Genomic DNA, 56571 nt, shown 5'->3' on the forward strand with positions numbered 1-56571 from the left:
GCGAGCAACGCACCGGTGAACCGGACGGTCTGGCTCACCGGGACCGAACGATCGGCTGTGCCGTGCACGAGCAGCACCGGCACCCGGTTGCCGACGTGGGTGCCGACGGTGGCGTCGACGGTGGCCGGGTCGCCGGTGGCGGGCTGGTGGCCGAGCAGGTCGACCCACGGATCGTTGCCGGCGCGCAGCCGTATCCATTCGGGGTCGAGCGGGTCCACGGCCGGCCAGTACGCCAGCACCCCGGCCACGTCGTCCGGACGGTCGATGCCGCGCAGACCCGCCTGAAGGGCGAGCGTGGCCCCGGCCGAGTCGCCTCCCACCAGCAGCGGCCGGCCGTCGTCGCGGGCGCGACGGGCCTCCTCGCGTACGTCGGCCAACTGGGCCGGCCAGTGCGCCTCGTGCACCAGCCGGTAGCTGGCCTGCACCACCCGCAGCCCGTGCACGGCCAGAGCCGCGCCGTCCTCGCTCGCCCGCCCGCGCCAGCCACCGCCATGGATCCAGAGCAGCACCGCTCGTTCCGTCATCCCGCCATCCTGCGACCAGGTCCGACGCGCGGCCAAGGGGATCCGCCGAGGGCAGAACGAACACCACCGTCCCGGCCGGTCGCCACCCAGGCGCCCCTCAGTGGGGCAGGGTAGATTCTGCCAATGCCGGAGCTCGTGTACCCGCCCGTTATCGCCGCCGCCAAGACGATGTTCCGGGTCCTCGACCTGAGGATCACGATTGAGGGCGCCCACCACGTACCCCGCACCGGCGGGGCGGTGGTGGCCAGCAACCACGTCAGCTACCTCGACTTCATCTTCGCCGGGCTGGGTGCGAACGCGTCGGGTCGCCTCGTCCGGTTCATGGCCAAGGAGTCGGTCTTCGCACACAAGATCTCCGGCCCGCTGATGCGCGGGATGCGGCACATCCCGGTGGACCGGCAGGCCGGTGCCGCCTCGTTCCGCGCCGCCGTGGCCGCGCTCAAGCGCGGCGAGGTCGTCGGCGTCTTCCCGGAGGCGACGATCAGCCAGTCGTTCACGGTCAAGGAGCTCAAGAGCGGCACCGTCCGGATGGCCCGGTCGGCGAAGGTGCCGGTGCTGCCGGTCGCGCTGTGGGGCACCCAGCGCCTCTGGACGAAGGGACGCCCGCGCACCCTCACCCGCCGGCACACGCCGATCAGCATCCTGATCGGCGAGCCGATCGACCCGGTGGATTTCCCGGACCCGAACGTGCTCGCCGCCGAGTTGACGACCCGCCTCAGCGCGCTCGTCGACCGGGCGCAGCGGGAGTACCCGGACGCGCCGGCCGGCCCGGACGACACCTGGTGGCTGCCGGCGCACCTGGGCGGCAGCGCGCCGACCCCGGAGGAGGCCGCCGCCCTGGACGCCGCCGCCGAGCACCGCACCCCCAGCGCCTGACGACTTCGGGCGTGGCCGGATCGTTCCGCATCCGGGCATGATGGTGTCTGCCGTCGGGGCGGTCCTGCGGTCAGGATCGGAGCCATGAGCAGAGCAGCACTCGTCGTGATCGACGCCCAGGAGTCCTTCCGTCAGCGCCCCATCTGGGCGTACGGCTCCAACCCCGACCTGGTCCGGCAGGTCGACCGGCTGGTCGCCGCCGCCCGCGAGCGCGGCGATCTGGTGGTCTGGGTCCTGCACTCGGAGCCCGGCACGGGCGGGGTCTTCGACCCGGCCCTCGGGCACGTGCGGCTGATCGACGGGCTGGTCCCGGTCGAGGGTGAGCCGACGTTGGTCAAGACCGCGCACAACGCGTTCACCACCACCAACCTCCAGCAACTGCTCACCGTGGCAGGCGTGCACGACCTCACCGTCTGCGGCATCCGCACCGAGCAGTGCGTCGAGACCACCACCCGGGTCGGCGCCGACCTCGGCTACCGGATGACCTTCGTCACCGACGCCACGCTGACCTTCCCCATTCCGCACCGGGACCTGCCGGAGACCGCCACGGTCGAGGAGATCCTCGCCGACCCGCGCACCCTGAGCAACGAGGAGATCGTCACCCGCACCGAGTACGCGCTGGCCGGCCGCTTCGCCACCATCCGGACGGTGGACGAGCTGATCGGCGCGACCTACGCCGGCGCCCGGGGCTGACTCAGTGACCCGGGTCGTCTTCCTGCTGGTCCCGCAGTTGCACCTGCTGGACCTCGCCGGGCCGGCTCAGGTCTTCTCCAGCGCCGCCGACCTCGGCTACGACTATCGGCTGCACTACGTCGCCGAGCGGGAGCAGGTGCCCACCGTGCAGGGCGTACCGCTGGTCGCCGACACCCGGTGGCCCGAGCTGACCCCGGAGGACCTGGTGCTGGTGCCGGGCTGGCGGCCCGCGGCGCACGGGCCGCAGGGGCCGGTCTCGCCCGTCGACCTGCGCCGGTTGGCCGATCACCACGCCGCCGGCGGCACCGTGGCGAGCGTCTGCGCCGGCGCGTACGCCCTCGGCCGGGCCGGGCTGCTCGACGGCCGGCGCTGCACCACCCACCACGAGGTGCAGGACGACCTCGCCCGTCGGCATCCGGCGGCGCGGGTGGCCCGCGACGTGCTGTACGTGGTCGACGACCGGGTGGTCACCTCGGCGGGCATCGCCAGCGGCATCGACGTGGCGTTGCACCTGGTGGCCACCCGGCACGGCCCGGCGGTCGCCGCCCGGATCGCCCGCACGCTGGTCGTCTACGCGCGGCGCAACGGGCACGAGCAGCAGGCCAGCGCGATGATGCGACACCGCTCGCACCTCTCCGACGCGGTGCACCAGGTGCAGGACATGATCGACAGCCGGTACGCAGAGACGCTGCCGCTGGCCGAGCTGGCCGCCTCCGGAGGCGTGGCCGAGCGGACGCTGACCCGGCTGTTCCGCGCGACCACCGGGCTCACTCCGCTCGGCTACCAGCAGCTGCTGCGGGTGGAACGCGCCGAGCACCTGATCGGGCACGGCGCGACGGTGGAGGCCGCGGCGCGGACCGTCGGTTTCACTGACGCCCGGATGCTGCGCCGCCTGCGAGCCCGCTCCACCGGGTCGGCTCCGGCCCTGAGCGGTAGTAGTCGTCCCGGGATCGGAACTCCACCGGCAGCGAGCCGGGCAGGGTGACCCGGGAGTCCCCGGCGAGCAGCGCGGGGCCGGCCCGCAGCAGCAGCACGTCGCGCTCCTGCGTGGAGAGGTCGACCAGCTGCGGGCGGGTGAGCCGGAACATCGCCACCGCCCGGCGGACCTGCCGGGCCAGCGCGGCGACCTCCCCGGCGGCTCCGCCGAGGGCCAGCGCCGGCTGTTGGATGGTGCGCAGCGCGTCGCAGACGATCAGCAGCTGCTCGGGCCCGTCCGGGCCGGCCGGCGGCAGCTCCAACCGGGTCGGCCACTGCCAGCGGATCTGCCCGCTCATCAGGCCGGCCGGTCGACCCGCCGCTCGGCGCGGGGGCGTCTCGTCGGCGACCAGGGACAGTTGCGCCCCGGTGCCCACCCAGCAGATCCGTTGGTCGGTGACGGTCACCGACACCGGCCCCGGGAGCCGCCAGCCGCGCCGCGCCTCGGTCGGCCCGAGCAGGTAACCCGCGATCAGCAACCGGTACCGGCCGAGCACCTTCTCACCGGGCACCGGTCGCAGGGCGTAGCGGCGGTCGAGGATCGGCCCCGCATCATCATCCGGCGCGTCGAACCGGTGGGGACCGATGAAGAAGGGGGACGCGTCGGCGTGCATCGTCACGACCTCCCGGGTCAGCTTGGTGTGCGTTGAGCCTCGCGGATCCGGGGGGGCCGTGTCATGACGCCCGTTAGGGGGTCGGCCGGTCGTGCGTCGCCTGTGACCGGTAGATGCCGATCTCCTCCGGGCGGACGAGGCCGTCCTCGATCGCCCGGGCGAGCAGCGCCGCCTTTGTGGCGGCCGGCCGCCCGCTCGGGTGTACTTGATCCGCGCACGGTCGACGTACTGCTTCACCGTGTGTTCGCTGATCCGCATCCGACGGGCCACCGACGCCTTGGACATCGACTGGAACCAGAGCAGCAGCGCCTCGCGCTCCTTGTCGGACAGCATCGGCCGGTCCGGCCGCGGGTCGCCGACCATCGCGCCGGCCAGCGCGGGCGGCACGTACGGGCGGTCGCTCGCCGCGGCCAACACGGTCGCCACGCAGTGCTCGCGGCCCTCGTGCTTGGCCAGGAACGCCACCGCTCCGGCGTCCAACGCGGCCAGCATCGTCTCCGGGTCGGTGTGCTCGGAGTAGACCACCACCCGCCGCCCGGTGGCGCTCAGCTCGGCCAGCTTGTCCAGCGCCATCCGGCCGTGCAGTCGCAGGTCGAGCAGGACCACGTCGGCGTCCGGCGCCGCCCGCAACACCTCGTCCGGGTCGTCCCCGGTGGACAGCACGGTCAGCCTGGGCTCGCTGGCGAGCCAAACGCGGACGCCCTCGACAACCACCGGGTGGTCGTCGACGATCGCCACCCCGACCGTCCGGTCGCCGGTCATCTCCGCCACCGGGTCTGCGCCCATCTGATGTCCCCGTCCCGTTCGTAGAGGTGCTGCACCGGCCCGTCGTCGTGCTCCCCGGGCGGCGGGCCGGTCGCGTCCGGCCCCTCCCGGTCGGGTGTGACCAGGCTGACCACGACATCGTCCGGGCCGGAGACGACGGTCAGTCGGGCCCAGCCCCGGGCGTCGGCGAGGATGCCGGTGAGCGGGTCGGCGAGCCGGCGGCGGATCTCCACCGGCAGCGGTGGCGGGTTGCCGATGGTGACCAGGTCGATCGGCAGCCCGTTGCGTTCGGCCAGGTCGGCGGCGGCGCGCAGCTCGTGCAGCAGCGGGTCGGGCACGTCGTCGGATTCGGCGATCAGGCGGCGCAGCCGGGCCGCGGCCAGCACGCACCGGCGCTGCACCTCCGGGTCGTCCGGATCGGCCTGCCCGTCGGCCAGTTCCCCGAGCACCCGCCCGGCCGCCACGCCGACCAGGGCGAGCCGGTCCCGACGTTCCCGCAGGCCCTGTTCGGCGGCGTCCCGTTCCGCGGCCATCGCGTGCATGGCGGCCGCCGAGGCGGCCCGTTCGCGGGCCAGGCCGACGATCGTCGCGCCTCCCACGAAGACCGCCACCGGCAGCGAGAAGGTGCCGTAGACGTACATCATGTAGCGGGCCAGGTCGGCCGGATCGTGGCCGTGCCCGAGCACGGCGACCAGGGCGATCACCGCGTGCGTGGTCAGCAGCGCGACGAGCCCGGTGACCCGCCGGCCCCACATCGCCAGCAGGAAGAACCAGCCGAGGGTGCTCCACACCCAGTTGGCGGCGGCGAACAGGTGTTGTTCACCAACCGCCGCGAAGACCGCCGCGTCGACGGCGAGCAGCAGCGCGGCGAAAGGCCACGGCGGCAGCGGCGCCCCGCGCAGCAGCCGTACCCCGGCCACCACCCCGGCCCCGGCGACCAGCAGCCAGCCGCCGAGCACCACCGCCGGCGCGGCGAAGTCCGCGCGGGCGCCCAGCACCGCGGGCAGACCGATCGCGATGTGCCAGGCCAGCGCTATCGCGACGGAGACGATCCGGGCACCCCGGTCGGAGGCGTGCGCCACGGCCGCCGGCGCGGCGAGCACCGCCTTGGGTGCCGGGCCCCGGGGCGCTGGCACGCTGGCCCGACCCGGCTGCGGATCCGTGGCCCCGGGCGCCGCGGTGCGGTCCGTCGAGGCGCCGAGGGTCAGCCGACACCGGGCCACTCCAGCCGGATCGTGGTGCCCGCGCCGGGGGCGGAGCGGACCTCGGCCCGCCCGCCGACCGCCGCCATCCGGCCGCGGATCGACTCTCGCAGCCCGTACCGGTGTGGGGGGACACCGGCCGGGTCGAAGCCGGGGCCGTCGTCGGTCACCTCGACCACGACGGCGATCGCGTCCCGGGTCATCCGCAGCGTGACGTGTGCGCCCGGCGCGTGCCGGACCACGTTGGACAGCGCCGCGTAGGCGCTCTCGGTGATCGCGTCGGCCACACCGGCGGGCACCGCGCACGACGCCAGCTCCAGGCCCACCCGCAGCTCGGGCAGTCGGTCGGGCACCGTCCGCAGCCGCCCGTCCAGGGGCACCGGGCCGTCACCGGGCACCGGGCCGGCGTCGGTCAGCGCGACGAGGGTACGCAGGTCGGCCGCGCACCGCTCGCGCAACGCGGCGGATGGCCCGGGCACCGCGCCGAGCCCCACCATGGTCAACGTGCCGAGGACCGTGTCGTGCAGGTCGCGGTTCTGCCGCCGCTCGGCCTCCCGGGCGGCCCGGGCGATCAACGCGTCCCGGGTCAGCCGCTGGTGCTCGGCGAACGCCCGGTCCGCCCGCCCGATCCGGTGGCGCATCACCGACGTCATCATCGCCGTGCAGGCGGTCTGCACCAGCAGGGTGGCCGCGTGCGCCCGGGCCTCGGCGGGATTGCCGGCCCCGTGCGCCCCCATCGCGTACGCGGCGGTGACCAGCAGCCCGGCCGGGACCGACCAGCGTGCCGGAGCGGTGGCCTGCGCGTTGATCACCGTGGTGCTGGCCAGCACCGCGATCCAGCTGCCCTCGCCGGGCAGCACCCCGGGCGCCACCAGGCGGGGGATGAGCAGGCAGGCCACGGTTGTTACCGCGACGTCACCGGCGACCAGGGTCGGGGTGATGCCGTGGCGCATCGCGCGGCCGGCGTACCAGAGCGACCAGCCGGTCAGCACGGCCACGCCGGGCAGGAGCAGGGCGGGCTCGACCGGCGGGGTACGTACCGACAGCGCCACCACCGCGCCGACCAGCCCGCAGGTGAGCCGCAGCAGCGCCGGCAACGTGGTGAAGATGAGGCTGAACGCGCCGCCGGCCGGATTGTCCAGCGCAGGTGGCGACGCGGTCGGGGTGGCAACGGCCGGCATCGGGAAGTGTCCTTCCGACAACGACCCGGTCCGGGTCCGCGCGGCGGAGATCGACATCGGAGAATAGCATGGTCGATGGCAAGCAATCACCCATTGTGCCCGGTGTGTCGCCGATGTGTCACTCCGTGCTGCGCGGCTGGAGCAGGTCCCAGCGGTTGCCGTAGAGGTCGGCGAAGACCGCGACCGCGCCGTACGCCTCGTGCCGCGGCTCCTCCAGGAACCGCACCCCGGCCGCGACCATCCGGGCGTGGTCCCGGGCGAAGTCCTCGGTGTACAGGAACAGGCCGACCCGACCGCCGGTCTGGTCGCCGATCCGGGCCCGCTGCTCGGCGCTGCTCGGCCGGGCCAGCAGCAGTGCCGTCTCCCGGGCGCCCGGCGGGCGGACCACCACCCATCGCGAGCCGTCCGGACGTGGGGTGTCCTCCACCAGCTCGAAGCCGAGGCCGCCGACGTAGAAGTCGATCGCCTCGTCGTACTCCCGTACCAGCAACGCGACCAGTCCCAGATGTGCCATCGGGTCATCATGCCGGCGGTCGGACGGCAACCCCGATCGGCGTTCGGCGGATGTGAGCTGCACCCGTCCAGCGCCGGCCTCGGTGCCCGCTGCGGAACCGGGCACGGTTCCCGCCCGTCCCATCACTCGGCGGAGAGGTGGTGAGCCGGATGCGCTCGGGCGGGACGGTACTGGCGGTGGCGCTGCTCGGCGTGGCGCTGGTCGGCGTGGCGGTGGTCGGCTACGCGGTCCGGGACGCCGGGCCGGGTCCGGGGGACGATCCCGGCCCGGCCCGGATCGTCGGGAAGTGGACCTCCTGCGCCGAGGCGGCACCATGGGCCGGCGCCGGTGTCGTGCTTCCGGCGCCGGACGGGGATGAGCCGGTGCCGCCCGGGGACGATCCGGCGATCGGACGGATCGACCCCGCGTTCACACCGGTCGCCGCAGTGCTCTGCGGCCGGGAGATACGGCCGCGCCCCGGCGGCGGTGCGGAGCAGGTGGCCACCGAGCGGCGTGCCGACGACATCGCCGCGCTGGTCGCCGCGCTGCGCCTGCCGGACCGGCGAACGGACGGGAAGATCGTCTGCACAGCCGACATGGTCGTCCCGCCCTGGCTGGCCCTGCTCGACGAGCGAGGTCGCTGGCTGCGCCCGTACCTGCCGAGGGACGTCTGCGGCAAGGCCCGCGTGGAGGTGCGCGCGGCGCTCGACGGGCTGCGGCTGACCACGGTGGACAGCCGTACCGTCGGGCGGGTCGGATCCCCGGCGGCCGAGGCCGCCGGCTGCGCGCGGCGGTGGGCGGACATGGTGTGGGTGGAGACCACGACGGGACGCCCCGGATGGCCCGCGCCGGCGACGGTCCCGGCCGTGGAGCCGCTGCGCCTCTGCGTCTACCAGGTGCCCGCGTCGGAGCGGGGCGGCGGCAAGCCGGCGGGTGAGTTCGCGTACGGCGGGCCGCTGACGCCCGAGCGGCAGGCGGCGGTGCTCCGCGCACTGGCCACCGCCGGACCGGCGACGACGTGCGTCACCCCGGCGTCGCGATTCGCGGTGCTGCGCCCGCTGGACGGCACCGGTGGACCCGACCGGTACGTGGAACTGGACGGCTGCCGACGCATCCTGGTCGTGCCGGCCACCGGCGGGGCACAGCTCGGGCAGGGCGACGTCACGCTGACCGAGCTGCTGGGCTGAGCAGGCCTTTGTTGGCTCTTTCCGTGATCTCGCCCGGAGTGGCGTTGCGGTCTGCTGGACTGGGACGGGGAGCGCGCCGGTGGGGTGAGGAGCAGTCGTGGGTTCGTTGGCCTGGTCAACCTATGTCGCCCCGGCCAAGCCGGTCGTGTCGACGGACCTGCCGCCGGGCGAGGGCCGCGAGATGTGGTCGCCTACCAGCTCCACGCTGATCTACGGAGACCGCGACGCCGTCCTGGTCGACGCGTTGCTCACCCTCGACGAGGGCCGGGCCCTGGCCGACTGGGTCGCGGCGAGCGGCAAAAACCTCACGACGATCTACATCACCCACGCCCACGGCGACCACTTCTTCGGGGCGGCCGCCGTGCTGGAGCGCTTTCCCCGGGCGCGGATGGTGGCACCCGTGAGCGTGGTGGACAAGATGCACGATCAGTTGGGGGAGCGGTGGCTCAACGATGTCTGGCGCAAGGGTTTCCCCGAGCAGATCGCCGAGCGTCCACCGATCGCCGAGCCGCTGGAGGACAACAACATCGACCTTGAGGGGGAGCGGTTGGTGGCGGTCGAGACCGGCCGCACCGACACCAACGGCACGAGCGTGCTGCACGTACCGTCGCGTGGTCTCGTCGTGGCCGGCGACGTGGTCTACAACGACGTCCACCTGTACCTCGGCGAGGCCGGCCACGGCGGGATTGGGGCCTGGCTCGACGCGCTCACCATTGTCAACTCATTGCGGCCGTGCGTGGTGATCGCCGGCCACAAACCCGACGGCGCCGACGACGACCCGCACAACGTCGAGGAGACCGCCAGCTACCTGCGGGAGGTCCAGGCAGCCGCGGAGCGGACGGAGAGCGCCGAGGAGTTGTACGACGCGATCATCGAGCGCTACCCGGACCGGATCAACCGCGCCGTGGCCTGGAAATCCGCCCACGCGCTCAAGAGCGAACCCAGGTGACCGGCACCATCGCGGGGCCGCCAGCGAGACCGCGCGATAGCGCCTCGGGTGGAAGTCAGAGGTGCGACCTACCCTCCCGGCATGGCAGCCAGCATTGATCTGACGCTCGAGTCCACCGACGCCCGGGTGCTCGCCGCGTTCTGGAAGACGGCCGTGGGCTACGTCGACGAGCCGCCACCCGCGCCCTTCACCACCCGTGAGGAGTGGCTCGCGCAGTTCGACCTGCCGGAGGATGACCTGGCGGATGATGGTGCGTGGCTGTGCGATCCGGATGGCGTCGGCCCCCGCCTCTCCATCCTCAACGTTCCCGAGCCCAAGACGGCGAAAAACCGGCTCCACATCGACATCCGGCTGCCCGGCCACGGAAGCCCCGACGAGCGGTGGGCGCGGATCAAGGCGGAGTCGAAACGCCTGGTGAAGGCGGGCGGGAGTGTCCTGGAGGAAGTCGACGGCCACCACGTGGTGATGGCCGACCCGGAAGGCAACGAGTTCTGCGTGGCCGCAGCCGCAGCGTGGAGGGTCGCTCCAGAGCCACGCGCCAGCACCGTCCTGGGTAGCGTTGGCGGCGTGGCTGACGCAGTCGTGATCCCCGGCCGTACGTTCGGACCTGGTGCGCCTCTCCTGATGTATGCCGGCGATGTCGCCGAACAGCGCGGTGCGACGGTGCACCGACACTCGTGGTCCGAGGAGCCAGCACGGCCGGACGCGCCGGAGATAGAAGGCTGGGTGCGCGGTCAAATCACTCCGCTGATCGACAGCGTCAGCGGTCGCCCGCTGCTGATCGCCAAGTCGCTCGGCACCAACGCGGCGGCCATCGCCGCCAAGCGGTCCCTGCCCGCGGTGTGGATCACGCCCGTACTCACCCTGCCATGGGTGGTTGACGCCCTGAGCCGGGCGACCGCACCGTTTCTCCTCGTCGGTGGCACGGCCGACAAGCTGTGGGACGGTGACGCCGCTCGCCGGCTGTCACCCCACGTGCTGGAGGTGCCCGAAGCGGATCACGGGATGTACGTACCGGGTCCGCTGACGGACTCGATCGCGGTGCTCAGCCGGGTCGTGGTCGCCGTGGACGAATTCCTCGACGGAATCGGCTGGCCGGGCGCCCCGACCTAATCAAATCCGCGGCAGTGGGGGTGCCTTGTCGCACCCGCTCGGTAGGGCCAGGCACATGGACGGGCAGGCAGGCAACGCACCTTGGTATCGGGCCGCGCGAAATTTCGTGCGGGAGGTTGAGAGGAAGGCCGGTGTTTAAGCCGGCGCCAGGCGGATTCCTCGGTCGGCAGGCAGTAGACCTTCGAGACGATGGCCCCGGCGTTGAGCGCCGGGGCCATCGAGCGAGCCCATCTAATCGCGATGGGTAGTGGTCATCAGTTCCCGGAATCCGGCGACAGGTACAGGTCGAACCACAGTCCCTGACCGTCAACCTCCAACTGCTGGCTGCTGCCCGAGAGGCTGGGCGGGCCGGCGTAGGTGCCTGTGAGCGTGTAGAGGCCCGGGTCGACGGCGAACTGATAGCCGCCGTCAGGGCCAGTGACAGCCTCGATCCCGACCGGCTCCAGCCGGATCGTCGCCTCCACCACCGGCAGCCAGGTGGTCGTGTCGATCGCCTGGCCCCTGAGGCTCCACATGACGGACACCGTGAAGGATCCCTGCGTCAGGGGACTGAGCCGGCCCCGGCGGTCGACCGCCACCGCGTACACCGGACGCTCACCGCTCACGTTGCCGACGTCGATCGTCACAGTGGCGGCACCATCACGCCCCGACCGGACCACGCTGCCCAGGTTGGTGTCACCGACGCTGTACCTGTAGCTGGTCACCGAGGTGTCACCGTTCGCGTCGAACCTGATGGCGAGCTGGCCGCCTTCGACCACGCTGTCCCCGTTCGGGAAGCTGATCGTCGGCTGGAGGGGAGCCTTCGTCTTGACCGAACCCGTGACGGCCGCGGACGCGGGGGGCGCCAGCAGCATCGAACCGACGGCCAACAGCACCAGCGACGCGGTCATCGCAACGAGCCCACGGCGAGTAGAACGCTTGCGCGTGCCCGAGGTTGATCCAATTAACATTCAAGCCCCCGAATTCTCAAGACGTCATAGCGTGGTCAAGCTAGTCGGCAAAATGATCTCCGTCAACGTCTTTGCAGCCAGGAATGGCCCGCTGTTTCTTCGGGCGTTGCTGGTCGCCGTTGGTCGCTATTGGTCGGCCCTTGACGGCCCGGTGACGGCCCCTCAGCGGTCATCGTCGCCCTGTCGCACGGACAGCTTGGAAATCGGATTGAACTAGACCTTGGGTAACCGCATCATCTGCGGCGGGGTGGGTGCGCCCGGCAGGATTCGAACCTGCGGCCTTGGGATTAGAAGTCCCCTGCTCTATCCGCTGAGCTACGGGCGCGCGGCGTGGGTGTCGCGCCCAGAGGGTACCGCCGACCCGCCGGCCGGCGGGGAAAAGGGTGCCCGCGTCCACGTTGCCGAGCAGGGTCTCACGGAGGCCGGTTGACTGGCATCTGGGTTCCCACGGACCGACCCGCCGCAGGCCCGTACCCTCGGCTGGTGCTGCTGGACCCCGACGCCGAGAACGACGTCGCCTACGAGCTGTGCCAGATCGTGGGCCGTGCCATCCTGCCGTACCGGTCGTCGGACGCCACCGGCCAGCGCTTCGGCACCGCGTTCTTTTTCCAGGGCACCGACGACCCGGTGGGGGAGTCGCTGCTGACGGCGGCCGACCTGACCGGCACGCCGGATGGGGAGTTGGGCCTGCGGGCGAGCGTCACCGAGCCGGCCGGGGTCGCGCCGGACGCCGTCGCGGACGCCGAGATGAGGCTTGGCTGGGCGCGCTTCCCGGGGGACGGCGTCGCGGTGCTGCCCACCGGCGGGCTGCACCGGTACGCCGGTGACGGCGGCTGGCGGTGGCGGGTGCAGCCGGTGCCCGCCGGGATCGCCGCCGGGCCCGAGGTGGTCGCCCGCCTCGGCGCCGACGCCAGTTCCGCTTTCGTGCTGGCCCATGGGGTACGCGAGGACGGGTCGCGGCCACTGGAGGTGGCCATCGAGCGGGTGGTCCGCGACGGGGACGCCGTCGGGATCACCACTGAACTGCCGCCGGGGTACGTCGGGGCGCCGGTCTTCATTGTGCAGGCGGACCCGGTCGGGGAGGTGTCGCTGTACTGCCTGGGCCTGGTGCTGCCCGGCGTCGGCGCTCACCCGGTGGCGACCTTCGACCGGATCCGGGCCGTTCTTCCGGCGACACCCGGCGACTGAGACACGCCACTCGGCGGGTGGCGCGGCGAGCCGTGGCCCGGCCGGGTCAGCCGCCCGCCGTCGCCGCACCTGCCGGATCGGACGCGGGACGCCGGCTTTCCGGCAGCTGGGCAGCGTCGTCGGTCGCCACGTCGTCGGCCGGGGCGGTGGGGCCAGCGGCGAGGAACGTCTCGGCCCACCGGCCGACCTCGTCGAAGACCTTTCGGCGTACGGCGGGGCCGGAGAGCGTGAGGTCGTGCAGCCCGCCGTCGAAGCGGGCCAGGGTGACGTGCCGGCCGAGGCGGGGCGCATACCGCACCATGTGCTCCACGTCCAGCACGGCGTCGGCCAGCGTGGCGCTGTCGTGCCACTTGGTGCCCCGGAACGAGCGGGTCGAGCAGGCCAGCAGCACCGGCACCTGGATGTCCAGCCCGGCGCGCAGCCGGCGTTGGCCGGTGCGGATCGCGTTCAGCCAGCCGGCCCGGACCGGGAACCCGGCCAGCGGCTTCCACGCCAGGTCGTAGGTCCACTCGCCCCGGTGGTCGGTGTGGAGGCTCTCGCCGTACACCGTGCCCAGCCCGAACGGCACGATGCGGTGCGGCGCCCGGCGGCCCAGCCGGGAGACGGCAGCCGCGAGGGGTCTGCGCACCGCCCAGGGGGCGTTCAGGTCGAAGAAGGGGCTGTTGAGCACCAGGCCGTCGACGGTGCCGGCGTCGCGGCGGGCGTCCGCCCAGAGCGAGGTGATCAGGCCGCCGGTGGAGTGGCCCATCGCCAGCAGGGTGTCGTGCTCGTCGTCGGTGCGGATGATCTCGGCGGCGGCGTCCAGCTCAGGGAAGTAGTCGCTGATGTCCTGGCAGAAGTTCGGGGTCTGGTGCGGGAGCAGGCTGCGACCGTACTTGCGCAGGTCGAGGGCGTAGAAGTCCCAGCCCCGCTCGGCGAAGAAGTCGGCCAGGTGGGTCTGGAAGAAGTAGTCGACGAAGCCGTGCACGTAGAGCACGGCCCGCCCGGTGGGGCGCTCGGCCCGCCGCCGGACCAGGGTCGCGACGACCGCGCCCTCGTCGTCGGTGCCCAGGTCGATCGTCTGCCGCTCGTACGGCGGCCCCAACACGTCCGGTTCCACGTTCGCGACGCTACGCCGCCAAGCTACCCGGCGGTAGTCCCCGGGATCCGGCCGCCCCGACCGGCCGTGCCAGCCGGCCGGCCGGGGCATGCGGGAGTACGCGTCAGACGGTTTCCGCGTCGGCGCGGCTCGGGTCGCCGGCGGGCAGCGCCTCGGGCTCCTCGGCCGGGTCGACCTGATCCCGCGGCTGGCTGATGTCGCGCAGGTGCTTGTTGTGCCGAGGCTCCTGGCGGGTCTTGGCGTCGTTGAGCCGCCGGCGCAGGTCGTCGCGGACGTCGTTGAGCGCGGCGTGCAGGTCCTCCTCGCCGGAGGTGGTGACGATCTTCTGCCGGCCGGCGATCCAGCACTCCAGGGTGACCTTCTGCCCCCGCGCCTCGCGGTCCTTCACCGACACCTCCAGCTCGGTGGCGTCGGCGTGGAAGCCGGCCAGCCGGGCGTCGAGGGTGGCGAACTGCTCGGCGATCCAGGCGCGGTCGCCCTGCGAGAACCCGGCGCCCACCCGCAGGCACTCGGCCACGGTGGCCGGGTTCGTCACGGCGCTCATCGCCGCGCCTCGCAAGCGGTTGCGGAGCCGATCGTGGTGATCATCATGGCGCTGACCTCTCGTCGACGTGGAGCTGTCGGTGGTGCTTGATCAAGTCCATACCCAGGTTGGTCGGACCCGGAAACCGCTGACGCCCGTCCGGGTGGGTCGGCCGTACCACATCCGGGCCTGATCAGGGCGTTGTCCACAGGTGGCGTCGTTGTCCACAGGTCGGGGGTGGGGTGCTGGCGAGGACCGTCCGCCGCGTCGAGGCTCGGTGTCGAGTCGACTCGCGCTGGCAGGCCCCCGATCCCCCTGGAGGGACGATGTTCGACACCTACGTGACAATTGTCGGCAATGTGCTGACCACGCCCGAGTGGCGGCGTACCACCCAGAGCAACACCCTGGTGGCCAACTTCAAGGTCGCCTCCACCGCCCGCCGGCTCGACCGGGACAGCGGCCGCTGGGTCGACGGGAACTCGCTCCGGGTCCGCGTCAACTGTTGGCGCAAGCTCGCCGAGGGGGTGGCCGCCTCGGTGATGGTCGGCGACCCGGTGGTGGTCTGCGGCCGGCTCTACACCCGCGACTGGACCGACGACGCCGGCAACCACCGCACCCTTTACGAGCTGGAGGCCGTCGCCGTCGGCCACGACCTGTCCCGGGGTCGGGCGCGGTTCCTGCGCAACCGCCCGAGCATGACCACCAGCACGACGGAGGACGCGGAGGCGGAGAGCCGGGTGCACGGCGAGCCCACCGAGCCGGTCCCGGCCGGGCAGACGCCCGTCCTGCCCGACGACCGCCCGCTCGACGACGACTTCGAGCTGTCCGACTTCGGCGCGCTGCGTCCCGGCCCGTTCAGCGCGGCCGGCCCGGTCGACGACGCTTCCCTCAGCGTCGGCGGCGCGCAGGGCGGCGACACCGACGGCCCGGCTGGGCTCGACGACGACGAGTTGGCGTTCCCTCTCGGGGCTGACGACGACCAGTCGGACGACGACCGGCCGGACGACGACCGGCCGGACGACGAGTTGGGGCCGGTGCCGGACGAGGGCCGGCCGGAGCCCACGCCGTCCGGCCGGGGACGGCGTGGCCGGGGGCGGGTCCCGCAACCGGTCTGACCCCTCGGCTCGGCCATCCCGGCTGTCGTGGACGACGGCCGGGGTGGCGGCCAGGCGGCGGCGCGAGCGGTGTGCGGGCAGCACCGGTGCCGCGACCTCCGCGCCCACCACCCGCTCCCGGCGGGTGCTCCGCGACATGTCACGAACGGGGGCGGGGTGGCGACGCGACCGGCGTCGTCACCCCGCGTGACGCCCCTGGCCCGTCCCTCCACACCCAGCGCCGCCCTGCTTCCGGCCTCTGCCGCACCTGCCACCGCCCCGCTGCCCGGCGCGGCGAGCAGCCTGGACGGGGTGGGCCGGGGCGTGCCGGGCCAGGTTGGTTCACGGGACGCTCGTCTAGGCTGGCCGGCCGGAGGTGGTGCGCGTGCGACGGACAGCGCCGGTGGCGAACGCGGTGGGGCTGCTGGCCGGGTACGCGCTGGACAGGCTGCTCGGCGACCCACGCCGGTGGCACCCGGTGGCCGGCTTCGGGCAGGTCGCCGGCGCGCTGGAGCGGCGGCTCTACCGACCGGACCGGACGGCCGGGGCGGTGTTCACCGCGCTGGCCGTTGGTGGGCCGGTGCTGCTCGGGGCGGCCGCTGCGGCAGCCACCCGGCACCGGCCGGTGACCCGGGCGGTGCTCGTCGCCGCCGGCACCTGGACCGTGCTGGGCGGTCGCACCCTGCGGCACGAGGCCACCACCATGGGTGGGGCGCTGCGCGACGGCGACCTGCCCGCCGCCCGGCGACGCCTCGGTCACCTCTGCGGTCGGGACCCGTCGACTCTGGGCGAGTCGGAACTGGCCCGGGCCACCGTCGAGTCGGTCGCGGAGAACACCTCCGACGCGGTGGTCGCCCCTCTGGTCTGGGGCGCGGTCGCCGGCCTGCCCGGGCTGCTGGGCTACCGCGCGGCCAACACCCTCGACGCGATGGTCGGGCACCGGTCGGCGCGCTACGCGCGGTTCGGCACCCCCGCCGCCCGGCTCGACGACCTGCTCAACCTGGTGCCGTCCCGGCTGACCGGGCTGCTCACCATCGCCGTCGCGCCGGTCGCGAACGGCGACCGGGAACGCGCATGGCGGGTGTGGCGGCGCGACCGCAACGACCACCCGAGCCCCAACGCCGGTCAGTGCGAGGCGGCGATGGCCGGCGCGCTGGGGGTCCGCCTCGGCGGCCGCAACGTCTACTTCGGGCGCTCCGAGGTGCGCCCCTTCCTGGGCGACGGTCCCCGCCCCGAGGCGCGGCACCTCAGGCGGGCTGCCCGGATCTCCGGCGCGGTCGGCCTGGCCGCCCTCGGGCTGGCCGCCGCGTACCCGTTGACCGTCGGGCGTCTGGCCGCCGCCGTCGGGCGACGCGGGTGGAGCGCCGCCGTCGGGCGACGCGGGCTGGCCGGTGCTGGTGCCCGGCGCGGGCCGCGAGCCGTCGTGTCAGGGCGGGGGAGCGGGCGGTGAGCGGCGGGCTGCTGGTCGCCGGCACCACGTCCGACGCCGGCAAGAGTGTGCTGACCGCCGGCATCTGCCGCTGGCTGCACCGGCAAGGCGTGAAGGTGGCGCCGTTCAAGGCGCAGAACATGTCGAACAACTCGGCGGTGGTGGTCGGGCCGGACGGGCGTGGCGGCGAGATCGGCCGGGCCCAGGCCATGCAGGCCGCCGCCTGCGGCATCGCCCCCGACCTGCGCTTCAACCCGGTGCTGCTCAAGCCGGGCAGTGACCTGGCCAGCCAGGTCGTGCTGCTCGGCGAGGCGGTCGACACGATCACCGCCGGCACCTTCCGGCACCTGCGTCCCCGGCTCGCCGAGACCGCGTACGCGGCGCTGGCCGAGCTGCGGGCCGCGTACGACGTGGTGATCTGCGAGGGCGCCGGCAGCCCCGCCGAGATCAACCTGCGGGCCGGGGACTACGTCAACATGGGGTTGGCCCGGCACGCCAACCTGCCCACCATCGTGGTCGGCGACATCGACCGGGGCGGCGTCTTCGCCTCGATGTTCGGCACCGTGGCCCTGCTCGACCCGGCCGACCAGGCGCTGATCGCCGGCTTCGTGATCAACAAGTTCCGGGGCGACCTCGGCCTGCTCCAGCCGGGGCTGGACATGCTGCGCCACGTCACCGGCCGCCCCACGTACGGGGTGCTGCCCTGGGCACTCGACCTCTGGCTCGACGCCGAGGACTCGCTCGCCTACGGTCGGGTGCTCGGCCGCCCGGCCGCCCCGCACGGCACCGAGTGGCTGGACGTGGCCGTCGTCCGGCTGCCCCGGATCAGCAACGCCACCGACGTGGAGGCGCTGGCCACCGAGCCGGGCGTCCGCGTACGCCTCACCGTCGAACCAGCCGAGCTGGCCGCCGCCGACCTGGTCGTCCTGCCCGGGTCCAAGTCGACCGTGGCGGACCTCGCCTGGCTACGCGAGACCGGCCTCGCCGACGCGGTCCTGGCCCACGCGGCGGCCGGCAAGCCACTGCTGGGTCTCTGCGGCGGCTTCCAGATGCTCGGGCGCGCGATCCACGATCCGGTGGAGAGCCGCCAGGGCAGCGTGCCAGGCCTCGGCCTGCTGCCCATCGAGATCACCTTCGATCCGCGCAAGACCGTCCGGCAGTCGGTGGGCACCGCCCACGGCGACCTGCCGGTCCACGGCTACGAGATCCACCACGGGTACGTCTCGCACACCGATCCGACCCTGGCCCCGCTGCTGACCGGGAGCGACGGTGCCGGCGAGGGCGCGGTGCTCGGCGTGGTGCACGGCACGCACTGGCATGGGGCGTTCGAGTCGGACGGCTTCCGCCGCCGCTTCCTCACCGAGGCGGCCCGGATGGCCGGGCGCACCGGGTTCCGGGTCGCACTCGACACCAGCTTCGCGGCCGCCCGGGAACGCTCGCTCGACCTGCTCGGCGACCTGGTGGAGGAACATCTGGACACCGACGCCCTCTGGCGCCTCATCGAGACCGGCCCGCCCGCCGGCCTGCCCTTCATCCCACCCGGTCCGCCACCGGCCTGACCGGCGACGCCGCCGGCTCGGTCACCGCTCCCCGGACCGGCGACGCCGCCCGTTCGGCCACCGCGTCCCCGGACCGGCGACGCCGCCCGTTCGGCCACCGCGTCCCCGGACCGGCGACGCCGCCCGTTCGGCCACCGCGTCCCCGGACCGGCGTCGGCGTCAGTGCCGGACGTCGGCGGGGCGGTCGGTGGTGGGAAGGCCGGCGGTGAGCCACGCGTCGACGCCGCCGATCATGTCGGTGGCCCGGCGCAGCCCGAGCGTCTGCAGGCTGGCGGCGGCCAGGCTGGAGCTGTAGCCCTCCCGGCACACCAGCACGATTTCCCGGTCGTAGCCGGTGGCCTCCGGAATCCGCCATTCGCTGGCCGGATCGAGTCGCCACTCCAGCACCGTCCGGTCGATGACGACCGCCCCGGGCAGGTCGCCCTGGTCGCGGCGCTGCATCTCGGTACGGGTGTCGACCAGCAGCGCGCCGCAGCGGACCGCCTCGACGGTCTGCTGCGGAGTCAGTCGGTGCAGCCCGGCGCGCGCCTGTTCGAGCAGGGCGTCGATGCCGGGGCTCATCACGTCTCGGAGCACCACCCGATCATGCCGATTCGGGTGCGCGTCGGGCGGCGAACGGGCCGCGCATCACCCGTCGTCGCCCCAAATCCCTCGGACGTGACGGTGCCCGGTCGTGGCGGTCAGCCGGACGAGTTGCGGCCACCTCGATCAGGCACGATCGACTCGGCTTCCTTGAAGTCGTGGTGTCCCTGTCGGTGGGATACCCCGGTTTCCGTGATCGCAAGTCGATCGTGTGGACTTGGCGGGGTGACTGGGAGCGGGGTGACGGGGAGCGGCGTGGACGGGGTGCTGCCGGTGGCGGTCGTCGAGGCGTACTCCATGCTGGCGCGCCGGGTTGTCGCGGGCCCGGCGCGGTTGGGGCGGACCCGGCTGGTCGCGGTCGACGGGCCGAGCGGCGCGGGCAAGAGCCGGTTCGCCGTGCACCTCGCGGACGCCCTGGCGGCGCTTCCCGGCGGTGCCCGGCCGCCGGTGGTGCACACCGACGACCTGCTCGACGGCTGGGACGACCAACTCACCTTCTGGCCCCGGCTCGATGAGTGGGTGCTGGATCCGCTGCGTGCGGGGCGGCCCGGCTCCTACCGGCGTTACAGCTGGGTGCGGCGATGCTTCCTGCCCCGCCCGGTCCCGGTGCCGGTCGCGCCGGTGCTGATCCTGGAGGGGGTCAGCGCGGCACGCGCGGTTGTCCGGCCGGAGGTGACCCTGGCCGCCTTCGTCACCGCGCCCGCCTCGTTGCGGCTGGCCCGCGCGGTCGAGCGCGACGGGCCGGAGATCCTGCCCGAGCTGCGTCGCTGGCACGACGGGGAACGTGCGCACTTCGTCGCCGACCACACGGCAACCGGGGTCGACCTGGTGGTCGACGGCGCGCCGAGGTTGCCGCACGACGCGGACCGGTACTACGTGCGCATCCGCTGAGCGGGGCATGGACGTGTGCCACCGGCTGCGGCACGATGCGAGGAGGCTGCCATCGGCCACGGCACGATCCGAGAAGGCTCAGGGCGCGGCGAACGGGGGACTCATCATGTCGGCAGCGGATTCGCCCGCGCGGCGCCGCATCACCCTCACCGGCATCAGCTCGCGGGCCTGGGAGCACCCGGCCGACCGGGGCGCCCTGGTCGCGCTGCGTGAGCTGCGGGGTTTCGACGACGTGGTGCGGGCGTTCTTCGGCATGTGGAACGAGCGCGGCTTCCGGCTCTCCGTGCTGGCCTCGGGCATCCGGGTCGACCACCGGCAGTACCCGGCGGTCTGGCAGCGCTACACCGAGGCCGCCGCGGCGCTCGACGTCGCCGAGCTGCCTGAGCTGTACGTGACGCAGTCGCCCTGGCTGGGCGCCGAGGCGGTCGGCCTGGACCGGCCGTTCATCGTGCTGAACTCCGCCTGCGTGCAGGAGCTCGACGAGGACGAGCTGCGTTGCCTGCTCGGCCACGAGCTGGGGCACGTCGGCAGCGGGCACGCCGTCTACAAGACGATGCTCATGATCCTCACCCGCTGGGCGGCAAACCTGAGCTGGTTGCCGGTCGGCGCGTTCGCGCTGCGCGCGATCATCGCGGCGATGCTGGAGTGGTGGCGCAAGGCGGAGCTCTCCGCCGACCGGGCCGGTCTGCTCGCCGGGCAGGACCCGGCGGCCGCCCTGCGGCTGCTGATGAAGCTCGCCGGTGGCGGCGACCTGTCCCAGATCGACACCACCGCCTTCCTGGAGCAGGCGGCCGAGTACGCCGGTGGCGGCGACCTGCGGGACAGCCTGCACAAGATCCGGATGACCGCGTGGAGCACGCACCCGGTGCCGGTGGCGCGCGCCGCCCAGCTGCGGCAGTGGATCGACTCCGGGGCGTACGGGCGGGTGCTGGCCGGGGACTACCCGCGCCGCGACGACGACGGCTCGACCAGCGTCTCGGAGGAGATCAAGGCGGCGGCCGAGTCGTACCGGGAGGAGTTCAGCCGGTCCACCGACCCGCTGGTCGGGCTGCTGCGTCGGCTCGGCGACGGCGCCAGCGACGTCGGTGAGTGGGTGGGCGGCACCGCGGGCCGGGCCCGTTCCTGGATGGACGCCGCCACCGAGGCCGCCGGCCGCGCGCACCGCGCGGGCCGGACCGCGCCCGGCGCGACGGCGGGTGCCGGCCCGGGAGCCGGTGACAGTACGGGCTCGGCCGGCACGCCCGGGTAAGGCCGGCATACGATGCCGGTCATGACCACACCGATCATGTCCGAGTCCCAGGTGCGGGCCGCCGTCGAGCGGGAGATGCCCGGTGTCCGGGCCGACCTGGAACGACTCGTCCGCATCCCCGGCATCGCCTTCGAGGGCTTCGACCACTCACACGTGGAGCGCTCCGCCGAGGCGGTCGCCGAACTGCTGCGCGGGTGTGGCCTGGACGTCGACATCGTGCGTTCCGGCGGGCAGCCCGCGGTGATCGGCCGCCGTGCCGCCCCGGCCGGTGCGCCCACCGTGCTGCTCTACGCCCACCACGACGTGCAGCCGGTCGGCGACCGGTCGCTGTGGGAGTCCGACCCGTTCGAACCGGTCGAGCGGGACGGCCGGCTCTACGGTCGCGGCGCGGCCGACGACAAGGCCGGTATCATGGCGCACATCGCGGCGCTGCGCGCGTACGGTGACGCGCTGCCGGTCGGCGTGGTCCTCTTCATCGAGGGCGAGGAGGAGTACGGCTCCGACTCGCTGGAGCGGTTGCTGGACGAGCACCGCGACGAGATCGCCTCGGACGTCATCGTGATCGCCGACTCCGGCAACTGGGACATCGGCGTACCGGCGCTGACCACCTCGCTGCGCGGCATCGTCAACTGCTTCGTCGAGGTCCGCACGCTGGACCACGCGGTGCACAGCGGCATGTTCGGCGGTGCCGTCCCGGACGCGCTCACCGCGCTGGTCCGGCTGCTGGCCACCCTGCACGACGACGCCGGTGACGTGGCGGTGGACGGGCTCATCGGCCGCGAGGGCGCCACCGTCGACTACCCGGAGGACCGGATCCGGGGCGAGGCCGGGCTGGCCGAGGGCGTGCAGTTCATCGGCAGCGGCCGGATCACCGACCGGCTCTGGACCAAGCCCGCGCTGGCGGTGCTCGGCATCGACGCGCCGTCCACCGGCGAGGCGCCGAACGCCCTGGTCCCGTCTGCGAAGGCGAAGCTGAGCATCCGCCTCGCCCCGGGCGACGACCCCAAGCGGGCGTACGCGGCGGTGCGCGCGCACCAGGAGAAGCACGCGCCGTGGGGCGCGCAGGTGACGGTCTCCTTCGAGCACGACGGCGACCCCTGCGTGATCGACGCGTCCGGGCCGATGTTCGACGCCGCCCGCTCGGCGTTCCGGGAGGCCTGGGACGGCACCGATCCGGTGGACATCGGCGTCGGCGGGTCGATCCCGTTCATCGCCACCTTCCAGGAGATGTTCCCCAAGGCGGCGATCCTGGTCACCGGTGTGGAGGACCCGCACGCCCGCGCGCACGGCCCGAACGAGAGCCTGCACCTCGGGGAGTTCGCCCGGGTCTGCCTGGCCGAGGCGCTGCTGTTGGGCAAGGTGGCCGCGGCGGGCACGAACGGGAGTTAGGTGTCGGAACCGTAACTTCCGGTCTGATCTGGGAGTTTGCGGTGTGTCGGGCGCGGGGCTGTTATAGCCTTTCGAACATGAGTACGAACGAGGTGATGGCCCGGTTGGGGGCCGCTGTCAGCGCGCTGGGGGACGTCGACGTCTCCGCGTGGTCCGAGGACACGCTCAAAGAACAGCTCGGTGAGCTCTCCACCGCCCTGGTCGCCCTCGACTCGGTGCTCTCCCGGGTCGCCGGCGAGGTCCGCGCCCGGGGGCTGCGCATCGAGGAACCCGTCTCCGCCTGATCCGCCGTCCACGTGGGCGGCGGCACCCTGCCGACACCGCCCGGGCATGGCAATGCCCGGGCGGTGTCGGGGGCGACTGGCAGGATGAGGCTCGTGCGGTTCCTCGACCTGGCAGCCACGTCCGCCGCCGTCGGCGCCACCAGCGGCCGGCGCGCCAAGGTGGAGTTGCTCGCCGACGCGCTGCGCCGTCTCGACCCGGCCGAGGTGGAGCCCGGCGCCGGCTATCTCGCCGGTGAGCTGCGTCAGCGGCAGACCGGCGTGGGTTATGCGAGCCAGCGTGACCTGCCGCCGCCGGCCGCCGAGCCGACGTTGACCGTGGCCGCCGTCGACGCGGCCATCGAGCAGATCGCCGCGGTGCACGGCGCGGGCTCGCAGGCACGACGCCGTGCGCTGCTCGGGGCCCTCTACGCGGCGGCGACGGCCGAGGAGCAGCGGCTGCTCACCAACCTGTTCAGCGGTGAGCTGCGGCAGGGCGCCCAGGCCGGGCTGCTCGCCGACGCGGTGGCCCGGGCGGCCGAGGTGCCGGTGGCGGTGGTCCGTCGAGCCCTGCTGCTCGCCGGTGACCTGCGCGCGGTGGCGGTGGCCGCCATGGCCGGAGGCGCCGCCGAGCTGGCCGGGTTCGGCCTGCGGGTCGGCCGTCCGCTGGCGCCGATGCTCGCCCAGAGCGCCCCCTCGGTCGATGAGGCGCTGGCCGCGACCGGCGCGCCGGCGGTGGTCGACGTGAAGCTCGACGGCATCCGCATCCAGGTGCACCGCTCCGGCGCCGACATCGCCGTCTTCACCCGCAGCCTCGACGAGATCACCACCCGGGTGCCCGAGGTGGTCGCTGCGGTCCGCGCCCTGCCCGGCCGGGAGTTGGTGCTCGACGGCGAGGCGATCGGCCTGGACGAGACCGGCCGCCCCCTGCCGTTCCAGCAGACGTCCAGCCGGGCCGCCCGGCGCACCACACCCAGCACCACGGGGCGCACACCGGTCGCCCCGGCGGTGCTCGCGGCCGCCGCCAGCGCCGGCGAGACCGTGCTGACGCCGTACTTCTTCGACCTGCTGCACCTCGACGGCCAGGATCTGATCGACCTGCCCGGCCGGGAGCGGTGGGCGGCGCTCGCCGGCGCGGTGGACGCGTCGCTGCTGGTCGGGCGGCTGGAGGTTGACAACCCGGAGCAGGCGGGTGCGGCGTTCGCCGCCGCCATCGACGCCGGCCAGGAGGGCGTGGTGGTCAAGGCGCCGGACGCGCCCTACGACGCCGGTCGGCGCGGCGCGGCCTGGGTCAAGGTCAAACCCCGGCACACCCTCGACCTGGTGGTGCTCGCCGTCGAGTGGGGCAGCGGCCGGCGGCAGGGTTGGTTGTCCAACCTGCACCTCGGCGCGCGGGACCCGCGCACCGGCGACTTCGTGATGCTCGGCAAGACGTTCAAGGGGCTCACCGACGAGCTGCTGCGCTGGCAGACCGAGCGCTTCCTCGACCTCGCGGTGGAGCGCGGCGACTGGGTGGTCCGGGTCCGCCCTGAGCAGGTGGTGGAGATCGCCTTCGACGGGGTGCAGACGAGTTCGCGCTATCCGGGCGGGATGGCGCTGCGGTTCGCCCGCGTGGTGCGGTATCGCGACGACAAGTCCGCCGCCGAGGCGGACACCATCGACGCGGTCCGCGCCATCCACGCCGGCCGTCCCACCGGCTGACCGGCCGCACCGGCCGAGGTCAGGCGGTCAGGCGGACGCGCTCGGCGTCGGCTCGGCGGCCCGGTCCAACGGGGCTGACGTGGTGCCGATGCCGGCGGCCCGGCGGGCCTCCCGGCGGGCCACCCAGCCGTAGCCGAACAGGGCCATCACGGCGAAGAGCCACCACTGCACGACGTAGCCGAAGTTCTGCCAGTTGTTGGTGTGCCCGACCGGCACCGCCTTGAACACCGGGTCGGCCGCCGGAGTCTGCTCGTCCAGCAGCAGGTAGGCGCCGTACACCGGGTAGGGCAGTTCGCGGGCCAGCCGGGACACCCCGACCCGTCGGGTCTCCAGCCGTCCGTCGCGGCGGTTCACCGCGCCGGCGCCGCTCTCGGTCTCGTGCACCCGGCCGACCACCTTCACGTCACCGGTCGGCGCGGCGGGCACCGTCGGCTGGGCCATCGCCCCACCCGGCGCCGGCGGGACCCAACCCCGGTCCACCAGCAGCGCCGTGCCGTCGGCGAGCACCAGCGGGGTGAGCACCTCGAAGCCGACCCGGCTGTCCACCGTCCGGCCACGGACCAGGACGGTGTTCGTCGGGTCGTACCGGCCGCTGACGGTGACCCGGGTCCACACCTTGTCCTCGGCGGGGGCCGGGCCGACCGTTCCCGGGCCGCCGGCGGGAGCGCGCAGCGCCTCGGCCAGCGGAGCCGGGGCCATCCGCAGGCCGGCGTCGATCCGCTCGTTGACCTCGGTGCGCCCCCGGTAGCGGTCCAGCTGCCAGTTGCCGAGCAGGACCATGACCGCGGCGGCGACCAGGGTCAGGGCGAGAGCGCCCAGCCAGCGTGGGCTCAGCAGGAACCGGTACACGGCAACGAGGCTACCCGTATGACCGACGCCACTGACCTGGACCGGGCCGCGACGGCCCAACCGGCCCCGATCGGCGGTGCTCGCGTGTCGGGCGGGGCGGGTATCGTCACGCGGACGGATCGGTCCAACCGGTCCGCCGTCGCGTACCCGCCGCCCCCGCGAGGAGTCGATGATGACCGTCGTGCCGCGCCTGGTGCTCAGCGCGCCGTCCTCCGGGCACGGCAAGAACGCGCTGGCTATCGGGCTGCTCGCCGCCCTCGCCGAGCGGGGTGTCGACGTCGCCGGGTTCAAGCTCGGCCCGGATCACGTCGACGCCGCCTACCTCGGTCTCGCCTCCGGTCGGCCGGGCCGGTCGATCGATCCCCGGCTGGTCGGCGTCGACCGGCTCGCTCCGCTGGTCGCGCACGGCGCCGAGGGCGCGGGGCTCGCCGTGGTGCAGGGCAGCATGGGCCTGTACGACTCGGTCGGCGGCCGCCCGGAACAGGAGTCCACCGCCGCCGCGGCCGCCGCGCTGCGCAGCCCCGTGGTGCTCGTGGTCGACGTGGCCGCGATGGGTCAGTCGGTGGCCGCCCTGGTGCACGGTTTCCGCTCGTACGACGAGCAGCTCTGGCTCGGCGGGGTGATCCTCAACCGGGTGGCGTCCTCGCGGCACGAGGGGATGCTGCGCGAGGCGCTGGATGACGTGAACGTGCCGGTCTACGGCGCGTTGCGCCGGCAGGACCTGCCGGCGGTGCTGCCGTCGCGCCGGCACGGCGTGGTTCCGGTGGTCGGCGGGTCCGCCGACGCCGCCCGCGCGGTCCGCCGGCTGGGCGAGGCCGTCGCCGCCACGGTCGACCTGGAACGGCTGCTCGGGCTGGCCCGCTCCGCTCCGCCGCTGCCCGCCTCGGCGTGGTCGCCGGAGGAGGCGCTCGGTCCGGTGACGGTCCCGGCGGACCGCCCGCTGGTGGCGCTCGCCGGCGGGCCGGGCAGCAGCTTCAGCCATCCGGAGACCGCCGAGCTGCTGCGGGCCGCCGGCGCCGAGGTGGTCACGCTCGATCCGCTGCGCGACGAGGCGCTGCCGGCCGGCACCCGTGCGCTGGTCGTCGGCGGCGCGCTGCCCGAGGCGTACGCCGAGCAGCTGTCCGCCAACCGGCGGCTCTGCATCGCCGTGGCCGAGCTGGCGCGCACCGGGCGTCCGGTGGTCGCCGAGGGCACCGGCCTGCTCTGGCTGGCCCGGGAGCTGGACGGCCTGCCGATGTGCGGGGTGTTGGACGCGGTCGGCGTCAGCCGGGACGGCCTGGTGGTGGGCTACCGCGAGGCCACCGCCCAGACCGACAGCGTGGTCGCCGCGAGCGGCACGGTGCTGGTCGGGCACAAGGAGCACCGGGCGGTGCTCACCCCGCGATCCGGTCAACGCCCGGCGTGGAGCTGGGACGGCGGCACGCCGGAGGGCTTCGTCTGGCGCAACGTGCACGCCTCGCAGCTCACCCTGCACTGGGCCGGCCACCCGGCGACCGCCGCCCGGCTGGTCGCGGCGGCGGCAGCCGACCCGGCGGCCGAGGCGGTGCCCGTGGAACCCGGCGGGGTGCCGGCGTGATCGGTCAGGTGGCGGTGCGCCGCTTCCCGGCGCTGACCGTCTCCACCCCGCGCACCGAGGTGCGGCGGCACACCGCGGCCGACGCGGCGGCGGTCGGGGAGATCTTCGCCGACAAGCTGACCCGGCGCTGGCTGCCGCTGGCCGACGACTCCGGCCCGATCGACGGGCACGCATGGTGCACCGACCTGGCACGGCAGCGGCGCGACAGCGGCGACGGGGACCACTGGGCGGTGCTCCGCCGGGAGGACGGCCAGGTGGTGGGCTCGCTGTGGACCCGGCGCACCGACTGGGGCGCCCGGGCCACCGAGATCTCCTACGCGATGGCGCCGCACGCGCGCGGGTTCGGCCTGGCGGCCGAGGCCGTGGACGCGGTGGCCATCGCGCTGATCCTGGAGCACGGCTTCCAGCGGGTCGAGCTGCGCGTGGCCCCCGGCAACCTGGCCTCCCGCCGCGTCGCCGAGAAGGCCGGCTTCAGTTACGAGGGCCTGCTACGCAACGCCGGGTTCGTCCGCGGCGGCCGGGTGGACCTCGAACTCTGGTCGTTCGTCGCCGCCGACCTGCGCTGACCCGTGCCGGTCACCCGACGATGGCGTCCGAGGGCGCGGTGAACTGGCGGGTCGGTTGGCCCTTCAGTCCGTCGCGCAGGGTCTCCGCGACCGCCGCGATCGGGATCTGGGACTGCCCGTCGCCCACCGCGTTGAACGGGTTGTCCGGGTCGGAGATGAAGCTCGCCGCGGCCAACTCCGGGGTGTAGCCGACGAACCAGGCGGACCGGGTGCTGTCGGTGGTACCGGTCTTGCCGGCCACGGGGCGCCCGACCGTACCCCGGACGCTGTCGGCGGTGGACCAGCCGCCGCAGCCCCCGCGTGCCGGGGTGTCCCCGGTCGGGCAGCGGGCGGCGTCGGTGGCCGCCCGGGCGGCGTCCGCGCTGACCACCTGCCGGCAGCGCGGCTTGGCGACCTCGCGGTGGATGCCGCTGGCGGTGGCGTACGTGGTCGGCGTGCCGTCCCGGTTCATGATCGCCTGCACCGGGATCGCCTCGCAGTACCGGCCGTCGGCGGCGATGGCGGCGTACGCGTTCGCCATCTCCAGCGGGGTGGCGTCGGAGACACCCAGGGTGAACGCACCCCATTTGTTCGCCTTGGTAGGGGAGGCGTGGTCCCGGTCCACGTCGGTCCGCCAGCGAAGCCCGAGCTGCTCGGCGAGGCGGACCCCCTTCTCCGCCCCGATCTTCTCCTCCAGCTGCACGAAGAACGTGTTCACCGACTTGCCGAACCCGGACCACATGGTCTGCCGGCCGGTCATGGCGCCGCTGGCGTTGGATGGGGCCCAGCCGTCGTAGACCCGCGACTGGTAGCGGTACGGAGAGTTGATCTCGGTGGACAGCGGCATCCCGTCGTTGAGCGCGGCCAGCATCGGGAACATCTTGAACGTCGATCCCGCCTGGTAGCCCGGCAGGTCACCGCCGCCGAGCAGGGGTGCCACCGTGTTCGGATAGTTCGCCTTCACTTTCGGCCCGGCCTCCGGGTTGGAGCTCAGCGGATTCTCGCTCAGGTCCAGCGAGTACGCCCGGTTCACCGCCATCGCCTTGACCCGTCCGGTGCCGGGCTCGGAGACGACGATGCCGTTGGCGAACGGGCTGCCGGTGCTCTCCTTGCTGCCGACGTTCTTCTCCGCCGCCTCCTGGATCTTCGGGTCGATGCTGAGCACGATCCGGTAGCCGCCTCGGCGCAGCTTGTCCATCCGTTCCAGCCGGTTCGCCCCGAACGCGGGCTGCGCGCTCCACCAGTTCTTCAGGTAGTCGCAGGCGAAGCCCCAACTGTTGTACTTCTCCGACACCGCGGCGCAGTCGTTCGGCGGGCTGGTCAGCTTCAGCCGGATCGGTTCGGTCTTCGCGGCGGCGGCCGAGTCGGGGGAGAGGTAGCCGAGTTGGCTCATCCGGTCCAGGACGTAGTTGCGCCGCCCGGTGGCCTCCTTCTGGTCGGAGTCGGCCGGGTCGTACTCCGACGGCGACTTGACCAGCCCGGCGAGGGTGGCCGCCTCGACGGGGGTGAGGTCCTTCGGGGTCTTGGAGAAGAAGATCTCGCTGGCCGCGTAGATGCCGTACGCCCGGTGCCCGAAGTACGCCGAGTTCAGGTAGCGCTCCAGGATCTGCTCCTTGCTCATCTCCTTCTCCAGGTCCAGCGCCATCCGCATCTCCTTGACCTTGCGCAGGCTGGTCTGCTGGGTGGCCTCCTGGACCTCCTTGGGGGTGGTCGCGCTGTCCCGCAGGGCCATCCGGACGTACTGCATGGTCAGGGTGGAGGCGCCCTGGGAGACGCCGCTGGAGCGGGTGTTGGCCACGAAGGCCCGGGCCACGCCCTTCGGGTCGACGCCGTGGTGCTGGTAGAAGCGGGAGTCCTCGGCGGCGACGATCGCCTGCTGGATGTTCGGCGACATGTCCGACAGCTTGGTGTACTGCCGGTACTCCTCGTAGAACATGGTCAGCACGGTCTTGCCGTCCGGGGCGTAGAGGTACGAGGTCTCGGCGGGCAGGGCGGTGGTCAGCAGCCTGGTCTTCTGCTCCACGGCGTGCGCGGTGGCCTTCGCGCCGAGCCCGGTGAGGGCGACCAGCGGGTACGCGGCGGCGGCGATCACGATGCCGGCGATCAGCCCGGCGCGGAGGAGAGGGACGAGTCGACCAGCGGCAGCAAGGGGTCGGTTGCTCACGTGGCCAAGTTATGACATTTCCGATTCGTACATGAGAAGAACTCATAAACCGGCGGGTGGTGACGCGGCTTACGCGGAGATCAGCTGTTCCATCGGCGACCTTCCCGGCAGGATCGCGGACATGCGTGATCAGCCGAGCGGAGTGGCACCGGTCGCCGGGACCGGACCGGCCGCAGTTCCCGAGCCGGACCTGGGACACCACGGCGACGTGGAGGTCGGTGCCGGCCTGGTCGACCTCGCCGTCAACGTCCGCCAGGCACCGCTGCCGGACTGGCTGGCCGACCCGATCACCGCCACCCTCAGCGACCTGGGCCGATATCCGGACCCGGCACCGGCCCGAGCCGCGGTCGCCGCCCGGCACCGGCGTCACCCGGACGAGGTACTGCTCACCGCCGGCGCCGCCGAGGGGTTCGTGCTGATCGCCCAGGCGCTGCGCGGTGTCCGCCGGCCGGTCGTGGTGCACCCCCAGTTCACCGAGCCGGAGGCGGCGCTGCGAGCCGCCGGGCACCCGGTGGAGCGGGTGCTGCTGGACGCCGCCGACGACTTCCGGCTCGACCCGGACCGGGTGCCCGCCGACGCCGACCTGGTGATGATCGGCAACCCGACGAACCCGACCTCGGTGCTGCACCCGGCGCGCACCCTGGCCGCGCTGGCCCGACCGGGTCGGATCCTGGTGGTCGACGAGGCGTTCGCCGACACCACCGCCGTACCCGGGCGACCCGGCGAACCGGAGTCGCTGGCCGAGCGGCGCGACCTGCCCGGGCTGCTCGTGCTGCGCAGCCTCACCAAGACCTGGGGCCTGGCCGGCCTGCGCATCGGCTACCTGCTCGGCGCACCGGAGCTGCTGTCCCGGCTGGCCGCCGTCCAGCCGCTCTGGGCGGTCTCCACACCGGCGCTGGCCGCCGCGTCGGCCTGCGCCACCCCCGTCGCGGTCCAGGCCGAACGCGCGATCGCCGCCGACCTCGCCGCCGACCGCGACCACCTGACCGCCCGCCTGGCCGACCTGCCCGGTGTACGCGTCGTCGGCCGCCCGGCCAGCGCGTTCGTGCTGCTGCACCTGCCCGGAGCGACCCGCGTCCGGGCGACTTTGCGCGAGCGTGGCTGGGCGGTACGCCGGGGTGACACGTTCCCTGGGCTCGGCCCGGACTGGCTGCGGGTGGCGGTGCGCGACCGATCCACCACCGATGCGTTCATCGAGGTGCTGCGCGAGACCATGGAGGCATGATGCTGGAGACCACGATCGCGGCGATCCAACCGCCGGACGAGTCGGCGATGGCCGACGCCCGTGCGCTGCACGGCCGGCTCACCAAGCCGGCCGGCTCCCTGGGCGCGCTGGAGGAGCTGTCAGTACGCCTCGCCGGCCTGGCCGGTGCCTGCCCGCCGCCCCTGCCCGAGCCGGCCGCGGTGGCGATCTTCGCGGGGGACCACGGGGTGCACGCCCAGGGGGTGACTCCGTGGCCGCAGGAGGTCACCGGGCAGATGATCGGCAACTTCCTGGCCGGCGGTGCGGTGGTCAACGCTTTCGCCCGGCAGGCGGGCGCCTCGGTCACCGTGGTCGACGTCGGCGTGGCCACGCCGCTGCCCGCTCAGCCGGCCGCTGAGGCATCCGGCCCGGTCGTCCTCGACCCGTCCACGCCCCGGCTGGTCGCCGCGTGCGTTCGCCGGGGCACCCGGGATCTCGCGGTGACCGCCGCGCTCACCCGGGACGAGGCGAGGGCGGCGGTGCAGACCGGCATCCGGATCGCCGACGAGTTGATCGACGCTGGGGCGGCCATCCTGCTCACCGGCGACATGGGCATCGGCAACACCACGCCGGCCGCTGCGCTGATCGCCGCCTTCACCGGCGCCGACCCGCTCGACGCCACCGGCCGAGGAACCGGGGTCGACGACCCGACGTACGCCCGCAAGGTGGCCGTGGTGCGGGCCGCGCTGGCCCGGCACGCGCCCGACCCGGCCGACCCGCTGGGTGTGCTGGCCGCCGTCGGCGGCCTGGAGCACGCCGCCCTGGCCGGGCTGATCCTGGGCGCCGCGGCGCGCCGCACACCGGTGCTGCTGGACGGGGTGATCGCGGTCTCCGCCGCCCTCGCCGCCGCCGCGTTCGCCCCGGACGCGGTCAGCGCCATGGTCGCCGGCCACCGCTCGGCCGAGCCGGGCGCGACGGTGGCGCTGCGCCACCTCGGCCTCGACCCGCTGATCGACCTGGGGCTGCGCCTCGGGGAGGGCACCGGAGCGCTGCTGGCGCTGCCGGTGGTCACCGGCGCGGTTCGGGTGCTGCACGAGGTGGCCACCTTCGACTCGGCGGGCGTGGCGGAGAAGTGAGCGGACCCGGCGAGCGGACGATCCGGCTCGGCGGTGCGGTGCCCGGCATCGCCGCCCGGCGGGGCGAGGAGGCGGCGTGAGCACCAACCCGTACCCCCTCGGCCTGCGGCTCGACGGGCGGCGGGTGGTCGTGGTGGGCGGTGGCGCCGTCGCCACCCGACGTGTCCCGGCGCTGCTGGACGCCGGCGGGGACGTCCTGCTGGTGGCACCGGAGCTGACCCCGGCGCTGCGCGCCCGGGCGGACGCAAACCGGCTGCGCTGGGTGCCCCGCCGGTTCGAGCCGGCTGACCTGGACGGGGCGTGGCTGGTCCAGGTGGCCATCGACGACCCGGTCGCGGCTGCCTCGGTGAGCGCCGTCGCCGCCGAGCGCCGGATCTTCTGCGTCCGGGCCGACGACCGCCTGGCGGCCACCGCCTGGACCCCGGCGGTGACCCGGCACGGCCCGGTCACCGTGGCGGTGCTCGGCGGCGGCGACCCGCGCCGCGCGATGACCGTCCGGGACGCCATCCGCGACCTCCTGAGCGCAAGGAAGGGCCCCCTGCTAACACCTGCGGTAGTGGAAGGGTCCCTTCCTGACGCGGGCGGGCGGGTGGCGCTAGTCGGGGCGGGTCCGGGCGACCCCGAGCTGATCACCGTGAAGGGTTGGCGGCTGCTGACCGAGGCGGACGTGGTGGTCGCCGACCGGTTGGTGCCCGGGCTGCTCCTGGACGAGCTACGCGCCGACGTCGAGCTGGTGGATGCCTCGAAGATCCCCTACGGACCGTCCCGGGCCCAGGAGGAGATCAACCGGATCCTGGTGGACCGTGCCCGGTCCGGCGCCCTGGTGGTCCGGCTCAAGGGCGGTGACCCGTACGTCTTCGGCCGGGGCGGCGAGGAGCTGTTGGCGTGCGCGGCGGCCGGCGTACCGGTGACCGTGGTCCCCGGAGTGACCAGCTCGATAGCCGCCCCCGCCGCCGCCAATATCCCGGTCACCCACCGGGCGGTGGCGCACGAGTTCACCGTGGTCTCCGGGCACGTCGCGCCCGACTCACCGGCCTCGCTGGTGCGCTGGGAGGCGCTCGCCGGGTTGCGAGGCACCCTGGTGATCCTCATGGGGTTGAAGAACCTCGCCGCCATCACGGCCACTCTGATCGCACACGGCCGGTCGCCGCAGACGCCAGCCGCCATCGTCCAGGAGGCCACGACAGGCGCCCAGCGGGTGCTGCGGTCGACGCTCGGCGCGGTGGCCGGCGACCTGCTCACCGCCGACCTGCGCCCGCCCGCGGTCGTCGTGGTGGGCGACGTGGTGCACGCGCTGGACACCTGACGTCAGCCGGCCTCGATGCGGGGCTCCGGCGGGCGGTGCTCCCGGCGTGCGGTGCCTCGGTGGGCGGTGCTTTGGCCGTGCGGTGCTTTGGCCGTGCGATGCCGCGGCGCGCGGTGCACGGTGCCTCGCCGTGCGGTGGCGGGAACGAGCGGCGCGGCACCGGCGGCGGACCCTCCTGCCCTCCTTTGCTCTGCTTCAACCGGCGCAACACCCAGAGGCCATCTCTGTTGCGTTGGTTGAAGCAGAGCAAAGGGCTTGCGAGTAGTCCCCGCTCCTCGGTCGGCGGCGCCGGTCGTCGGTCGCCAGCGCCGACCCCGGGCCCGCCGGCAACGCTCCTCGGCCGGAGGCACCGACTCCGGGCCGGCGGCACCGACCCCCGGCAGGCGCCACCCCCCGGTCGCTGCCCCTGGACAGACGGCGGGCCGGAGCGGTGAAGCTCCGGCCCGCCGTTGAACTGGCGATCGGCTACTGCTTGAGCATGTTGTCCAGCAGCAGGGCGCAGCGGATCAGACCGAGGTGGCTGTACGCCTGCGGGTGGTTGCCCAGCCCGCGCTCGGCGAGCGGGTCGTACTGCTCGGGGAGCAGCCCGGTCGGGCCGGCGGTGAGCACCATCTGCGCGAACAGCTCCTCGGCGTCGGTGCGGCGGCCGGTGCGCAGGTACGCCTCGATCAGCCACGCCGTGCAGATGTGGAAGCCGCCCTCGCGGCCCGGCAGGCCGTCGTCCCAGTGGTAGCGGTAGACGACCGGGCCGCTGCGCAGGTCCGCCTCGATCCGGAGCACCGTGGACAGGAAGCGCGGGTCGTCGCCTGGAAGCAGGCCGGACAGCCCGATCCAGAGCGACGAGGCGTCCATGTCCTCGTCGCCGTACGCGACGCTGTACGCCTCGACCTCCTCGTGCCAGCCGTGCTCCAGCACGTTGGCGGCGATCCGGTCGCGGAGTTCCTTCCAGTCGGGCCGGTCCTCGCCGCCGTGCTGGCGCATCACGTGCAGCGCCCGGTCGACGGTCATCCAGCACATCACCTTGGAGAAGACGTGGTGCCGGGGTGGGAGCCGGGCCTCCCAGATGCCGTGGTCGGGCTCGTGCCAGCGGCGGCGGACCGCCTCGACCATGTTCTCCAGCACCCGCCACTCGTCCTCGCGGACCGAGCCGCGGGCATCGGCGACGGCCGCGATCAGGTCGGAGATCGGGCCGAAGACGTCCAGCTGGAGCTGGTGGTTGGCGAGGTTGCCGACCCGGACCGGTCGGGAGCCGGCATACCCGGGCAGGGTGTCGATGACCGCCTCGGCGCCCAGCTCGTAGCCGTCGATGGTGTAGAGCGGGTGCAACCGCTCCGGGTGGCCGCCGGTGCGTTCGATGCAGCCGTCCACCCAGCGCAGCAGCCCCTCGGCCTCCTCGATGGAACCCAGGTCGACCAACGCGCGGGCGGTCAGCGCCGCGTCGCGGAGCCAGCAGTAGCGGTAGTCCCAGTTGCGGACGCCGCCCAGCTCCTCGGGGAGCGAGGTGGTCGCCGCGGCGAGGATCGAACCGGTCGCCTCGTGGCACAGCCCGCGCAGGGTGAGCGCGCTGCGGGCGACCAGGTCGCGGGCGGTGGACGGCAGCCGCAGCGAGGCGACCCAGTCCTTCCACGGCTGCTCGGCCGCGGCCTGCCGGTCGTGGATCGGCACCCGGTGGTGCTCCAGGCTGTGCGTGGCGAAGCGCAGCTCCAGCACGACCTGCCCGCCGGCGGCGGAGAGGTCGACGACCGCCTTGGCGGTCTCGTAGCCGCCGTCATTGTTGACCTGCCACTCCACCCCCGGGGAGTAGAGCGCGATCGGCTCGTTGGAGCCGAGCACCAGCAGGCCGTCGCCGAGCGGCTGCAACTGGACGGCGACCTGACCGAACTCGGGGCGCGGCGCGAACTCCACCCGAACCCGGCCGCTGCCGGTGAGCACCCGGATCAGGGTCGAGTCGCCGGTGATCACCGCGGGGCCGTCCGGGGTGGTCTCCCGGGCCGGCTTGTCCAGCCAGTCGGTGACGGTGAGCCCGGACCACCGGGTCTCCACGGTCATCGTGCCGGAGCGGTAGCGCTGGCCCAGCGGGATGCCGCCGCGTTCCGGGACGATGCTGAAGTGGCCGGCCGGGCTGCCACCGACCAGGTCGGCGAAGATCGCCGCCGAGTCCGGCTTGGGGTGACACAGCCAGCTGACCTTGGCATCGGGGGTGAGCAGCGCGACGGTGCGGCCGTTGGCCAGCATGGAGTGCCGCTCGATCGGCACCGCCCGCTCGCCGAACAGCCAGTGCCGGCGGGTCTCCAGCAGCAGCCCGAGCGCGCGGGCCGCTTCGAGCGGCTCGGCCACCCGGTAGCCGGCCTGGGTGTCCCCGGGACCGATCTTGATGCCGAGGTCCGGGCCGTGCAGGTTGCCGAACGCGTTCTCGTCGGTCACGTCGTCACCGATGAAGAGCACGGCGCTGGCCGCGAGCTGGGTCCGCAGCTGGTCGATCGCGGTGCCCTTGTGGGTGGCCACCACGGAGAGCTCGATGACCTCCTTGCCCTGGGTGACCGTGACGCCGTCGAAGGTGGCCGGCCCGTTGCGTACCGCCTCGATGGCAGCGGCGGCGACCTGCGGAGCGACCCCCCGGGTGTGCACGGCGACGCTGGCCGGCTTGCGCTCCAGGCGGATGCCGGGATGCTCGGCGGCGATCTCGCGTAGCGCGTTCCGCACCCGGGTGCGCACGGCGACCAGCTCGGGGGAGAGGCGCTCGACGAAGCCGATGTCGAACTCGGAGCCGTGGCTGCCGACGAGGTGCACCTCGCTGGGCAGCCGGGAGAGCGCGGCCAGGTCGCGCAGCGCCCGGCCGGAGATCACCGCCACGGTGGTCTGCGGCAGCGCGGCGAGCGCGCGGATCGCGGCCACCGACTCGGGCAGCGGTACGGCCGTGCTCGGGTCCTCCACGATCGGCGCCAGTGTGCCGTCGTAGTCGCAGGCGATCAGGAGCTGGGGGACCCGGGCGATCCGGCCGATGGCGGAGCGCAGCTCGGGGTCCATCACCCCGGTGGCGGTCGCCGCTCCGTCGTTGACGGACGTGTTCACGCGGCCTCCGCCTCGGAAACTCCAAGCTCGGAGAGGAAAGACTTGGCCCAGTGCCCCACGTCGTGGGTACGCAGGTGACGTTGCATTGTCCGCATCCGGCGGCGTGCCTCGGTTTTCTCCACGTGCACGGCCCGGAGCAGGGCGTCCTTGACCGCGTCCGGGTCGTGCGGGTTACACAAAAAGGCCTGGCGCAGCTCGGTGGCGGCGCCGGCGAACTCACTGAGCACGAGCGCGCCACCCTGGTCGGCGCGCGATGCGACGTACTCCTTGGCCACCAGATTCATTCCGTCTCGCAGCGGGGTCACCATCATGACGTCGGCAGCGACGTACATCGCGGCCAGTTCACTGCGACTGTACGACTGATGCAGGTAGTGCACCGCCGGCACGCCGACCCTGCCGAATTCACCATTAATCCGACCGACTTCGCGCTCCACCTTGACCCGAAGCGCCTGGTAGTGCTCGACGCGTTCCCGGCTCGGCGTGGCCACCTGCACCATAACCGCGTCCGGGACCGTCAACTTTCCGTCAGCCAGCAGCTCGCGAAAAGCCTTCAGCCGCAGCTCGATGCCCTTGGTGTAATCCAGCCGGTCCACGCCCAGGATTATCGTCTTCGGGTCGCCCAGCTCGGCCCGAATCTGCTTGGCACGGGCCTGCACCGCCGGGTCGGCGGCCATCCGTTCCATCTCCTGGGTGTCGATCGAGATGGGGAAGGCGCCCGCCTTCACCTGCCGGCCGTCGACCTGGATCATCTGCCCCTCGTAGCGGAGCCCGAGCAGGTGCCGGGCCAGCCGGACGAAGTTCTGCGCGGCCAGCCGCTGCTGGAAGCCGACCAGGTCGGCGCCGAGCAGGCCGCGAAGGATCTCGGTGCGGAACGGCATCTGCATGAACAGCTCGATCGGCGGGAACGGGATGTGCAGGAAGAAGCCGATCCGCAGGTCCGGCCGCAGCTCCCGGAGCATCGCCGGGACCAGCTGGAGCTGGTAGTCCTGCACCCAGACCGTCGCGCCCTCGGCCGCGACGTCCGCCGCGGCCTCCGCGAACCGGGCGTTGACCAGGCGGTACGCCTCCCGCCAGCGGCGCTTGTAGGCCGGCGTCTCCACCGCGTCGTGATAGAGCGGCCAGATCGTCGCGTTGGACTGGCCCTCGTAGTAGCGCTCCAACTCTTCGGCGCTCAACGGGACCGGATGCAGCCGGATGCCCTCCAGGTCGAACGGCTCGGGGGCGGCGCCGGTGCCGCCGGCCCAGCCGACCCAGGTGCCCTGGTGCTCGGCGAGCACGGGATGCAGCGCGGTGACGAGCCCGCCGGGGCTGCGTCGCCACTGCCGTCCCTCGGGTGTGCTCACCTCGTCGACCGGCAGGCGGTTCGCCACTACGACAAAGGAGCTACGGACGGTCACGATCGGCCACCTCCGGGTGCTGACGGGTCCACCGCGATGAGCGTACTGAGCGTAGCTGCGGCGTCTGTTGCCCCGTGCCGGAGTTCCGTACCCGCTCAGCGTGGGCTGAATCGGAATCGTGATCTTGTTGACAGGGTGGCTCGGTGAGCGGCACGACGTACTCCTGGGGCGGGGTGATGTGGGCGAAGCGGGCCGTACCTGTCAGGATTGACGATGGCGTGCGCGTGGCCGGCTCCCGGCCGGTGGCGGCGGGCGGAGGTCGCAGCCCGCGCCGCGCCGCCGATCATGCGACAGCAACCGACGGAGGTAGCCCGCACCGTGGCCCAGTACATCTACGTCCTGGAAAAGGCGCGCAAGGCGCACGGCGACAAGGTCGTGCTCGACAACGTGACGTTGAGCTTCCTGCCGGGGGCCAAGATCGGTGTGCTCGGCCCGAACGGCGCCGGTAAGTCCAGCCTCCTCAAGATCATGGCAGGGTTGGACAAGCCGAGCAACGGCGAGGCCCGGCTGATGCCCGGCTACACCGTCGGAATGCTCGCCCAGGAGCCTCCGCTCAACGACGCCAAGACCGTGCTCGGCAACGTCGAGGAGGCGGTCGCCGAGACCAAGGCCAAGCTGGAGCGGTTCAACAAGATCGCCGAGCAGATGGCGACCGACTACTCCGACGAGCTGATGGAGAAGATGGGCAAGCTCCAGGAGGAGCTGGACCACCTCGACGCCTGGGACGTCGACTCCAAGCTCGAACTGGCCATGGACGCCCTGCGCTGCCCGCCGCCGGACGCCGACGTGACCCAGCTCTCCGGTGGTGAGCGCCGCCGCGTCGCGCTCTGCAAGCTGCTGCTGGAGGCGCCCGACCTGCTGCTGCTCGACGAGCCCACGAACCACCTGGACGCGGAGAGCGTCTCCTGGCTGGAGCAGCACCTGGCCAAGTACGCCGGCACCGTCATGGCGATCACGCACGACCGGTACTTCCTCGACAACGTGGCCAACTGGATCCTGGAGCTGGACCGCGGCCGCACCTACCCGTACGAGGGCAACTACTCCACGTACCTGGAGAAGAAGGCCGCCCGGCTGGCCGTCGAGGGTCGCCGCGACGCCAAGATGAAGAAGCGCCTCACCGAGGAGCTGGAGTGGGTCCGCTCCAACGCCAAGGCCCGGCAGACCAAGTCCAAGGCACGCCTGGACCGGTACGACGAGATGGCCACCGAGGCGGAGAAGACCCGGAAGCTGGACTTCGAGGAGATCCAGATCCCGCCGGGCCCGCGCCTGGGCAGCACGGTCATCGAGGCGCAGAGTCTCAGCAAGGGCTTCGGCGATCGGCTGCTGATCGACAACCTGTCGTTCTCGCTGCCCCGCAACGGCATCGTCGGCATCATCGGCCCGAACGGTGTCGGCAAGACCACGCTGTTCAAGACCATCGTCGGGTTGGAGGAGCCGACCGGCGGCGACGTCCGGGTCGGTCCCACCGTCTCGCTGTCGTACGTCGACCAGAACCGGCAGGGCCTCGACGGCGACAAGACCGTCTGGGAGGTCGTCTCCGACGGGCTGGACTACCTGATGGTCGGCAAGGTCGAGATGCCGTCGCGGGCGTACATCGCCGCGTTCGGCTTCAAGGGACCGGACCAGCAGAAGCCGACCAAGGTGCTCTCCGGTGGCGAGCGTAACCGGCTCAACCTGGCGCTGACGCTCAAGATCGGCGGCAACGTCATCCTGCTCGACGAGCCGACGAACGACCTGGACGTGGAGACGCTCTCCAGCCTGGAGAACGCGCTGCTGGAGTTCCCCGGCTGCGCCGTGGTCATCTCCCACGACCGGATGTTCCTGGACCGGGTCGCCACGCACATCCTGGCCTGGGAGGGCGACGACCAGAACCCGGCGAAGTGGTTCTGGTTCGAGGGCAACTTCGAGGCGTACGAGAAGAACAAGATCGACCGCCTCGGCGCGGAGGCCGCCCGGCCGCACCGGGTGACCTACCGCAAGCTGACCCGCGACTGACCGGCCGACAAGGTGTCTGACCGGTTCGTCTACCACTGCACACTGCGCTGGTCCGACCTGGACGCGTACGGCCACGTCAACAACTCGCGCTTCCTCACCCTGTACGAGGAGGCGCGGGTGGCGTTGATGTTCGCCGGCGGCCGGGCCTGGGGGGTCGGCTCGTTCGCCGACGGGGTGGTGATCCGCCGGCACGAGGTCGACTACCTGCGCCCGGTCGACTACGCGCTGGGTCGGGCCACCGCGGAGGCCGCACCCACCGTCCGGATCGAGCTGTGGGTGGAGGAGATCCGGGCCTCCCGGTTCACCGTCGCCTACGAGCTGTACGACGGCGAGGTGCTGGCCAGCCGGGCCCGCTCGGTGCTGGTGCCGTTCGACCTGACCCGCCAGGTGCCCCGGCGGATCAGCGCCGAGGAGCGCGAGTTCCTGCTCACCTACGCCCCGCAGGGCGGCGCTGCGTGACCCGGCCGGACACGGCTGGGCCGGACCGGGCGGCGCCGCCCGGGCACGGCCTCACCGGGGTGGCCGACGCGGGTGCCTTCCTGGCCCGGCTGGTCCGGCTGGATCCGGTGGCGCCGGTCCGGCTGCGGCCGGCCGGTGCCGCCGGCCGGGTCGCCCTCTGGGCCCGGCTGCCGTGGCAGGTGCTGGTGGTCCGGACGGTGGACGGCGGCCCGGCCGACGGCGCGTCCACGGACGTCACCGTGGCGGCTCCGGAGCTGCTGGCGGAGCTGGAGCGTGGGGGCGCGGCCCTGCCGGCCCGCCGGGACGCGCAGTGGCGGTGGCCGTTGCCGCCGGCCCGCAGCCAACCGGTGGAGGCGCTGCCCGCCGCCGAGCTGTGGCGGATCGCGGGCGCGGCGGCCGGCACCCTGCGCGCCGCGAGTGAGCACGGCGTGGCCGGTCGCGCGGTGGGCCAACGCGCGCTGCGTGACGCGCTGCTCGACCACGTGGCCGTGCTGGTCACTCCGGACGACCCGCCCGGTCCGCCGGTGGAGGTGCCGCAGCGACTGGTGCAGGGGCTGACGCGGATGGGCTTCCTGGGCACGGCTGACCGCCCGGCGGGCGCCCCCGCGGGTGCCGCCGTCCAGGTGCGGGTGGCCGGCCGTTGGGTCGGCCTGGTGGGACCATACGGAGCGGCCTGGTTGCAGAAGGCCACGGATCTCGCCGTCACACCCCTGGCGACTCGTCCGAACGGATGACCCCTGGTCATTCTTCTGGGCTGGGGCGGTCGTTGGGGGGGTGCTTCAACTCGGCTGTCCGGGTACCGTCCATCCTCGGATCCAACGCACCGTAGGCGGCTGGATCCGCTGGGGAGTGAGGTGCGCGAGCGATGCCGTGGTGGTCATGGCGCCCGGGTCCCGCTGAGGGCGGCGATCCGGAAGCCCGAAGGGGGATCACAGTCGAGAGCGCGGTCCGGGTCGGGCCGCCCAGCCCTCGGCAGCCGGGGGACGACTGTCCGGGAAACGAGCGGCCCGTGCTGACCGAGATGCCGGCCACCGTCGAGGCGGTGAGCCTGCGTCGCGTGTGTGACGCACTCGATCTGCTCGACGTGCGATATCTGGCCGACGGTGACGGCAACCTGCTGGCCATGTGGGAGCGGCACGCCGTGCTGGTCACCCTCGAGGGGCCGGAGGACGAGATTCTGGTGATGCGGGCCCGTCCGCACGCCACGGTGCCGCCGGACTGGGCCGACCGGGCCTACCGGGTGGTCAACGAGTGGAACCACACCCGTCGGTTCTGCAAGGCGTACATCGGTGACCCGACCGAGCGCGGGCAGCTGCCGATCTACGCCGAGCTGCAGGTGCCGCTCGCTGCCGGCACCCACGACGCGCTGCTGGTCGAGATGCTCGACTGCGGCGCCGCGGTGGCCACCAGCTTCGTGGACTGGCTGCACGACGAGGGCGCGCTGCTCTGAGGCTGCCGCCGGGCGGGCGCCGTGACGGGCCCGTCAGGCGCCGTCGGCCGCTTCGTCCACGGCGTTGACCATGAAGTGCGCGGCCCGCTCCAGGTAGTCCCAGAGCGCGCCGGCGATCTCCGGCTCCAGGTCGAGCCGGTCCACGGCGCGGCGCATGTGCCGCAGCCAGGCGTCCCGCTCGGCCAGGCCGATGCGGAACGGCGCGTGCCGCATCCGCAGCCGCGGGTGCCCCCGCTGGGCGGAGTACGTGTTCGGGCCGCCCCAGTACTGCATCAGGAACAGGGTCATCCGGTCCGCCGCCGGGCCCAGGTCCTCCTCCGGGTACATGGGCCGGAGCAGGGGATCGGTGGCGACGCCGGCGTAGAACTCGGCCACCAGCTTGCGGAAGGTCGGCTCGCCGCCGACCGCCTCGAAGAGGGTTGTCGATGCACCGGGTCGGTCGGATTCGCCTGCGGGGTTCACCGTTCCATCCTGCCAGGTGTGGCCCGCGCCAGTCCGACCCGGACGCCGTGCGTCGGGTCACGCCGCCCGCTCCCGTCGGCGCCGGCAGGGACCGGCTCAGGTGACCGCGTGCCGGCGGCGGCCGTCGCCGGTCCGCGGCTCGGGGGCCGCCGCCCCCGTGCCGCCGGCGCTCGGGCTGTCCGGGCCATGTGACTCGGCGTTGGCCGCGGTCGCCGCCGCGATCGTCCCGTCCACGGTCTGCTTGTCCGGCCACCGCAGCGCGGCCACCATCATCAGCAGCACCCCGGCGGCGCTCCACACACCGACCACCAGCGGAATGTCGAACCGGTCGGCGAGCAGCCCGGTGACCAGCACCGCCACACCCTGGATGACCTGCACGCCGGTGGCCATGACGCCGAATGCGCGGGCCCGGAAGATGGCGGGCAGCGCCTGGACGAACAGCCCGTTCGCCATCGGCAGCATGCCGGCGACCGCGAACCCGCAGAGGGCCGCGAGCAGAGCCACCACCAGCGGCGGTGGGTCGAACAGCGCCGGCACGAGGACCAGTGGGGCGAACACGGCCAGCGGCCGCATCAGGGCCAGCCGCCGGGCCGGGCCGAACAGTCGGCTCACCAGCAGCCCGCCGAGGATGAAACCGACCGGGTTGGCCACCATGATCACCGCCTGCGCCACGCCCGCGTCCAGGTCGCCGCCGGTGTCCTGGTTGGCCCAGGCCGCGGCCAGCCCCTCCGGAACGATCGAGAAGAGCATCGCGCTGAAGACCAGCACCGCGATGGCCCGCAGCACCGGTGTGCCGAACACGATCTGGAACCCCTGGGCGGTCTCGCGGAGCAGGTGGCTGCGGTGCGCGGTGGTCATCAGTGGGGCCCGGTCGCGGACGCCCAGCCGGACGATCAGCGCCGAGACGGCGAAGGTCACCGCGTTGATCAGCAGCGCGAGGGCCGGGTCGATCGCGGCGACGGCGGCGCCGACGAGGTAGCCGACGACCTGGGCGGCCTGCCCGATGCTGCTGTTCAGCGACAACCCGACGACCAGCCGGTCCCCGGCGAGGATCTGCGGTATCAGGGCGGACTTCGCCGCCTGGCTGGGCGGGTTGGCCAGCGTGGCGGCGAAGATCAGCAGCAGCACGGCCGGGACGGGCAGGTTCGGGATGGCGATGAGCAGCATCAGCGCCATCCGGATCACGTCACACGCCACCATCACCCGCCGGTACGGGTGCCGCTCGGCCAGCGCGGCGAGCAGAGGCCCACCGAGCAGCCAGGGCAGGTAGCTGACCGCGAAGGCGGCGGCGGAGAGCGCGACGGATTTGGTCTGCTGGTAGACGAGCAGGGTGACGGCGGCCTTGGCGACGTAGTCACCCACCCAGGAGAGGGCGCCGGCCGTGAAGACGGCCCGGAACTCGCGTTGGTCGAACACCTCGCGGAAAGTGGCCGGGCCTTCCACGGAAGGTCGCTCGTCGGGCACCGTCGCCTCCATCGGCCCCCGGAGAGACCGCTCGTGGCAGCCCGGCCGGGAACACTCGTCAGATCTACGGATCAGCGAGGATGTGATCACGCTCCGGCGGGAACGCGTGCTCCGGATTCTGCCCGATCGTCTGACAACTAGCTAGCGCGAACGGATCGTTCGTCGCATCCCCGACTGAACGAACGGACGATACCTGAGGGGCCGGGTGGCCCGCGACCCCTGGATTCGCGGACAGTGCCCGCCGGGTCAGGTCGCACCGCCCTGACCAGTCTCGCCGTCGGCCAACGGCCGGTTCAGTAGACCGGGATAAATGCGCGAGGAGGCGATTTGTGCGGTGATCCCCGAGTTCTCCAGCGCCTCCGCCAGCCGCTGGCGCAGCTCCCGGCCCACCGCGAACTGCCCGTCGGCGGTCGTCTTCACCACCGTCCGGATCACCGCGCCGTCCACCGTCATCTGTTCGACGCCCAGCACCTCCGGCGCCTCCACGATCTCCGGCGACAGCTCCGGGTCCACCGCCACCGAGGCGGCCGCGGTCCGCAACACGGCGGTCGCCTCCTCGGTGCCGCTGAAACCGATCGGGAGGTCCACCACCACCAGGGCCCACCCCTGGCTCTTGTTGCCCACCCGGACGATCTCGCCGTTGCGGATGTACCAGAGCACGCCGCGACCGTCGCGCACCGTGGTGACCCGCAGCCCGACCGACTCGACCACACCGGTCGCCTCGCCCAGGTCGACGGTGTCACCCACGCCGTACTGGTCTTCGATCAGCATGAACAACCCGGCGATCAGATCCTTGACCAGGCTCTGCGCGCCGAAGCCCAGCGCGACGCCGGCGATCCCGGCGCTGGCCAGCAGCGGAGCCAGGTCAAAGCTGAACTCGCGCAGGATCATCAGCAGCGCGATGCCGAAGACGAACGCGGTGGTCAGGCTGCGCAGCACCGAGCCGATCGCCTCGGCCCGCTGCCGACGCCGCTCCGGCACGAACTCGGTCGGGTTGACCGCGGCGGTGGGCACCCGTTCGCGCAGCGGCCGCAGCATCGTCGGCACCGCGCCGTCGGTGGTGGTCCGAACCAACCGGTTGATCGTCCGGTGCAGCGCCCAGCGGGCGACCATCGCCAGCGCCACGATCAGCAGCACCCGGAGCGGCTTGAGCAGGATCCAGTAGCTGCCCTCGGCGAACCACGCCGAGTGGGTCATTCGGTACAGGAACTCGCAGGAGGAACTGCCCTGACAGCTCACCGACGGGGCGGTGGACAGGGCAAGGGGCGTCACGCTGGCGGCACTCACCCTGTCTTCGTACCGCAACGGGTCGGCGCGACCATCGGCGACCCACCGGCCGGGTGATCTGCCGCGGGGAACACCTGCTCGCTCAGCGGTCGGATGTCGGGTGGGCGGCGGCCACCCGGATCCGGCGGATTCCCGGCACCGCCAGGCCGATCAGCAGCACGCCCACGCCAGCCCAGATCCCGAACGCGAAGGTCGTGGAGTGCCGTTCCGCCAGCATCCCGAGACCGGGGCGGGCCACGGCGATGCCGACACCACCGACACAGGCGATCACCCCGAAGATCGTGGCGCGTACCGCCCGCGGGGTGACCTCGTTGGTGAAGACCTCCAGCACCGTCAGGCCGAGGGTGTACCCGAATCCCATCATCGGCAGGAAGAGGAACGGGCCGAGCCGGTCCATCTGGTTGGTCGCCACCAGCGCGGCGAGGATGAGGAGGAACGCGGCGCTCAGCGCACCGGCGCGGTGCGCCGGGCGGACGTATCCGGCGACCAGCCCACCGAGCGCCGAGGCGGCCGCGAACACCCCGTACATCCATCCGGTGACCTGCGCAGACAGGCCCAGATGCAGCGCGAGTGGCTGGAAGAGGATGCGGGCGCTCCAGCCGAACAGCAGCAGCAGCGCGCCCAGCCGCACGGCCCGACGTACGCGGGGGTCGGCTGCCGCGCCCCGGATGTCCGCCAGCACCGAGGAGACCGTGGCGACCACCCGTGAGCCGGCGATCTCCGGCAGCGTGAACGCGAGCAGGAACGCGACCGCGGCCAGTACGGCGGTGACGGCGAACGGGAGCCGGTGGTCCACGTCGTACAGGTAGCCCGCGGCCAGCAGCGAGACGAGGACGGACACGTTGCCGACCGCCCGTACCAGCCCGATCGCCCTGGCCGGGTCGATGTCGAGAGCGTCCTGGGCGCACAGCTCGTACAGGTAGGTGCTGGCGGCGCCGGACGACAACGCCCACAGCACACCCCAGAGCACCCACGCTCCGAACAGCACCTGCACGGACCGGATCTGCGTGATGACGGCGAAGGTCAGCACCGTCGCACCGGCCAGCGCCAGATAGGTGGCCCGCCGCCCGATCCGATCGGCGACCAGCCCCACCGGGAACTCGCAGATCACCGAGACGATCCGGAACGCTCCGTCGGCGAGTACCGCCGTTGTCAGAGGGAAGCCCAGATCGAGCAGGTAGATCAGCCAGATCGGAAACCAGAACTGCACTTCGAGCAGGAACTGGGTGATCGCCAGCGTCCGGATCGGGCGGCTGCGCAGGGCTGTTCGCATCAGGTCCGGTCGCGACGGAAGAACAGATACATGATCACCAACAGCAGCGACACCATGCCGGACGTGATCAGGACGGCGTCCGCGGGCTGCCCGGCGATCCAAGCCATGATCGACGAGCGTCCCAGGTCGTAGACGGCCATGCCCGGGTCGTTGGTCATCGACCGCCCGAACTCGGTCACCGCGAGCGCCGTACCCAGGATCGACGTCACGCCGATGCCCAGCAGGATGAGGTCGGTGAACATCGCCGAACGGGCCGTGCGCCGTGTGGCGAGTTCGGCCAGGCGCCGGTCGCAGACCTCGATCTTGAACCGGACCGGCTGTGCCAGCAAGCTCTCGTAGTCCCAGAACCCGAGGATGGCGTCCATCTCCGCCCGTACCGCGCGCTTGAGGTACTTCGACAGGTCCTGGCGCTCCATGATGATCAGCTCCGCGCGCTGACTCAGCCCCAACAGGTTCCCCTTCAGCTGCTCCAGTTCCCAGCGGGAATCGGCCGCCGCCGAATCCGCGAGGATCTTCGACAGCCGGGCGTCGATCCGATCCAGCGCGCCGTAGAACACCTGCGCGTAGCGCAGGGCGTCCCACTGGTCGCGGAACGGGTCACCGGGCAGCATCCGGCCGCCGACCCCGGTGCGGTCCAGGAAGATGTAGTTCAGCCAGCGGACCAGGTGCTCCAGGTCGCCGTCGAGCAGCCGGTCCGCCGGGTCGCGGACGTCGTCGGCGATCACCACGTCTTTGATCCAGTGCCGGGTCACCGCGTCGGCTCCCGGTTCGGCCGGGTCGAGTACGAGGCTGCGGGTGACCCAGAGCGGCTCGCCGAACTCCGCCGTCAACGGGTCGCCCTCGGGGGTCGCCGCGACCAGGATCCGGTTGTCCCGGTCGGCCGCACGCAGCAGGCGCAGCAGCGGATCCAGGTACCGCGCGACGATCTCCCGCGCTGCCCGCTCACCCATCGCCACCGCTCGGGCCTGGAGTTCGTCGAGGCGGCTCGCCAGGCCCTCGGTGTGCTCGGCGGGCCGCGGATCAACGTCGGCCAGCATCTCCAGCAACATCAGGCCGTGGTCGTACAGCCGGAAGCTGATCTCGACGACCCCGACATGCGGAGCGGTGGTGACGCCGCCGAACACTCCCGGCAGGTGCTCAGGGTGCAGCGTGCCGGTGAGGACGTGCGTCGTCCGCTCGATCGCATGGTCGTCGATGGTGCGGTAGAGGTTCAACGAACGTGTGGCCCGGGTGTGTTCCAGCACGACGGACGGGGGACGCCGGGGCACATCCGCCACCGGGCCCGGCGCCAGCCCCGCCAGCAGCTCGTCCACCGCCCGCTGCTGGTCGGCCCAGAACCGCGCGTACCCATGAGGATCGCGCAGAGACGCACCAGGCACGGCGTAGTAGTCCACCGCGACCGGGGCCAGGATCCGTAGCTGGATCATTCCGTCCCCGGATCGAGCAGCAGGGCACGGGCATCGACGTGCAGCACCCGGCCCTGCGCGGGACCGTTGGTCACCTTCACCTTGACGAGGACCTTTGCCGACGGCGGGCCGCCGGTTCCGACGAACGCCTCGGGCCAGGCCAGCACTCGCGCCCTGGTGCCCTTCGGAGCGAGCAGAACCGGCTTGCCTTCCTGGTCGAGGAGTTCCACCAGACCTGACAGAGCGACCGGAGTCAGGGTCACCTCGTCGAACGCGGACGGTTCGAGCCCGGCGATGATGTCCTCGTACTCCTGGCTCTGACGCATCTTCGTGAGCACTCCGTTGAGCTTCGCCATCACCGAGGCGGTTTCGTTGGTGTCCGCCATCATGAAGTGCAGGCCCTGCACCGAATGCACCAGCCGGTTGTCGCCCTGGAGGTGACCGAAGTCCCCGGCGTCACCGGCGAAGGACGGGTCGGCAAGCACCGCCTGACCGGGGAGCAGCCCCTCGGCGAGCAGGTCGATCCGGCCGTCGGCGAGCGCCTGGAAACCCTCCAGGGCCGATTCGAACTCCACGAATTCGGGAACCGCCGACTCCAACTCGTCCCAGTAGTCGTACCCGGCGATGCCGCCCACTCGTAACGCACCGAGGTCGCCGGCGGACGAGACCTTCGGCTCGCCGTTGCGGCGGTTGTAGAACAGCACGTACTCGAAGTCGATCAGTGGGTCGGAGAGGAGGAACTTGGTACGCCGTGACTCGCTGGCCACCAGCGGAAACGCCCCGATGGAGGCTCCGGAGGAAACCGTCTCCTCGGCCAGGGGCCAGGACGTGTACCTGACCTCGGGGGAGTATCCGGACCGGCTGAGCAATTCGACGACCAGCTCCGTGACCGGGCCGCCGCCGGGCAGATCGGGACCCACGAACGGTGCCCACGCACCGCTGGAGACCAGTACAGCCCGGGACGGCGCGGCGGGGGAACCGCGCAGTCCGACGGCCACGACCCCCGCGGCCGCGACCACCGCCCCCAACAGGACCAGCGCCGGCGCCCAGCTCCGAAGCGGCCGCAGTAGGGCGGACAGTCGGCGCGAGGTCGGGGTCACGACCGACGATCTTATCCGGGCCGATCCATACCCGAGCACCGCCGACCGGAGCGTGGTCCACACCGCGACGAGCCCCGAGTGGACCTTGGACACGCCACGCCCTCGGCGCTGCCACCGCGCCAAGGACACCACAGACCCCAGAAGGGTACGAATCGGCCCCGGTGCGGGTGATCCGCTTACCAGAAGAGAGGGCTACACCGTGCGGTCGGCGCAGCAGCCATTGCCGCAGCCTGAGGCTTGGTCGGTAGCGGTATCGACGGCAGGCAGGGGTGTGCATTCGTCGCAGTGCTCACCCCGCCATGCCTCAATTCCTTCCTTAATTGCCACCCCGGCGATCACGAGTGCCGCGATCGGGTCGGCCCATGACCAACCCCAAGCGGCGTTGAGGACCAGGCCGATGAGCAGCACCGCAGACAGATAGGTGCACAGCATCGTCTGTGTCGAGTCGGCCATGACTGTTGCCGAGCCGAGTTCCCTGCCGGTGCGACGTTTGGCCCGAACGAGCAACGGCATCACGAGCAGCGACGCGACGGCAAGGCCGATGCCGACCCGGCTGGCGTCAGCGTCTCCCCCGGACAGCAATGAGCGGACGGCGTCGAAGGTGACCCAGGCTGCCAGGGCGAAGAACGATGCGCCGATGAGCCGCAGCGCCAGTCGTTCCCTGTCCTCGGGCACCCGAGAGCGGAACTGCCAGATCACGACTGCTGCGCTGGACACCTCGACGAAGGAGTCCAGGCCGAAGCCGATCAGGGCGGTGGAGGAGGCCGCCGCGCCAGCGGCGATCGCGACGAGGCCCTCAAGCAGGTTGTAACCGGCGGTCGCATAGGCCAGCCAAAGGCTGCGTCGGGACAGCACCGCCCGACGCTCCGGAGTCAGCAGCGACGCACTCACGCGCTCACTCCCAAGGTGGAGTCGGCCGGAGTCCCGTAGACCGGGCGCAGAGCTACGGCCTCGCCGGTGGCAGCGAGGACCTGTTCCGCCGAGCGCAGTAGATCCAGCAGCTCAGGCCGGGTGAGGGCGTAGAACGACTGGCGACCCTCTACCCGGTAGTCGATCAGGCTACAGTCACGCAGACACGCCAAGTGCTTTGACACCGTCGACTGCGCCAACCCCAGCTCGCCAGTCAGGTCGACCACCCGAGCCTCGCTGGACGCGATTCGGCGCAGAATCGCAAGCCGGGCCGGATCCCCGAGAGACCGGAACAGCGCCACGGCCGGAGCCAGGCCAGGAGTGCAATCAATCGCCATAACGCGATGATAGCCAGATTGAGCGATGAATAGGAAGATGTCGGTGCGATTCCAGGAAGGGGTGGGATCGAAGATCATCGGGCACAGATCCGGCACAAGTGAGACCGGCAAGGGCTGGCAACCGCTGTCAGGCAACGGCAGAGTTCTCCCAGGTCGGGACGGCGATCCGCCCGGATGCGGATGATCCTCATACCCCAAGAGGGATTAGTACGTGCAATCCGGGGTCCGATCAGGGACTATTGGCGCAACGGACGTCGGTGATCGGACCGGCGTCGACCGTGTGGGTCGTCGTGCCCCACTCCGGTCGGCGGCGGCGCCCAGCTGCCGCTGAACCGGGAGGGTGAGCGCGATGCCTGACATACGACCCACGGTGGGCTCCGGCGCGTTGGTCCTCAACGCCACCTACGAGCCGCTGTGTGTCGTGTCGGTGCGTCGAGCCGCGATCCTCGTTCTCTCCGCCAAGGCGGTCTGCGTCGCCGACGGTGACGGCATCCTGCACAGCGCGCGGGACGCGCTCCCAGTGCCATCGGTCGTCCGGTTGACCCGCTTCGTCCGCGTCCCGTACCGCACCCACGTCGGGCTCTCCCGCCGGGCGATCTTCGCCCGGGACGGGTGGCGGTGCGCCTACTGCCGAGGCCCGGCGGAGACCATCGACCACGTCTTCCCGCGGAGCCGGGGCGGTCGACACGCCTGGGAGAACGTGGTCGCCGCGTGCGCGCGGTGCAACCACACCAAGGGCGACAAGACCCCCGCCGAGCTGGGTTGGCGGCTGCACGCCCTGCCGGCCGCGCCAAAGGGCACCGCCTGGCGGGTGCTCGGGCACCGCGCCCCCGACCCGCGCTGGGCCGACTGGCTCGACCTGCGCGAGCCCGAAGCCGCAGCCTGACCCAGAGCCGCCCGCTGACCCAAACACCGCCGCCTGACCCGACGCCGCAACCGGGGCTGAAGCCACCCCTGAGCCCGGCGGCTCAAGGCGGCAATGGCCGGCGCGAGGGTTTGCGGGAGCCCGACCCGCGCAGGGATCAAGCCTGACCGCCCGGAGCGGGTCGGGCTCCCGCAACAACCCCAACCTCAGCCACCCTCACGCGACTTGACCAACGAGGCGAACACCACCACGTTGTCCGAGTAGCCGGTCTCGCCGCCGACCCAGCGGCCGCCGCAGGTGATCAGCCGGAGGCTCGGGCGGCTGAAGTCGCCGTACACCTCGTCCACCGGCAGCCGGCCCTTGTCGAACCGCTCCACCGAGTCGACCTCGAAGACGGCGATCCTGCCGTCCGAGCGGGTGACCTCGACCTGGTCGCCGGAACGCAACTCCCGCAGCTGGTGGAAGACCGCCGGCCCGCTGGTGGTGTCCACGTGCCCGACGATCACCGCCGGGCCGTACTGGCCGGGTGCGGGGCCCTGGTCGTACCAGCCGGCCTCCTGGGCGCGGGCCGCGTCCGGCACGGCGATGGTGCCGTCCGGGGCGATGCCCACGTCATGCACCGGCGCCTGCAGGTCCAGCGTGCGGATGGCCAGACCCGTCGGGCGGCTGGCGGGCAGTACCGGAAACTTCTTCGGCGGCGGCCGCAGACCGGCGCTGAGCCGGTCGGGCAGCATGCTGATCCCGGTCACCTGCTCGACGCCGAGCATCGCCACGATCAGCACCATCAGCGCGGCGACGGCCAGCACCGGCACTCCCGGTCCGGTGCCCAACCGCCACCGGGCCGGCGGCGACCCGGCCGGACGGCGTGGCGGCAGCGGGCGGGTCGCCGGGTCGGTGGTGGCTACGCTGGCCGACACCGCCTGCCCCGCGACCCGGCGCAGCCGGCCGGAGGCGCGGGCCAGCAGCCGGCCGGAGGCGCGGAGCGTTGCCCCGGCCCGGCTGCGGGCACCGTGGTCCGGCCGCGCACGCGCGGTTCTGCGGCTCATGGTTGATCCGGCTCAGGAGCCGGCTCCGGTCCGGCGCCGGTTCCGGGCCATGCCGAGCACGATCGCGGTGGCCACGAGCGCCACCCCGCCGAGTACCAGCAGCGATCCGGTGCCGTGACCGCCGGCCGTGCCGCCGCCCCCGGTCGCCGGCCCCTTGCTGGGTGAGGCCATGTTCAGCACGGTCAGCATGGTCGAGGCCGTCTGGCCGTTCTGGCAGCGCAGGTCGACCGGGTAGTCACCGGGCTGTTTGTCGCCCGGGACGGTCACCTCGCCGGTCAGGAACCCCTTGTCCGGTCTGAGCATCACGTTCCCGAACGCGTCGGAGTGCACGTTGGCCTGCTCATTGTTGTTGTTGTCGCAGCTCGCCCGGATATTGACCCGGCTGCCGGCCTGGACGCTGTTCGGCGTCACCTCGATGAAGGTGTTCTCACCGGCGCGTGCCGGCGAGACCGACATCAGGACGAATGCCCCGACCAGCCCGACCAGTGTCAGGGCGGCCGAGAGCGCGCGGTTGATCGTGCGAAGACCCTGCATGATTTCCCCCTCCCGGCGACGACCGCCGGAACCCTCCCCTGGGCACCGCGCTGATTTCCCGCTGGCCAGGGGGCAAACCCGCAGGAGGGCAGGGTGCAGGTGGGGTCAGCGGTGGCGTGAGGTGGTGCCGGCGGACGGGAGCGGGGTGATCGGCTGCCAGTCCAGCGGGGAGGACAGGACCATCGTGCTCGACGGCTGACCGTACGGGGCGAGTCGGTCGATGACCGCCTCGAACTCGCCGATCGAACCGGCCGCCACCTTGAGCATGCTGCACGCGTCCCCGGTGATCCGGTGGATCTCCAGGATCTCCGGCCAGCCGGCGACCGCGGGATCGTGCAGGATGCACCGCGCGCCGTAGCAGGACATCCGGATCAGGGCGACCACGGTGCGACCGGCCCGGGTCAGGTCGACGTGGGCGTGGTAGCCGGTGATCACCCCGGCCTCCTCCAGCCGGCGGACCCGTTCGGCGACCGCAGGTGGGGACAGGTGCACCCGCCGGGACAACTCGCTGAAGGAGAGCCGCGCGTCGGCCTGCAACTCACGCAGCAGCGCCCAGTCCATGTCGTCCACGCTCAGACCTTACTTTCGTGAACTCAATTCGCCTAGCTGCCTTTGTTTCACCAGGAGAACGCGGCGGAAGCCGTTGATCCGGCATTCCGCAGGCCGATCTGACCGCGAGATCATGACGTCGGCAGTCCGGGGGAGGGAGACCAATGGTGGATCAGACGGAGCGGCGGGCGCCGAACCGCGCCGCCACGGTGCGACCGGTGACCCCGCGGCAGCGGGCCGCCCGCGCCGCGCGCAACGGCGGCGAGCCGACGTTGGAGTTCGCCGAGCTGGTGCCGTACGACGCGTACGTGCAGGCGAGCGCCCTGCACCAGTTGCAGCACCCGCTCAGCACCGACCCGGGTGAGATGTCCTTCCTGGTGGTCAGCCAGATCATGGAGCTGTACTTCGGGCTGACCTGCCACGAGCTGCGGGAGACCCAGCGACTGCTGCGCGCCGACCGGGTCTGGGACGCGCTGGCCCCGCTGCGCCGCGCCACGCTGCACCTGGAGGGGCTGAATGCCGCCTGGCAGGGTCTGCGCTGGATGACGCCGGCCGACTTCAACCGGTTCCGCAACCTGCTCGGCGAGGGCTCCGGCTTCCAGTCGGCGATGTACCGGCAGCTGGAGTTCCTGCTCGGGCTGCGCGATCCGGCGCTGATCCGGCCGTTCCGCCGGCAGACCGAGGTGTACGCCGAGCTCAGCGCCGCCCTGGCCAGCCCGAGCCTCTGGGACGACGTGCTCGCGCTGCTCGCCCGGCACGGCTTCGACCTCCCCGCCGACCTGCTCGACCGGGACGTGGCGGTCGAGCACGACCCGCAGCCGTCGGTCGAGGCGGCCTGGGTGCGGATCTACGCCGACGCCGGCCCGGACAACCACCTGCGGCTGCTCGGCGAGGCGTTGAGCGGGGTCGCCGAGGAGTTCGGCGACTGGCGGTGGAACCACGTCAAGGCGGTGCAGCGGACAATGGGCGCCAAGGTCGGCAGCGGCGGCTCCGCCGGACTGGCGTGGTTGCAGCGCAGCATGGCCCGGGTGGTCTTCCCGGAGCTGTGGTCGGCCCGCACCGCGATGTGACCGGAGAGCGAGACACCCCTGTGCACACCCCTCAAACCGAGCCACTGGGCTTCGCCGCTGGCGAAGCGGAGGCCCGCCGCCTGGACGACGCCGACCCGGGCCACCGGCACCTGTTCCACGTGCCGCCGGCCGACGGCGGCAGCCACGCCGAGTCGGCGTACCTCGCCGGCAACTCGCTCGGACTGCAGCCCCGGGCCACCCGTGACGAACTCCTCGCCGATCTGGACGCCTGGCAGCGGCTCGGCGTCGAGGGGCACCTGGAGGCGGAGCGGGCCTGGCTGCCGTACCACGAGCTGTTGACGGCGCCGGCGGCCCGACTGGTCGGCGCCCGGCCCGCGGAGACCGTGGTGATGAACTCGCTCACGGTCAACCTGCACCTGCTGATGGTCAGCTTCTACCGCCCGGCCGGCGCCCGCACCCGCATCGTCATCGAGGACGCCGCGTTCCCCTCGGACAGCTACGCGGTGCGCAGCCAGGCGCGGTTCCACGGCCTGGACCCGGACGAGACCGTGGTCCGGCTGCGCCCGCGCCCCGGCGAGGACGCCCTGCGCACCGAGGACGTGACCGGATACCTGGCCGCCGAGGGTGACCGGGTGGCGCTGGTGCTGCTCGGCGGGGTCAACTACCTGACCGGCGAGCTGCTCGACATCCCGGCGATCACGGCCGCCGGCCGGGCGGCCGGCGCGGTGGTCGGTTGGGACCTGGCGCACGCGGTCGGCAATGTGCCGCTGGCCCTGCACGACTGGGACGTCGACTTCGCCGCCTGGTGCTCCTACAAGTACCTGAACTCGGGGCCGGGCGCGCTGGCCGGTGTCTTCGTGCACGAGCGGCACCTCGGCGACCCCGACCTGCCCCGCTTCGAGGGGTGGTGGAGCACCGCGGCGGCCACCCGGTTCGAGATGACGCCGGTGTCCCGGCCACCGGCCACCGTGGAGGCCTGGCAGATCTCCAACCCGCCGATCTTCGCGATGGGCCCGGTGCGCACCTCGCTGGAGCTGTTCGACGCGGTCGGCATGCCGGCGTTGCGCGTCCGCAGCCTGCGGCTCACCGGTTGGCTGGAGCAACTGCTCGACGAGGTCACCGCCGACCGGCCGCTGCGCGTCATCACCCCGCGCGACCCCGCCCGGCGGGGCTGCCAGCTCTCGGTGCGGATCGGCGCCGGTAGCGCCGCCGAGCTGACCAAGCGCCTGCGGCACGAACACGGCGTGATCGCGGACGCCCGGGAGCCGGACGTGGTCCGGTTCGCCCCGGTGCCGCTCTACTCCACGTATCACGACTGTTGGCGGGCCGCCGCAGCGCTCGCCGCGACGGTTGGGCAGGTGTCCTCATGACTTCCCAGCGCGACGAGATCGCGATCATCGGCGCCGGACTGGCTGGCTGCCTGGCCGCCTGCTTCCTGGCCCGGCGCGGCTACCCGGTGGCGCTCTACGAGCGCCGGCCGGACCCGCGCGCCGGCACGGCGGAGCGGGGCCGCTCCATCAACCTGGCGCTCTCCGAGCGCGGGCTGGACGCGCTGCGCCGGATCGGCCTCGACGAGCAGGTGATGACCGACGCCCTGCCGATGCGCGGCCGGATGATCCACCCGGTCGAGGGGGAGCCGCAGTTCCAGTCGTACAGCGCGGCCGGTGACCGGGCGATCAACTCGATCAGCCGGGGTGCGCTGAACAACGCCCTGCTGGACGCGGCCGCCGAGCTGCCCGGCGTACGGATCGTCTTCGATCACCGGCTGGTCGGGCTCGACCCGACCGACGGCGGCCTGACCTTCGACACCCCGCAGGGCCCGGTCACCGCCAAGGCGTCGGTGGTGCTTGGAGCCGACGGCGCGGGCTCGGCGGTACGCGGGCAGCTGCTGGCGCACGGGCTGCTGAGCGAGAGCGTGGATCTCCTCGACTACGGCTACAAGGAGCTGACCCTGCCGCCACTGGGCGGGGATTTCGCGCTGGATCCGGACGCGCTGCACATCTGGCCGCGCGGCACCTCGATGATGATCGCCCTGCCCAACCCGGACCGCTCCTTCACCTGCACGCTGTTCTGGCCCAACCAGGGCGCAGGCAGCTTCGCCTCGCTGGACAGCCCGGCCGCGATCGAGCGGCACTTCGCCCAGCACTACCCGGACGTGATCCCGCTGGCGCCGGGCCTGGTGGACGACTACCAGCACAACCCGGTGGGCGTGCTCGGCACGGTCCGCTGCACACCCTGGCAGGTCAACGGCACGGTCGGCCTGCTCGGCGACGCCGCGCACGCCATCGTGCCGTTCTACGGCCAGGGCGCCAACTGCGCCTTCGAGGACGTGGTGGAGCTGGACCGCTGTCTCGACGAGTGCGCCGACGACTGGGCGGCGGCGCTGCCCCTGTTCCAGCGGCGGCGGCAGGAGAACGCCGAGGCCATCGCGAGGATGGCGTTGACCAACTTCGTGGAGATGCGGGACAAGGTCGCCTCACCGGTCTTCCAGCTCGGTCGGCGGGTGGAGCACGCACTGGAACGGGCGCTGCCCGGCCGGTACGTTTCCCAGTACGAGCTGGTGTCCTTCTCCACCACCCCGTACGCCGAGGTTCGCCGTCGGGTCCGCCGGCAGCACCGGGCGCTCGGCGTGCTCGCCGGCGGCGCCGCGTTGCTGCTGGTCGGTGCGATCGGCGCGGCGCTCAGCCGA

General features: G+C 72.8%; 52 protein-coding genes, 1 tRNA gene and 1 pseudogene (2 of these 54 running past the window's edge). 28 read left to right on the top strand and 26 right to left on the bottom strand.

Annotation, left to right across the window (positions count from 1 at the left end; translation table 11 throughout):
* Positions 1–524, bottom strand: the 5' portion of a protein-coding gene (locus ABZU69_RS09630; protein WP_354963936.1) for an alpha/beta hydrolase. Its footprint begins 118 nt before the window's first position; 524 of the gene's 642 nt are visible here — the first part of the coding sequence; the start codon lies at positions 522–524; the stop codon falls past the left edge of the window.
* A 123-nt stretch (positions 525–647) separates the two neighbouring features.
* Between ABZU69_RS09630 and ABZU69_RS09635 the strand changes: the two genes are divergently transcribed.
* From ABZU69_RS09635 to ABZU69_RS09645, 3 genes are all read left to right on the top strand, one after another.
* Positions 648–1400, top strand: a complete 753-nt coding sequence (locus ABZU69_RS09635; protein WP_354963937.1) for a lysophospholipid acyltransferase family protein — start codon at positions 648–650, stop codon at positions 1398–1400.
* An 84-nt stretch (positions 1401–1484) separates the two neighbouring features.
* A complete protein-coding gene (locus tag ABZU69_RS09640; protein WP_354963938.1) occupies positions 1485–2093 on the top strand; it encodes an isochorismatase family protein in 609 nt (202 codons plus the stop codon).
* Positions 2094–2097: 4 nt separating this feature from the next.
* On the top strand, positions 2098–3078 hold the full coding sequence (locus ABZU69_RS09645; RefSeq protein ID WP_354963939.1) for a DJ-1/PfpI family protein: 981 nt from the start codon (positions 2098–2100) through the stop codon (positions 3076–3078).
* Here ABZU69_RS09645 and ABZU69_RS09650 read toward each other — a convergent pair.
* The 5 genes and pseudogenes from ABZU69_RS09650 to ABZU69_RS09670 form a co-directional block, all read right to left on the bottom strand.
* Entirely contained in the window at positions 2960–3682 is a 723-nt protein-coding gene (locus ABZU69_RS09650; RefSeq protein WP_354963940.1) for a hypothetical protein, read from the bottom strand. The genes ABZU69_RS09645 and ABZU69_RS09650 overlap by 119 nt on opposite strands.
* Positions 3683–3755: 73 nt before the next feature.
* Positions 3756–4468 (bottom strand): annotated as a pseudogene (locus ABZU69_RS09655) (response regulator transcription factor).
* A complete protein-coding gene (locus tag ABZU69_RS09660; RefSeq protein WP_354963941.1) occupies positions 4441–5583 on the bottom strand; it encodes a hypothetical protein in 1143 nt (380 codons plus the stop codon). Before ABZU69_RS09660 ends, ABZU69_RS09655 begins: the two are co-directional and overlap by 28 nt.
* 68 nt (positions 5584–5651) lie before the next feature.
* The gene (locus ABZU69_RS09665) at positions 5652–6830 is read right to left on the bottom strand and encodes an ATP-binding protein (protein ID WP_354963942.1); all 1179 of its coding nucleotides are present in this window, start codon (positions 6828–6830) and stop codon (positions 5652–5654) included.
* Positions 6831–6948: 118 nt separating this feature from the next.
* Positions 6949–7344 carry a VOC family protein gene (locus ABZU69_RS09670; RefSeq protein WP_354963943.1) on the bottom strand — a complete coding sequence of 132 codons (396 nt, stop codon included), beginning with the start codon at positions 7342–7344 and terminating at the stop codon, positions 6949–6951.
* A 140-nt stretch (positions 7345–7484) separates the two neighbouring features.
* Between ABZU69_RS09670 and ABZU69_RS09675 the strand changes: the two genes are divergently transcribed.
* The 3 genes from ABZU69_RS09675 to ABZU69_RS09685 all read left to right on the top strand — a co-directional run bounded on the left by ABZU69_RS09675 (position 7485) and on the right by ABZU69_RS09685 (position 10572).
* Positions 7485–8510 (top strand): hypothetical protein, encoded by a 1026-nt coding sequence (locus tag ABZU69_RS09675; RefSeq protein ID WP_354963944.1) that lies wholly within the window; start codon positions 7485–7487, stop codon positions 8508–8510.
* A gap of 97 nt (positions 8511–8607) precedes the next feature.
* A complete protein-coding gene (locus ABZU69_RS09680; protein ID WP_354963945.1) occupies positions 8608–9459 on the top strand; it encodes an MBL fold metallo-hydrolase in 852 nt (283 codons plus the stop codon).
* An 81-nt stretch (positions 9460–9540) separates the two neighbouring features.
* Positions 9541–10572, top strand: coding sequence for a VOC family protein (locus ABZU69_RS09685; RefSeq protein ID WP_354963946.1), 1032 nt, complete (start codon positions 9541–9543; stop codon positions 10570–10572).
* Between the two features lie 254 nt (positions 10573–10826).
* Here the strand turns inward: ABZU69_RS09685 and ABZU69_RS09690 are convergent, their stop codons facing one another.
* The gene (locus ABZU69_RS09690; RefSeq protein ID WP_354963947.1) at positions 10827–11462 is read right to left on the bottom strand and encodes a hypothetical protein; all 636 of its coding nucleotides are present in this window, start codon (positions 11460–11462) and stop codon (positions 10827–10829) included.
* 312 nt (positions 11463–11774) lie between these two features.
* Positions 11775–11847: transfer RNA gene (locus tag ABZU69_RS09695), tRNA-Arg, on the bottom strand.
* Between the two features lie 158 nt (positions 11848–12005).
* On the opposite strand from ABZU69_RS09695, the gene ABZU69_RS09700 reads away from it, so the two are divergent.
* A complete protein-coding gene (locus tag ABZU69_RS09700; RefSeq protein WP_354963948.1) occupies positions 12006–12710 on the top strand; it encodes a hypothetical protein in 705 nt (234 codons plus the stop codon).
* Between the two features lie 46 nt (positions 12711–12756).
* On the opposite strand, the gene ABZU69_RS09705 is transcribed toward ABZU69_RS09700, so the two are convergent.
* Both ABZU69_RS09705 and ABZU69_RS09710 read right to left on the bottom strand, forming a co-directional pair.
* On the bottom strand, positions 12757–13809 hold the full coding sequence (locus ABZU69_RS09705) for an alpha/beta hydrolase (RefSeq protein ID WP_354963949.1): 1053 nt from the start codon (positions 13807–13809) through the stop codon (positions 12757–12759).
* 103 nt (positions 13810–13912) lie between these two features.
* On the bottom strand, positions 13913–14353 hold the full coding sequence (locus ABZU69_RS09710; protein WP_354963950.1) for an HPF/RaiA family ribosome-associated protein: 441 nt from the start codon (positions 14351–14353) through the stop codon (positions 13913–13915).
* Positions 14354–14658: 305 nt separating this feature from the next.
* Between ABZU69_RS09710 and ABZU69_RS09715 the strand changes: the two genes are divergently transcribed.
* The 3 genes from ABZU69_RS09715 to ABZU69_RS09725 all read left to right on the top strand — a co-directional run bounded on the left by ABZU69_RS09715 (position 14659) and on the right by ABZU69_RS09725 (position 18414).
* Positions 14659–15447, top strand: a complete 789-nt coding sequence (locus tag ABZU69_RS09715; RefSeq protein WP_354963951.1) for a single-stranded DNA-binding protein — start codon at positions 14659–14661, stop codon at positions 15445–15447.
* A gap of 364 nt (positions 15448–15811) precedes the next feature.
* Entirely contained in the window at positions 15812–16876 is a 1065-nt protein-coding gene (locus tag ABZU69_RS09720; RefSeq protein WP_354963952.1) for a cobalamin biosynthesis protein, read from the top strand.
* Positions 16873–18414 carry a cobyric acid synthase gene (locus tag ABZU69_RS09725; protein WP_354963953.1) on the top strand — a complete coding sequence of 514 codons (1542 nt, stop codon included), beginning with the start codon at positions 16873–16875 and terminating at the stop codon, positions 18412–18414. Before ABZU69_RS09720 ends, ABZU69_RS09725 begins: the two co-directional genes overlap by 4 nt.
* Before the next feature lie 159 nt (positions 18415–18573).
* On the opposite strand, the gene ABZU69_RS09730 is transcribed toward ABZU69_RS09725, so the two are convergent.
* Complete coding sequence (locus ABZU69_RS09730) at positions 18574–18975, bottom strand: rhodanese-like domain-containing protein (protein ID WP_354964019.1); 402 nt, start codon at positions 18973–18975, stop codon at positions 18574–18576.
* 318 nt (positions 18976–19293) lie between these two features.
* Here ABZU69_RS09730 and ABZU69_RS09735 point away from each other — a divergent pair, with 318 nt between their 5' ends.
* The 5 genes from ABZU69_RS09735 (at position 19294) to ABZU69_RS09755 (ending at position 24486) form a co-directional block, all read left to right on the top strand.
* Complete coding sequence (locus ABZU69_RS09735) at positions 19294–19887, top strand: hypothetical protein (protein ID WP_354964020.1); 594 nt, start codon at positions 19294–19296, stop codon at positions 19885–19887.
* 106 nt (positions 19888–19993) lie between these two features.
* Positions 19994–21136 (top strand): M48 family metallopeptidase, encoded by a 1143-nt coding sequence (locus ABZU69_RS09740; protein ID WP_354963954.1) that lies wholly within the window; start codon positions 19994–19996, stop codon positions 21134–21136.
* A gap of 36 nt (positions 21137–21172) precedes the next feature.
* Positions 21173–22525, top strand: a complete 1353-nt coding sequence (locus ABZU69_RS09745) for a dipeptidase (protein WP_354964021.1) — start codon at positions 21173–21175, stop codon at positions 22523–22525.
* A 77-nt stretch (positions 22526–22602) separates the two neighbouring features.
* Positions 22603–22809 (top strand): hypothetical protein, encoded by a 207-nt coding sequence (locus ABZU69_RS09750; protein WP_354963955.1) that lies wholly within the window; start codon positions 22603–22605, stop codon positions 22807–22809.
* Between the two features lie 84 nt (positions 22810–22893).
* Positions 22894–24486, top strand: coding sequence for an ATP-dependent DNA ligase (locus ABZU69_RS09755; protein ID WP_354963956.1), 1593 nt, complete (start codon positions 22894–22896; stop codon positions 24484–24486).
* Between the two features lie 27 nt (positions 24487–24513).
* Here ABZU69_RS09755 and ABZU69_RS09760 read toward each other — a convergent pair whose 3' ends face one another.
* Positions 24514–25335 (bottom strand): SURF1 family protein, encoded by an 822-nt coding sequence (locus ABZU69_RS09760; RefSeq protein WP_354963957.1) that lies wholly within the window; start codon positions 25333–25335, stop codon positions 24514–24516.
* A 172-nt stretch (positions 25336–25507) separates the two neighbouring features.
* Here ABZU69_RS09760 and ABZU69_RS09765 point away from each other — a divergent pair, with 172 nt between their 5' ends.
* Together ABZU69_RS09765 and ABZU69_RS09770 are read left to right on the top strand one after the other, a co-directional pair.
* Positions 25508–26911 carry a cobyrinate a,c-diamide synthase gene (locus tag ABZU69_RS09765; RefSeq protein ID WP_354963958.1) on the top strand — a complete coding sequence of 468 codons (1404 nt, stop codon included), beginning with the start codon at positions 25508–25510 and terminating at the stop codon, positions 26909–26911.
* Positions 26908–27477 carry a GNAT family protein gene (locus tag ABZU69_RS09770; RefSeq protein ID WP_089019337.1) on the top strand — a complete coding sequence of 190 codons (570 nt, stop codon included), beginning with the start codon at positions 26908–26910 and terminating at the stop codon, positions 27475–27477. The genes ABZU69_RS09765 and ABZU69_RS09770 overlap by 4 nt, the downstream gene beginning before the upstream one ends.
* A 10-nt stretch (positions 27478–27487) precedes the next feature.
* Here ABZU69_RS09770 and ABZU69_RS09775 read toward each other — a convergent pair whose 3' ends face one another.
* A complete protein-coding gene (locus tag ABZU69_RS09775) occupies positions 27488–29620 on the bottom strand; it encodes a transglycosylase domain-containing protein (protein ID WP_354963959.1) in 2133 nt (710 codons plus the stop codon).
* A gap of 121 nt (positions 29621–29741) precedes the next feature.
* Between ABZU69_RS09775 and cobC the strand changes: the two genes are divergently transcribed.
* From cobC to cobA, 3 genes are all read left to right on the top strand, one after another.
* On the top strand, positions 29742–30845 hold the full coding sequence (cobC, locus tag ABZU69_RS09780; protein WP_354963960.1) for an Rv2231c family pyridoxal phosphate-dependent protein CobC: 1104 nt from the start codon (positions 29742–29744) through the stop codon (positions 30843–30845).
* Positions 30845–31939 carry a nicotinate-nucleotide--dimethylbenzimidazole phosphoribosyltransferase gene (cobT, locus tag ABZU69_RS09785; protein ID WP_354963961.1) on the top strand — a complete coding sequence of 365 codons (1095 nt, stop codon included), beginning with the start codon at positions 30845–30847 and terminating at the stop codon, positions 31937–31939. The genes cobC and cobT overlap by 1 nt, the downstream gene beginning before the upstream one ends.
* Before the next feature lie 76 nt (positions 31940–32015).
* A complete protein-coding gene (gene cobA / locus ABZU69_RS09790) occupies positions 32016–33245 on the top strand; it encodes a uroporphyrinogen-III C-methyltransferase (protein ID WP_354963962.1) in 1230 nt (409 codons plus the stop codon).
* A 465-nt stretch (positions 33246–33710) separates the two neighbouring features.
* Here the strand turns inward: cobA and otsB are convergent, their stop codons facing one another.
* Positions 33711–36272: a trehalose-phosphatase gene (gene otsB, locus ABZU69_RS09795; RefSeq protein ID WP_354964022.1), complete on the bottom strand. Its 2562-nt coding sequence runs from the start codon at positions 36270–36272 to the stop codon at positions 33711–33713.
* A 41-nt stretch (positions 36273–36313) separates the two neighbouring features.
* Positions 36314–37714, bottom strand: coding sequence for a trehalose-6-phosphate synthase (locus tag ABZU69_RS09800; RefSeq protein ID WP_074313851.1), 1401 nt, complete (start codon positions 37712–37714; stop codon positions 36314–36316).
* A 318-nt stretch (positions 37715–38032) separates the two neighbouring features.
* Here ABZU69_RS09800 and ettA point away from each other — a divergent pair, with 318 nt between their 5' ends.
* From ettA to ABZU69_RS09820, 4 genes are all read left to right on the top strand, one after another.
* On the top strand, positions 38033–39709 hold the full coding sequence (gene ettA / locus ABZU69_RS09805) for an energy-dependent translational throttle protein EttA (RefSeq protein ID WP_354964023.1): 1677 nt from the start codon (positions 38033–38035) through the stop codon (positions 39707–39709).
* 12 nt (positions 39710–39721) lie between these two features.
* Positions 39722–40168, top strand: coding sequence for a thioesterase family protein (locus ABZU69_RS09810; protein WP_354963963.1), 447 nt, complete (start codon positions 39722–39724; stop codon positions 40166–40168).
* The gene (locus tag ABZU69_RS09815; protein WP_354963964.1) at positions 40165–40902 is read left to right on the top strand and encodes a hypothetical protein; all 738 of its coding nucleotides are present in this window, start codon (positions 40165–40167) and stop codon (positions 40900–40902) included. The genes ABZU69_RS09810 and ABZU69_RS09815 overlap by 4 nt, the downstream gene beginning before the upstream one ends.
* Positions 40903–41033: 131 nt before the next feature.
* Positions 41034–41618 carry a YbjN domain-containing protein gene (locus ABZU69_RS09820; protein WP_354963965.1) on the top strand — a complete coding sequence of 195 codons (585 nt, stop codon included), beginning with the start codon at positions 41034–41036 and terminating at the stop codon, positions 41616–41618.
* 33 nt (positions 41619–41651) lie between these two features.
* Here ABZU69_RS09820 and ABZU69_RS09825 read toward each other — a convergent pair whose 3' ends face one another.
* The 8 genes from ABZU69_RS09825 to ABZU69_RS09860 all read right to left on the bottom strand — a co-directional run bounded on the left by ABZU69_RS09825 (position 41652) and on the right by ABZU69_RS09860 (position 49857).
* A complete protein-coding gene (locus ABZU69_RS09825; protein ID WP_354963966.1) occupies positions 41652–42080 on the bottom strand; it encodes a globin in 429 nt (142 codons plus the stop codon).
* Between the two features lie 96 nt (positions 42081–42176).
* The gene (locus tag ABZU69_RS09830; protein WP_354963967.1) at positions 42177–43556 is read right to left on the bottom strand and encodes an MFS transporter; all 1380 of its coding nucleotides are present in this window, start codon (positions 43554–43556) and stop codon (positions 42177–42179) included.
* Positions 43557–43790: 234 nt separating this feature from the next.
* On the bottom strand, positions 43791–44801 hold the full coding sequence (locus ABZU69_RS09835) for a mechanosensitive ion channel family protein (protein WP_354964024.1): 1011 nt from the start codon (positions 44799–44801) through the stop codon (positions 43791–43793).
* Positions 44802–44913: 112 nt separating this feature from the next.
* Positions 44914–46104, bottom strand: a complete 1191-nt coding sequence (locus ABZU69_RS09840) for an MFS transporter (protein ID WP_354963968.1) — start codon at positions 46102–46104, stop codon at positions 44914–44916.
* The gene (locus tag ABZU69_RS09845; RefSeq protein WP_354963969.1) at positions 46104–47531 is read right to left on the bottom strand and encodes a hypothetical protein; all 1428 of its coding nucleotides are present in this window, start codon (positions 47529–47531) and stop codon (positions 46104–46106) included. Before ABZU69_RS09845 ends, ABZU69_RS09840 begins: the two co-directional genes overlap by 1 nt.
* The gene (locus ABZU69_RS09850; RefSeq protein ID WP_354963970.1) at positions 47528–48610 is read right to left on the bottom strand and encodes a transporter substrate-binding domain-containing protein; all 1083 of its coding nucleotides are present in this window, start codon (positions 48608–48610) and stop codon (positions 47528–47530) included. The genes ABZU69_RS09845 and ABZU69_RS09850 overlap by 4 nt, the downstream gene beginning before the upstream one ends.
* 192 nt (positions 48611–48802) lie before the next feature.
* Positions 48803–49501, bottom strand: a complete 699-nt coding sequence (locus ABZU69_RS09855) for a cation transporter (RefSeq protein ID WP_354963971.1) — start codon at positions 49499–49501, stop codon at positions 48803–48805.
* Positions 49498–49857 carry a metalloregulator ArsR/SmtB family transcription factor gene (locus ABZU69_RS09860; protein WP_354964025.1) on the bottom strand — a complete coding sequence of 120 codons (360 nt, stop codon included), beginning with the start codon at positions 49855–49857 and terminating at the stop codon, positions 49498–49500. The genes ABZU69_RS09855 and ABZU69_RS09860 overlap by 4 nt, the downstream gene beginning before the upstream one ends.
* Before the next feature lie 349 nt (positions 49858–50206).
* Here ABZU69_RS09860 and ABZU69_RS09865 point away from each other — a divergent pair, with 349 nt between their 5' ends.
* Positions 50207–50743 (top strand): HNH endonuclease, encoded by a 537-nt coding sequence (locus tag ABZU69_RS09865; protein ID WP_074313833.1) that lies wholly within the window; start codon positions 50207–50209, stop codon positions 50741–50743.
* A gap of 185 nt (positions 50744–50928) precedes the next feature.
* Here ABZU69_RS09865 and ABZU69_RS09870 read toward each other — a convergent pair whose 3' ends face one another.
* The 3 genes from ABZU69_RS09870 to ABZU69_RS09880 all read right to left on the bottom strand — a co-directional run bounded on the left by ABZU69_RS09870 (position 50929) and on the right by ABZU69_RS09880 (position 52872).
* Positions 50929–51768: a class F sortase gene (locus ABZU69_RS09870; protein ID WP_354963972.1), complete on the bottom strand. Its 840-nt coding sequence runs from the start codon at positions 51766–51768 to the stop codon at positions 50929–50931.
* A 12-nt stretch (positions 51769–51780) separates the two neighbouring features.
* Positions 51781–52254, bottom strand: a complete 474-nt coding sequence (locus tag ABZU69_RS09875; RefSeq protein WP_354964026.1) for a hypothetical protein — start codon at positions 52252–52254, stop codon at positions 51781–51783.
* 153 nt (positions 52255–52407) lie between these two features.
* Positions 52408–52872, bottom strand: coding sequence for an Lrp/AsnC family transcriptional regulator (locus ABZU69_RS09880; RefSeq protein WP_354963973.1), 465 nt, complete (start codon positions 52870–52872; stop codon positions 52408–52410).
* Between the two features lie 146 nt (positions 52873–53018).
* On the opposite strand from ABZU69_RS09880, the gene ABZU69_RS09885 reads away from it, so the two are divergent.
* The 3 genes in view from ABZU69_RS09885 to ABZU69_RS09895 are tightly spaced (at most 20 nt apart) and all read left to right on the top strand, a layout consistent with a single transcriptional unit that may run on beyond the window.
* Complete coding sequence (locus ABZU69_RS09885) at positions 53019–53921, top strand: tryptophan 2,3-dioxygenase family protein (protein ID WP_354963974.1); 903 nt, start codon at positions 53019–53021, stop codon at positions 53919–53921.
* A gap of 20 nt (positions 53922–53941) precedes the next feature.
* Positions 53942–55252 (top strand): kynureninase, encoded by a 1311-nt coding sequence (kynU, locus tag ABZU69_RS09890; protein WP_354963975.1) that lies wholly within the window; start codon positions 53942–53944, stop codon positions 55250–55252.
* A protein-coding gene (locus ABZU69_RS09895) for an NAD(P)/FAD-dependent oxidoreductase (RefSeq protein ID WP_354963976.1) crosses the window boundary here: on the top strand, positions 55249–56571 show its 5' portion. It continues 15 nt past the right edge of the window; the window shows 1323 of its 1338 coding nt (coding positions 1–1323); its start codon is at positions 55249–55251; the stop codon falls past the right edge of the window. Before kynU ends, ABZU69_RS09895 begins: the two co-directional genes overlap by 4 nt.

Source organism: Micromonospora sp. NPDC005206 (assembly GCF_040608175.1).
In the GTDB taxonomy this organism is placed as follows: Bacteria; Actinomycetota; Actinomycetes; order Mycobacteriales; family Micromonosporaceae; genus Micromonospora.

Excerpts from the sequence above, each read along its gene's own strand:
- ABZU69_RS09860 (WP_354964025.1), bottom strand. The coding sequence starts at position 49,857 with ATGGCGATTGATTGCACTCCTGGCCTGGCTCCGGCCGTGGCGCTGTTC.
- ABZU69_RS09710 (WP_354963950.1), bottom strand. The coding sequence starts at position 14,353 with ATGAGCGCCGTGACGAACCCGGCCACCGTGGCCGAGTGCCTGCGGGTG.
- ABZU69_RS09840 (WP_354963968.1), bottom strand. The coding sequence starts at position 46,104 with ATGCGAACAGCCCTGCGCAGCCGCCCGATCCGGACGCTGGCGATCACC.
- ABZU69_RS09755 (WP_354963956.1), top strand. The coding sequence starts at position 22,894 with ATGAGGCTCGTGCGGTTCCTCGACCTGGCAGCCACGTCCGCCGCCGTC.
- cobC (WP_354963960.1), top strand. The coding sequence starts at position 29,742 with ATGCGTGATCAGCCGAGCGGAGTGGCACCGGTCGCCGGGACCGGACCG.
- ABZU69_RS09740 (WP_354963954.1), top strand. The coding sequence starts at position 19,994 with ATGTCGGCAGCGGATTCGCCCGCGCGGCGCCGCATCACCCTCACCGGC.
- ABZU69_RS09845 (WP_354963969.1), bottom strand. The coding sequence starts at position 47,531 with ATGATCCAGCTACGGATCCTGGCCCCGGTCGCGGTGGACTACTACGCC.
- ABZU69_RS09750 (WP_354963955.1), top strand. The coding sequence starts at position 22,603 with ATGAGTACGAACGAGGTGATGGCCCGGTTGGGGGCCGCTGTCAGCGCG.
- ABZU69_RS09690 (WP_354963947.1), bottom strand. The coding sequence starts at position 11,462 with ATGACCGCGTCGCTGGTGCTGTTGGCCGTCGGTTCGATGCTGCTGGCG.
- otsB (WP_354964022.1), bottom strand. The coding sequence starts at position 36,272 with ATGGACCCCGAGCTGCGCTCCGCCATCGGCCGGATCGCCCGGGTCCCC.
- ABZU69_RS09730 (WP_354964019.1), bottom strand. The coding sequence starts at position 18,975 with ATGAGCCCCGGCATCGACGCCCTGCTCGAACAGGCGCGCGCCGGGCTG.
- ABZU69_RS09685 (WP_354963946.1), top strand. The coding sequence starts at position 9,541 with ATGGCAGCCAGCATTGATCTGACGCTCGAGTCCACCGACGCCCGGGTG.
- ABZU69_RS09830 (WP_354963967.1), bottom strand. The coding sequence starts at position 43,556 with ATGGAGGCGACGGTGCCCGACGAGCGACCTTCCGTGGAAGGCCCGGCC.
- ABZU69_RS09870 (WP_354963972.1), bottom strand. The coding sequence starts at position 51,768 with ATGAGCCGCAGAACCGCGCGTGCGCGGCCGGACCACGGTGCCCGCAGC.
- ABZU69_RS09650 (WP_354963940.1), bottom strand. The coding sequence starts at position 3,682 with ATGCACGCCGACGCGTCCCCCTTCTTCATCGGTCCCCACCGGTTCGAC.
- ABZU69_RS09865 (WP_074313833.1), top strand. The coding sequence starts at position 50,207 with ATGCCTGACATACGACCCACGGTGGGCTCCGGCGCGTTGGTCCTCAAC.
- ABZU69_RS09670 (WP_354963943.1), bottom strand. The coding sequence starts at position 7,344 with ATGGCACATCTGGGACTGGTCGCGTTGCTGGTACGGGAGTACGACGAG.
- ABZU69_RS09765 (WP_354963958.1), top strand. The coding sequence starts at position 25,508 with ATGACCGTCGTGCCGCGCCTGGTGCTCAGCGCGCCGTCCTCCGGGCAC.
- ABZU69_RS09640 (WP_354963938.1), top strand. The coding sequence starts at position 1,485 with ATGAGCAGAGCAGCACTCGTCGTGATCGACGCCCAGGAGTCCTTCCGT.
- ABZU69_RS09745 (WP_354964021.1), top strand. The coding sequence starts at position 21,173 with ATGTCCGAGTCCCAGGTGCGGGCCGCCGTCGAGCGGGAGATGCCCGGT.
- ABZU69_RS09735 (WP_354964020.1), top strand. The coding sequence starts at position 19,294 with ATGCTGGCGCGCCGGGTTGTCGCGGGCCCGGCGCGGTTGGGGCGGACC.
- ABZU69_RS09665 (WP_354963942.1), bottom strand. The coding sequence starts at position 6,830 with ATGCCGGCCGTTGCCACCCCGACCGCGTCGCCACCTGCGCTGGACAAT.
- ABZU69_RS09635 (WP_354963937.1), top strand. The coding sequence starts at position 648 with ATGCCGGAGCTCGTGTACCCGCCCGTTATCGCCGCCGCCAAGACGATG.
- ABZU69_RS09715 (WP_354963951.1), top strand. The coding sequence starts at position 14,659 with ATGTTCGACACCTACGTGACAATTGTCGGCAATGTGCTGACCACGCCC.
- cobT (WP_354963961.1), top strand. The coding sequence starts at position 30,845 with ATGCTGGAGACCACGATCGCGGCGATCCAACCGCCGGACGAGTCGGCG.
- ABZU69_RS09820 (WP_354963965.1), top strand. The coding sequence starts at position 41,034 with ATGCCGTGGTGGTCATGGCGCCCGGGTCCCGCTGAGGGCGGCGATCCG.